The organism is Cobetia sp. BMC6, assembly GCF_029991385.1.
Taxonomy (GTDB): Bacteria; Pseudomonadota; Gammaproteobacteria; order Pseudomonadales; family Halomonadaceae; genus Cobetia.
This window is the reverse complement of the sequence record NZ_JAKUMF010000013.1, coordinates 1-57,671: the sequence shown is the minus strand read 5'-3', so window position 1 is coordinate 57,671 and position 57,671 is coordinate 1. Positions and strand designations below refer to the sequence as shown.

Genomic DNA, 57,671 nt, shown 5'->3' with positions numbered 1-57,671 from the left:
AAGACACGCGTGGCGCAGGACGGAAAATAGACGACGTGCCCATTCGGCGCCTCACTGCGACCCAAGGGTTGTGCCAGACGTTTGAGATACGGGCGCGGCGCGGCCGCCGGCATGCTGGGAGTCCATTGCTGCACCCTGTCACCGGACACCTTGCGAGCAGCCCGGGTCAGGCGACGCATGTTGCGCGTGCCGACGGCGCCATGCAGCCCATCCGCCAGCCTGAGCACCCCACGCATGCCACTGGTGACACGAGTGAAATGCTCTCCGGCCCACTGCGCCACCTTCACCTTGCCTGGATGATCGGCACCGGCGTTCTCTTCATGACGCAATCCCCGGATCAGATCACCGGTATTGATGCCGACCGGACACTGGGTCGCGCACAGGCCATCCCCCGCACAGGTCTCCATGCCCTGATAGGCGTATTCCTTCCTGAGCGCTGCCAGCTGGTCGCGCTGTGCATCATCCGGTGCCTCGAGCGCAGCCAGGCGAGCGATCTCCCGCCGGATGACGATGCGCTGGCGCGGCGTCAGGCTCAGATTCTTCGACGGACAGACCGACTCACAGAAACCGCACTCGATGCAGCGGTCCACCAGCGGGTCCGCTGCCGGCAGTGGCTTGAGGTTTTCCAGATGCAGGCGAGGATTGCGCGTCAGGATCACTTCCGGGTTGAGCAGGTTGTCCGGATCGAAGGCCTCCTTGATTCGCCACATCAGGGCATAGGCATCCTTGCCCCACTCAAGCTCTACATAAGGCGCCATGTTGCGACCCGTACCATGCTCGGCCTTGAGCGAGCCACCATATTCCTGCCCCACCAGCTGCGCGACGTCATCCATCAGCGCCTGATAGCGCTCCACCTCACCTTCGCGCTCGAAGCCCTGTGGGAAGACGAAGTGAAGATTGCCCTCCAGCGCGTGACCAAACAGGATCGCCTGGGAGTAACCATGCCGCTGGAAGACCTCCGTCAGCGCACCGACGCCTTCCGCCAGCCGCTCGATGGGGAAGGCGACATCCTCGATGATCACGGTGGTCCCCAGATCACGCACTGCGCCGACCGCCGGGAACAGGCCCTTGCGGATCTTCCAGTACAGCGCATAACGCTGCGCATCCTGAGTGAAGGCCCACGACTCGCAGGTCTCGATGCCTTCCAGCACGCGGCCCACCTCGGCCATGCGCGCCTCCAACTCCTGATGATGCGCGCCCCGCACATCCACCAGCAGCGCGACCGCCGCTTCCGGCAGGGTGCGCAACTCGTCCGGCATGCCCGGTGCGTCCTCGACGGAGCGCAGCGCCGCGCGGTCCATCAGCTCCACCGCCGCGACCGGAGCCGTCTTCAGCAACATGGTGGCGCGACAGGCTGCATCGATGTTCGGGTAGTACACCAGCGCCGCTGCCTTGTGCGGCTCCTCGATCACGGTGCGATAGGTAATGGAGGCGATGAAACCCAGGGTGCCTTCCGAACCGATCATCAGATGCTTGAGGATCTCGAGGCCATCGGCATAGTCGACCAGTGCATTGAGGCTATAGCCGGTGGTGTTCTTGAGGCGGTACTTGTGGCGGATGCGCTCGGCCAGCTCAGGGTCGGCGCGCACACTGGCCGCCATGCGCTCCAGCTCCGCCAGCAGGCCACCATGGCTGGCACGAAAGGCCTGCACACTCTCCGGCGACGCCGTATCCAGGCAGGTGCCATCGGCGAGAATGACGCGCAGGTCCTCGACGGTGCGATAACTGTTGTGTGCCGTGCCGCAGCACATGCCGGACGCATTGTTGGCCGCGATGCCGCCGATCATGCAGCTGTTGATCGAAGCCGGGTCCGGGCCGATCTTGCGCCCGAAGGGGGCCAGCAGCTGATTGGCACGCGCCCCGATCACCCCCGGCTGCAGGCAGATGCGGCTGCCCTGCTCCAGCACCTGCGCCCCTCGCCACTCGCCGCCCAGCTGGATGAGCACCGAATCCGTCAACGCCTGTCCGGACAGCGACGTCCCCGCCGCACGGAAGGTCACCGGCAGCTTGCGCGTCCGGCACTCGCGCAACACATGCCCAAGCTCCTGCTCGTCATGCACCCGCACCACCAGCTGCGGCACCAGCCGATAGAAGCTGGCATCCGTGCCGTAGGCCAGGGTGCGCAGCGGATCATGGATCAGGCGCTCACCGGGAATGTGCTGCGCCAACGCCTCGCGCAGGGCGTCATAGGCAGCAGCTCGCGCCTGGGGTGAGGCATGCCCGCCCATGGCAGGGTGAGCAGTGGAGTCAGGGGCAGCAGCGACGGTCATGGCCAGTCTCTTTAGTCAGTCAGGATGTCTTTCAGGGTATCAGTCAGCACGGATCACGCTTATGGCAGCAGCGGGTCACTCAGGCCCACCAGATGGAACGCCAGAATGCCCAGCACGCCGGAGGCCAATAGATAGTAGGTGGTCGGAATCGCCGTCATGCGCAGGGTACGTCCTTCACGCCCCAGCAGACCGACGGTCGCCGAGGCCGCCACGACGTTGTGGATGGCGATCATGTTGCCAGCCGCGGCCCCGACCGCCTGCAGCGCCACCATCAGCGCTCCCGACAGCCCGAGCTGGGCGGCGACGTTGAACTGGAACTGGGACAGCATCATGTTGGAAACCGTATTGGAGCCGGCGATGAAGGCCCCCAGCGCGCCGATGCCCGAGGCGAACAACGGGTAGGCCTGACCGAGGCTGTCAGCCACCACGTCCGCCATCACCACCGGCATGGACGCCAGATCGTTCAGATTGACGCCGGAGTTGATCAGGATGCGCACCATCGGAATGGTGAACACCAGCACGAAGCCGGCGCCGACCAGTGTGCGCCAGGATTCGCTGGCCGCCGCCACCAGCTGGCGAGAGGCCATGCGATGCAGCAACAGCGTGATCAGCGCCACGAAGACCATGATGCCGCCAGGCAGATAGAGCGGCTGTATCGCGCCGGAGATGCCGCTGGCACCCAGCAGGTCAGTGGCACTGAATTGCACGCTGACCAGCCAGCCCTTGAAGTCACTCGATACGCGCGAGGCGACCAGCAGCAACGCGATCAGCCCATAGGGCAACCACGCCAGCCACAGAGGCAGCGGCTTTCTGCCCGCCGCGGCGGCCTCGACGTCATCGCGCTCCAGCGTCAGGTCACCCAGCCAATGCCTGGGCCACTCGGCCTCGGGCGGAAAATCCCAGCTGTCCTTCGGCAATAGAAAGCCGGCACGCGCCGCTGGCACCACGAGGATCAAGCCGACCAGAGCGCCGATCAGTGACGGGAACTCCGGGCCGAGGAAGATACCTGCCGCCACGTAGGGCAGCGTGAAGCACAGGCCGGCGAACAACGCGAACGGTGCTATCGACAGCCCCTCGCTCCAGCTTTTCTTCGCCCCGAAGAAGCGCGTCATCATCACGGTCATGAACAGCGGCATCAGCAGGCCGACGATGCCATGCACGATGGCGACTTCCGAGGTGATCAGCTGCAGGAAGGCCTCCCAGCTGGAATGGTTCGCCAGCAGCTGCTCACCGAGATTGGCCTTGTCGAGGCCCGCATTCACGCCGATCACGATCGGCGTGCCCACCGCCCCGAAGGATACCGGCGTCGACTGGATCATCATGCCCACCATCACCGCCCCCAGCGCCGGGAAGCCGATGGCGACCAGCAACGGCGCCGCGATGGCCGCAGGCGTCCCGAAGCCGGAAGCCCCCTCGATGAAGCTGCCGAACAGCCAGGCGATGATGATGGCCTGTACGCGGCGGTCGGGACTGACGGTGGTGAAGGCGCCGCGGATTACCGCGATCGCCCCGGAATGCTTGAGCGTATTGAGCAGAAAGATGGCGCCGAAGATGATCCACAGCACCGAGACGGTCACCATCAGCCCCTGCAGCGTGGAGGCCAGAATGCGCGTCAGCGACATCTGCCACACGAAATAGCCGATGACAGCGGTGACGAGGAAGACCAATGGCATGGCGCGACGCGCGGGCCATTGCAGACCGACGAGCAGGATGCCCGCCAGCAGGATAGGGGTGAAGGCCAGCAAGGCCAGCAGTGGCTCGGACATGACGGAAACTCCGCAGGCGAATTGTTGTGATTGTTGTCTGGCACGGCAGTGAAGGACTCGGGGGTTGGCGCACCCTTGGGTCAGGCCTTCCGATAAATTGGTAATACCAATTTACCCTGATGTGCTTCGGCATAATCTAGGCGTCGCCTCGAAAGGGGTCAAACATCATGTCGCATAAGGTATCTAGACATTGGTCAAAGCATCTCTATTGCGTAAAATTGGTATTACCAATTATTGATAGTCCTCATCTCCCACGCGAGGCGTGGTTATCACACATATTGGTAAGACCAATGTCGGCTGTGGCGTGGAATGCCCACGGGCCACACTGATCATCGGCAGCGCCGCAAGCACCCCTCTCTTGCCTGCCGCACTCTGGCCTTCCAGCGTTCGGCGCCGCCTTTCACCTTTGCCGCAAGGACACTTCCATGCGTTACGCCCCCGTCCGCCAACCCCGTATCGCCGATGTACTCACCGAACGCCTCGAAAGCATGATCATCGAAGGCAGCCTGAAACCCGGCGAGCGCCTGCCACCCGAGCGCACCTTGGCCGAGCAGTTCGAAGTCTCGCGCCCCTCCGTGCGGGAGGCCATCCAGAAACTGGCCGCGCGCGGACTGCTAACCTCACGTCAGGGCGGCGGCACCTATGTCTCTGAAGAGCTGGCGCGCGCCTGGTCCGACCCGCTCAGCGCGCTGCTGGGTCGCCACGGTGAGTTCAATCTCGATCTGCTGGAATTTCGTGATGCGCTGGAAGGCATCAGCGCCTACTACGCCGCCATGCGCTCCACACCTGCCGACAAGGCAATGCTGCGCCAGCGCTTCGAGGACCTGGAGAAGAGCTTCGAGGGACGTGACCCAGAGCGCGAAGCCGGTGCCGATGCCGCCTTCCACCTCGCCATCGCTGAGGCCGCGCACAACGTGGTGCTGCTGCACTCGATGCGCAGCCTGTTCCAGTTGCTGGAGAAGAGTATCGTGGCCAACCTGCGCCACCTGTTCGAGAAGCCGGAATCACGCCCGCGCCTGATCCAGCAACACCGCAGCCTGTTCGAGGCGATCATGGAAGGCCGCGCGGAAGATGCGCGCAACGCCGCCCATGAGCATCTGGTCTTCGTCGAGGATTCACTGCTGGAACTGGAACGCGCCGAGACTCGTGCCCAGCGCGCCTTGCGCCGTGCCCAGGCGGCGCCGGATGGCTCATGACATTCAGTCATGACGCCCTGGCTGAACATGAAGTTCCGGATAAGCAGCGCTTGAGATGAGGGCCTGAACATGAAGGCTTGCCGATGAAGGATACGCGCCTGCCCCAGCTGTGGCGTCTCGTACTGGCGGTAGTGCTACCGCTGGGGCTGATGCTGTGCGTGTGGCAGGCGGTCTCGATGGCGCGCAGCCAGGGGCTGGAGCGCCTGGGGCATGAGGCAGACAACGAACTGCGTCTGACTGCCGCCAGCCTGCGCGGCCAACTGAATCGACACGCCTATCTGCCCAGGCTGGTGGCAGAGAATGACCAGCTGCGCGACTTTCTGGATCACCCTGAAGATCTCAGCGCGGAAGTGGCGCTCAATCAGCGCCTGGACCGCATGCGTGAGCTGGCCGGCATCTCGGACCTCTATCTGGTCGATGACACCGGCACCACCATCGCCGCCAGCAACTGGCGCTCCGCCAACACCTTCATCGGCCAGAACTACCGCTTCCGCCCCTACTGGCAAGACGCCATCAATGGTGGCGAAGGCCGCTTCTACGGGCTGGGCACCAGCTCCGGTGAGCGCGGTTACTTCTTCAGTGCCGCCGTCACCAGCCCGCAGGGGCGACGTGGCGTGGCCGTGGTCAAGGTGCAGATAGAGGCGCTGGAGGCGGCGTGGCTCGACCAGAATGCCGACATCATGGTCACTGATCCGCATGGCGTGATCTTCATCGCCAGCCAGGCGCAGCGGGTGCTGCGCACGCTGGAGCCACTCAGCGAGGAGACACGCAACCGACTGCTCGATACCCAGCGCTATGCCAATCAGCGCCTGCGTCCGCTGCGCCTGCATCATCGCGAGGCGCTGCCAGAGCTGCTGGGCTCGCCCCTTGAGTCGCGCCGCGACACGACCTCCATCGAATTGTTGCAGCTGACACCGGGGGATCTCTGGCAGCACGCCTGGTTGAGCCTGTCCCAGCCACTGCCGGATATCGGCTGGCGCCTGCATGTACTCAAGCCACTGGCTCCGCTGCGCAGCGGTATCTGGCAGACAGCCGGTCTCGCGGCCGGTGGCTATGCCTTGCTGTGTCTGCTGGCAGGGCTGGGCTGGCAGCGACTGCGCATCCTGCGTGAGCGTCGCCTGTTCGCCGAGCGCGAGCGCCAGAATCTCGCCAGCAGCCAGCAACGGGTGCGCGGCATCATCGACCGCACTCAGGCTGGCCTGTGTATCCTCGATGAGCGGGTGCGGCTGGTGTATCTCAATCCGACGGCCATCGCGCTGTTCGGCTCGCCCTTGAGCGCCGACACCTCACCGGAAGACTCAACCCGCCAGCCCAGCGCCCGCGAAGGGCGTGATCTGCGCGAGCTGTTCCTGCCGGCCGAGCGCCACCTGCTGGACCGCCTGACCCAGGACCGCGCCGTCGGGCCGCTGGAAGTGCATGGCCTGCGCGAGGGAGTCGCGGTACCACTGGAGCTTTCCTGCTCGCCACTGCCCAGCCCCCATGGTCCACGATGGCTGGTCACGGTCTTCGATGTCAGCGAACGCCGTGCCCAGGCCGAGCAGCTCGCTCAGGCACGCGATGCCTTCGAGCAACGGGTGGTCGAGCGTACCCGCGACCTCGCCGCCAGCAACACGCGCCTGAGTGCCGAAGTCGAGGAGCGCACCCGCGCCGAACGCGAGCTGCGCGAGACGCGTGATGAATTGATCCAGACCGCCAAGCTGGCGGTGCTGGGGGAGCTGGCCGCCGGCATCAATCACGAGCTCAATCAGCCTTTGGCCGCCATCCGCGCCTATGCCGAGAACGCGACTGCCTTCCTCGCTCGCGCCCAGACCTCCCAGGTCGAGAGCAACCTGCGCCAGATCACCGAGCTGACCCAGCGCATGGGCGAGATCAGCGCGCAGCTGCGTCAGTTCTCACGCAAGAGCGGTGACCGTCTGGAGGCCATCGACCTCACCACCAGCCTCGACTATGCCCTGCGCCTGCTGCATGCACGCTGCGAGGCGCTCGGCGTGACCCTCATTCGCGAAGCGGGTCCAACGCTGGCCCAAGTGCGCGCCGAGCCGGTGCGTCTGGAGCAGGTATTGGTCAACCTGATCGGCAATGCGCTGGACGCGCTGGCCGACATGCCCCCCGAGCGCACGGAGCCCCCCAGCATCCAGCTCGACCTGCATGAGAAAACGGGCAGCGCCGGTGATCAGGTCGTGCTGGAAGTCCACGACAACGGCCCCGGCCTCGAGCCATCGCAACTGGTGCGCGTGTTCGAACCCTTCTATACCCAGCGCGCCGACGGCCAGGGGCTCGGGCTGGGGTTATCGATCAGCGCGCGTATCGTCGCCGACCTCGGCGGCACCCTCGAGGCGCACCCCTCGCCGCTGGGTGGCGCACTGTTCCGGCTGACGCTGCCGGCGCTCTCGATGCCCTCACAACCCCCGATGCCACCCACCGCCAACCATTCACAGGAGCCGTCATGAGCGACGTCACGAATACCGACATGCAGGTGCTGGTGGTGGATGACGAACCGCACCTGCGCGACAGCCTGAGCCAGAGCCTGATGCTGGCCGATTACCGCACTCGCCCGCTGGCCAGTGCCGAGCAGGCGCTGGAAATCCTGCGCGCCGAGGCGCCCTTCGAGGGTGTGGTGATCACGGACATTCGCATGCCGGGCATGGATGGCCTGAGCCTGCTGCACGCGGCACATGCCGTGGATGACGAGCTGCCGGTGATCGTGATGACCGGTCATGGCGACATCGATACCGCCGTCGCGGCCATGCAGGCCGGTGCCTGGGATTTCATCGAGAAGCCCTTCGATCGCGAGCGCATGCTCGATGGCGTACGGCGCGCGGTGGCCGCCCGCCGGCTGGCACTGGAGAACCGCTCGCTGCGCGAACAGCTGGATACCCAGCGCAACAGCGCCGGCCCCAGGCTGGTGGGCAGCAGTGACCTCATGCAGCGCCTGGATGCCCAGGTTTCACGCCTGGCGGCAGTCGATGCCGACACCTTGCTATATGGCGAGACCGGCGCCGGCAAGGACCGTGTCGCCCGCTGTCTGCACGAGCGCAGCGCCCGCGCCAGCAAGCCCTTCGTGGCGCTCAACTGTGGCGGCATGCCGGAGACATTGATCGAGTCGGAACTGTTCGGCCACGAGAAAGGCGCCTTCACCGGTGCCAGCGAGCGCCGCATCGGCAAGCTGGAACACGCCGACGGCGGTACCCTGTTCCTCGATGAGATCGAATCGATGCCGATGTCGTTGCAGATCAAGCTGTTGCGGGTGCTGCAGGAGCGCAGTATCGAGCGGCTCGGCAGCAATACGCCACGCCCCATCGACATCCGCGTCATCGCCGCCACCAAGCGGGATCTACGTGAAGCGGCCAGCGCCGGCGAGTTTCGCGAAGACCTCTACTACCGCCTGAACGTGGTCACGCTATATCTGCCGCCACTGCGCGAGCATGCCGAAGATATCCTGCAACTGTTCCGGCACTTCGCGATTCTGGCCAGCGAACGCACCAGTCTGGAAGTCCCACCGCTGGACGCCACCACCCTGCAGGCACTGCTGGCGCATGACTGGCCGGGCAACGTGCGTGAGCTGAGAAACTGTGCGGAGCGTCATGTGCTGCTGGGCGGGCTGGAAGGCAACATCGGCGACAGCATGGCGGAAGGGCGACCGCTCACCACGGGCACGAGTAGCCCGGCCGTGAACAGCACGGAAGCCGCAAGAGAGGCGGACAGAGAAGGCATCACCACCGGCACGTGCGAGCGGGATGCATCAGGAGCATCGAGGGAATCAGGCGAGCTGGGGGAACTGGAGCACAACGTGAAGGCAGCCACGCAGGCGCAATCGCTGCCGCAGCGCATGGAGGCGTTCGAGGCCGCGCTGATTCGCGAAGCCCTGGCGGCCAGCAAAGGTCAGGTGGTGATGGCCTGCGAACGGCTGGGGCTGCCGCGCAAGACACTCTACGACAAGCTCAAGAAGCACGGCCTGAGCGCCGAGCCCTATCGTGGTTGAGGCATCGTGCCTGATGCACCACAACAGAGGCATCACAACCAAGGCATCACGACCAAGACAACGCAACGGAGATTCGCGCCGGTCTTCAGCCAGACAGCATCAGACGCCGGCCATCAGCCGCGACAGGCCTTCGCCGAACACGGACAGCGGCCCCTGCAGATGCATGATGTCCACCAGCACCGAAACGGGCGGCAGCCAGGGCGTCATGGCGGCGATCACCGCCACCATCGCCAGCGAGTTGCCCGGCTCACGATAATCGAACAGCTTGAAGGCGGTACCGAAGCTGCGCTTGAGGCGTGCGCCGACCATGTCGACGCTGTACATCTCATCGAGCAACAGGTGGATCATGGCGCCGAACAACAGGGCCGCGCCCTGCCACCAGGCCTGCTCTTCACTCTGCCCCAGTACATGCAGGCTGGCGGCCGTCACGCCCAGTGAGCACAGCAGTGACGCGAGCAGCGAGTGCCAGATACCGCGGTGGACGGTGAAGCGCTTGAAGATGGCGCTGGCCACATAGCGCACGCCCAGATAGGTGGCGCCGCCCGCCATCATCAACGGCCCCGCCAGCAGGCGGTCCTGCAGCAGCAGCACGCAAGCCATGGTCGCCAGTACCGCAAACAGCGTGAACAGGATCCGGATGGCGCGCGAGTTGTCGGAGTCGATATCCGGCAGGATACCGCCGAAGGTGGTCAGACTCGCCAGCGGAACCCCCTCCGCCAGCGACCACAGGCCGCCCTGCCAGCCCGCCGCCGCGACGATGCCGCCGGCAAAGGCCGCTACGGTGATATGGGTACGAAAATTGGCCATGAAATACGGGTCGCGAGCCCTCGACGATGTCACTGGACCAGACGCCACACGCCGGCACTGGATATACGTCCAGATTATGACGCAAGCATTTCATGAAAAACAATGGCTTGTCCTGGTTTGTGCGCGCCACTGCCATCTCTGCCTTCTAAAGCTCGTGGAAAAACCGATCCTGGCTTGTGGAAAATCCGCCCCTGGCTTGCGGAAAATTTGCCCCTGACTTGCGAATAATCCGGCTCTGAAACGAGCACTCCCCCGCTGGCCTGAGCCAACGGGGGAGTGATCATTGCTGCGTCTGCCACTCTCCGCGAGGAAGATTCAGTCGACGTAGTCTTCGGCCAGATGCTGATCCTTCAGCTTGACGTAGTTCACCGCCGAATAGGTGAAGAACTCACGCTCACTGTCCTTGATGGGGCGCAGTGCCTTGGCCGGGTTGCCGGCATACACATGCCCGCCCTCGAGACGCTTGCCCGGCGGCACCAGCGCACCCGCCGCGATGATGACTTCATCTTCCACCACCACGCCGTCCATCACGATGGCGCCCATGCCGACCAGTACGCGGTCGTGAATGGTGCAGCCATGCAACACGGCCTTGTGACCGATGGTGACGTCATCGCCGATTTCCAGCGGATAGCCACCCGGATTGAAATCACTGGCGTGAGTGATATGCAGTACCGCGCCATCCTGCACACTGGTGCGCGCGCCGATGCGGATACGGTGCATGTCGCCGCGAATCACCGCCAGCGGCCATACCGAGCTGTCATCCCCGAGGGCGACATCACCCAGCACCACACTGGCCGGATCGACGAAAACCCGCTCGCCCAGTCGCGGCGTCAGGCCCTTGAAGGATCTAATGCTCATGCCTTGCCTCCTGAATTAGGCATCCAGCCTACTGCGCCAAACACCGGGATGCCAATAGCGCGACGGCCTGACTCGCGTTGCGATGTTTTCGCCCCCCGTCCCGACGCCCCGCTTTCAGGCTCGACATGCCCTGCGCATCGCCCCACGCCTGGCGCCGACTCAACGCCAGATTCACGCACCGATGGCACAAGCGGGCTTACTTGAAGAAGCTCCAGCCCAGCACGACGACGACCAGCGGAATCGAGACCCAGCGCAGTACCCAACGCCAGGTGCGGAAGAAGCCACGCGATGTGCCGAGGCCAGCCAGCGCACGATTCTGCGGCATCACCCAGGCCGCGAAGATAGCGATCAGCAGCCCGCCGATCGGCAGGAAGAAGTCCGGCGGAATCGTCGTCACCGCATCGAAGACATTCATTTCGCCCAGCACGTGCACGTCCTTGAGGCTCGAGAAGGACAGCACCGACAACAACCCCATCGCCCACACCGAGACACCGACCGCCAGTGCCGCGTGGCGACGCTTGAGGCCCCAACCCTCCAGCACCTCGACGATGGGCTCGGCGATGTTGATCGAGCTGGTCCAGGTCGCCAGCAGCAACAGCAGGAAGAACAGCGCCAGCAGCACGCTGCCGCCCGGCAGATTGGCGAAGGCGATCGGCAGGCTGACGAACATCAGGCCGGGGCCGGAGGCCGGGTCCATGCCCTGGCTGAAGACCGCCGCGAAGATGGCGATACCCGCCAGCAGCGCCACACCGATATCCAGCGCCGCCACGGCGATCGCGGCCGTCGGCAGACTCTGGCGCTCCGGCATGTAGGCGCCGTAGGCCATCAGTGCACAGGCGCCGACCGCCAGCGTGAAGAAGGCATGTCCCATGGCATTGAGCATCACGTCCAGCGTGATGGCACTCGGGTCGGGCATGAACAGCCAGCTCAGCGCGGGGCCGAAGCCGGGCGTGCTGATGCTGTAACCGGCCAGCGCCAGCAACAGCACATAGAGCAGCGGCATCATCAGATTGTTGAGGCGCTCGAGCCCGGAAGAGATGCCGGCGGCCACCACGCTCATCGTCATCAGCATGAAGACGGTGTGGTTGAAGGTCATCGTCACCGGGTCTTCCAGGAAGGCACCGAAGGTAGCGCCGATCTCCGGTGGGCTCATGCCGCTGAAGTCACCCTTCAGCGAATCGACCAGATACTCGATCGACCAGCCCGACACCACCGAATAGAACGACAGGATGAAGAACATGGTGATGGCGCCGAACAGCCCCAGCCAGCGCCAGTGCGGGGTCCGGCCACCGCTGACGGCCAGATGGACCAGCGCCTGCATCGGTCCGCGACGTCCGGCGCGCCCGATCATGATCTCGGCCATCATCACCGGCAGGCCCAGCAGCAGCACGAAACCGATATACAGCAGCAGAAACGCGGAACCGCCGTTCTCGCCGGTCATGTAGGGGAAGCGCCAGATGTTGCCCAGCCCTACGGCGGCGCCGGTCACGGCCAGAATGAAGGCTCGGCGACTGCCCCAGCGTTCGGTGGTTTCGCTCATGTCTGCTCTCGTGGTTTCGGTACGGGGGAAGGATACAGGCCCCACTCGGGGGCCAAGGCCAGCAAGATAGCAGCCGTACCGGCCTCGGCCAATGCGACATGCGCGTGGCAGCGCCCGCCTATCGAGGCGATAGATTGAATAACACGCGCCGAGGCCTCACATTCTAGGTATCCCCGCGGCAGCGGTGACGCCGTTTTCACGGCGCAATCGATGCGCAAGTTCTCCTTTACCGCTCACCGCTGCCGCCCACCCGAATGACGCGAGGTACATGATGTCGATCAATCCCCTGCTGGAACGCAACACCCTGCCCCCCTTCGACACCCTCAAGGCCGAGCACGTCGAGGACGCGATCAGCGAACTGCTGGAGCACAACCAGCAGGAGATAGAGCGCCTGATCGAGGCCACCCGCGATGACACGCGCTGGGACAACTTCGCCGCGCCGCTGGAAGCGCTGGGTGACCGCCTGAGCCAGGCCTGGTCGCCGGTCTCGCACCTCAACTCGACCATGAACTCGCCCAAGCTGCGTGAGGCCTATCAGGCCTGTCTCGCCAAGCTGTCGGCCTACTCCACCTGGGTGGGTCAGAACAGCGACCTGGCCGCGGCCTATCAGCGCCTCGCGGACAGCGATGAGTTCGCAAGCCTCGATGAAGCCCAGCAGAAGGCGATCACCAACAGCCTGCGCGACTTCCGCCTCGCCGGTGTCGATCTGCCGCAAGACAAGAAGCAGCGCTACGGCGAGATACAGGCGCGCCTGTCCGAGCTCTCCAACACCTTCTCCAACCATGTGCTGGATGCCACCCAGGCCTGGCACAAGGATGTCGACGAAGAGGCACTGGCGGGCATACCGGAAAGCGGCCTTGAAGCGCTCAAGGCCAATGCCGAAGCCAAGGGCCTGGAAGGCTATCGCATCACCCTGGACTTCCCGAGCTTCTTCCCGGTGCTCAGCTATGCCGACAACCGCGAGTTGCGCGAGGAGGTCTACACTGCCTTCGTCACGCGCGCCTCGGAGAAGGGCCCCAACGCCGGTGAGTTCGACAACGGCCCGGTGATCGAGGAGATTCTGGCCCTGCGTCAGGAGCTGGCCGCGCTGATCGGCTTCGACGACTACGCCTCGCTGTCACTGGCGACCAAGATGGCCGACTCGCCGACGCAGGTCATCGCCTTCCTGGATGACCTCGCTACCCGCGCCGTGCCGCAGGCGCGTGAGGAGTTCAACGAGCTGGCGGCCTACGCCACCGAGAGCCTCGGCATCGACGACCTGCAGCCGTGGGATGTCGGCTATGCCAGCGAGAAGCTGCGCGAGTCGCGCTACGCGATCAATCAGGAGCAGCTGCGCCCCTACTTCCCGGCGCCGCAGGCCATCGACGGACTGTTCGAGGTCGTCAACCGCCTCTACGGCATCACCTTCAAGCAGCGCGACGTGCCGGTCTGGCACGAGGACGTCAGCTACTACGAGGTCATCGAGAATGACACCCCGATCGCCGGCTTCTATCTCGATCTCTACGCGCGTGAAGGCAAGCGAGGCGGTGCCTGGATGGACGAGTGCCGCGTCCGTCGTCGCCGCGAGGATGGCAGCCTGCAGTTGCCGGTCGCCTACCTGACCTGCAACTTCACCCGCCCGGTGGGCGATCGCCCGGCGCTGCTGACCCACGATGAAGTGGTCACGCTGTTCCACGAGTTCGGTCACGGCCTGCATCACATGCTGACCCGTCAGGAAGTCGCCGAAGTCTCCGGCATCAATGGCGTGGCATGGGACGCCGTCGAGCTGCCCAGCCAGTTCATGGAAAACTTCTGCTACGAGCGTGAAGGACTGGATCTGATCGCACGTCACGTGGACACCGGCGAGCGTCTACCCGATGACATGCTCGAGCGCCTGCAGGCAGCCCGCAACTTCCAGGCGGCGATGACCATGGTCCGCCAGCTGGAGTTCTCGCTGTTCGACTTCCGCCTGCATCATGAGCTCGACAAGCCGTCGGCCAGCGATGTCCAGGCGCTGCTCGACGAGGTGCGCAGCAAGGTCGCCGTGGTGCCGGCGGTCGAGTTCAATCGCTTCCAGAATGGCTTCAGCCATATCTTCGCCGGCGGTTACGCTGCGGGTTACTACAGCTACAAGTGGGCCGAGGTGCTGTCGGCAGACGCCTTCAGTGCCTTCGAGGAAAGCGCGGTCTTCGATACCGCCACCGGCCAACGCTTCCGTGACGAGGTACTGGCACGCGGTGGCTCGCGTGACGCCGCCGAGCTGTTCCGCGCCTTCCGTGGCCGTGACCCGCAGGTCGATGCCCTGCTGCGTCACTCCGGCATCGGTGCCCAGGCGGCCTGATCTCGCCCCGTCTCGTGATGGCGCAAGCCTGACCACGAGCCGCTGACCATGCGCCCCTGACCTTTACCGGTCGGGGGCGTATCATATGGCGCATCATCCGCCCGAGGCGGGATTGCCAGACCTACCCTGACCCTGACTGGAGGCACCATGTCTACCATCAAGCGCTTCATCGCCGGTGCCGTCTGCCCGCGCTGCGGAGCAATGGACCGCCTGCGCACCTGGGAGCAGAACGAGACCCGCTACCGTGACTGCGTGTCCTGCGACTTCTTCGAACAGCAAGCCATCGAGGAGCCGCCGACCCTCGCCGAGATTTCCACGCGCGTGAGCGAGCCCCGCGAGACGCCGGCGAGCGATGAGGTTCAGCCGGTGCGCATTCTGGATCCCGGCAAACTGCACTGATATCTGCTGTATCACTGCGACATGAAAAAGCCCCGCCAATTGGCGGGGCTTTTTCATGTCATCTCGGCAGGTGGTTCAGTTGACCACAGGCCAGTCGACCACACATCAGTCAACTACACCGCAGGCAACGCGCGAGCCGCCACCGCCCAGCTTGGGCGTATCGGTGTAGTTGTCACCCCCGGAGTGGATCATCAGCGCATGGCCGCTGAGATCGTTCTCCTTGAGGCGCGGTGCCAGCACCGGCAGCGAGATCTTGCCATCGGCATCGACACTCAGCGCCGGAAGGTCACCGAGGTGGCCATCACCGTAGGGGCCCTGGTGGGTACCGGTCTCTTCTGGATCGAAGTGGCTACCTGCCGCGGCGGCGGCGACGGTCTCGCCATCCTTCTCAGCCGGTTCGCAGCTGGCATTGGCATGCAGGTGGAAGCCGTGGATGCCGCTCTCGAGCCCCTCGATCTTCGGCGTCAGCAGCAGACCGTCATCGGTATCCTCGGCCATGACACTGCCGACGGACTCACCGACGCCATCACTGCTGACGCGATGCATTTCCACCTCGGTGGCTGCCTGGGCGACACCGCCGAACAACCAGGCGCCGAGCGCCACCGTCGCGGCGGTCTTGAGGGGCTTTCTGGAAGAGGGCGTAAAGGATGCCGTGTGCTGTGTCTCGTGATTCATGAGCAATCTCTCCATCACTGAGGCCGGCGTCACTGCCGACGCCTTGAGTGGCTTGCGGGCCGCTGTCACTAGCGGCTACCCATCAGACCTCAGGGCGATCGACGTCACATTCAATGCCACTCTTCCAATGACTTGCCGTGCACACCCGGCGCACGTGACTCAACGAGAAGCGATACCCAGATTTTCCAGCACCTTCAGACACGGCTCGGCCTGGTTGAGGGTATAGAAGTGCAGGCCCGGTGCGCCGCCATCCAGCAGACGCTGACTCATGCGCGAGATCACCTCGGTACCGAAGGCCTGGAGGCTCTCGCTGTCATCGCCATAGCTCTCGAGCTGGCGGCGGAGCCAGCGCGGGATGTCCGCACCGCAGGAATCGGAGAAGCGCGCCAGCTTGGTGTAGTTGGTGATCGGCATGATCCCCGGGATGATCGGCTGCTCGATGCCGGCGGCACGCGCGCGCTCCACGAAGTGGAAATAGGCATCAGCATTGAAGAAGTACTGGGTGATGGCGATATCGGCGCCGGCCTGCATCTTGCGCGCGAAGTTCTCGAGATCGCTATGGTAATTGTTGGCCTGCGGATGGCACTCGGGATAGGCCGCCACCGCGATCTCGAAGTGATCGCCGGTCTCCTCGCGCACGAACTCGACCAGCTCGTTGGCGTAACGCAGCTCGCTGCGCGAGCCCATCCCGGAGGGCAGGTCCCCGCGCAACGCCACCAGGCGCTTGACACCCTGCTCACGATATTGCGCCAGGATCTCACGCAGCTCACCGCGGTCGCTGCCGACACACGACAGGTGCGGCGCGGTGCAGATGCCGCTGGCGCTGACCGACTGCACGGTGTTGAAGGTACGCTCACGCGTGGAGCCGCCCGCGCCATAGGTGACGGAGAAGAACTCCGGCTCCAGCGCCGCCAGCTGATCGCGAACCCCCTTGAGCTTTTCACGCCCGGCCTCGGTATTCGGCGGGAAGAATTCGAAGCTGATCCCTGACGGATGTTCGCTTGCACTCATGGGGCGGCCCTCGTGGTCGTCGTGTCCGGCATTGATGTCGTTATCGCCGCACACTTCGCGGTGTGCGTGCAGCAATACACGTCCGGTGCGTCACGCCACCGCCCTTGCACTGCATGTCGAGCATTCTGACCGCCGCCGCCGACCCCGGCCAATGAAAGGTTTTCGCCTCAACTTCAATGCCATTCATATAAGAAAGTGCGTGTTTATAACCATTGCTGACGGTGGCATCCTGCTCCTCAGTCCTGCCCCTCACCAGCCGCGCAACCACGCGACCCAAAGCCTGATGCGCGACCCAAAGCCTGATGAAGGAAAGGCGCAATGAGTGACATTCATGGGATGACGCTGACAGGGGCCACACGGCATGATGAACCAAAAGGACAATGACGCTTCACAAGGAACCGTGATGGACCACATCGATCTGCAGCAACCGCTCTGGATGCTGATCACCTTCGTCGCCCTCGGCGCCCTCTGTGCACGCCGCCTCGCGATCGATCCGCGCCCCATCGCCACCTTGCTGATCTATGTGATCGCGCCGCTGACCTTCTTTCGCGGGCTGGTGCTCGGCGAGCCATCGCTGAGTGATCTGGGCCTGACGCTGGGGCTGTTCTCGCTGGCCAGCAGCATCTGCCTGCTGGTGCGCCCGCTGGCCGCGAGATTCTTCCCGCCGCAGGAAGCTGCCCTGCTCGCCTTCTCCTCGGGCACCGGCAATACCGGCTACTTCGGCCTGCCGGTCGCGATGCTGTTACTGCCGCCGGAAGGCGTGACCCAGTACCTGTTCTGCCTGCTCGGCATCACGCTGTATGAATTCACGCTGGGCTTCTACGTCAGTGCGCGCGGGCAGTTCTCGATGCGCCAGAGTCTGGTCAAGATCGTGCGTCTGCCGCTGATCTACGCCTTTCTGGCCGCTCTGCTGGTAGGGACACTGGGCCTCGAGGTACCGGGGGCGGTGATGGAGGGACTCGACTACTTCAAGTACAGCTACACGGTGCTGGGCATGATGATCATCGGCATGACGCTGGGCGGTGTCAGCCTGCGCGAGATCGACCCGCGCTTCATTCTGGCCGCGACCGGCCTGCGCTTCGTGATGTGGCCGCTGCTGAGTCTGGGCAGCGTGATGCTGCTGGGCAGCCTGTTCGCCCTCGACCCGGTGCTGGCGCAAGTGTTGCTGCTGCTGGGCGTGGTGCCGATGGCCGCCAATGTGGTCGTGCTGGCCATCGAGCTGAATATCCAGCCGGCCAAGGGCGCGATCGCGGTGATGCTGACCACCCTGGCAGCGCCGTTGATCATCCCGCTGTATCTGTCATGGATGCTGGCGATCAGCGGCCTGGGGTGAGGCTCAGGCGCCGGCCATCCCGGGCGTGACAGCGTCGGGCGTCGTGGCCGGCGCCTGACGCGGCATCAGATGGCGCGGCGCCGTCTCGAGGATCTGCCCCTGCCAGTCGATCAGGTGCAGCGCGCCTTCGGCATCTTCTGCCAGCGCGGTGCAGTGCTCGACCCAGTCACCGTCGTTGCAGTAGAGCACGCCTTCCTCAACCCGGAAGCCCGCCTGGTGGATATGCCCCCCGACATAGCCATCCAGCCCTTCGAGGCGCGCCTGGCGCATGGCGGCTTCCTCGAACTGGGCCACGTAGCGCTGGGCGGTACCGCTGCGACGCTTGAGCGCGCTGGCCAGCGACCAGTACGGCAGCCCGAACATGCCACGCGCGCGATTGCACCAGCGATTGAGCGACAGGATGAAGCCGTGCATGCCATCGCCCAGCTTGAGCAACCACGGCGCGATGCGCACATGGGTGTCGAATTCATCACCGTGGGAGACCAGCAGGCGACGACCGCTGCCGGTGGTATGGATCGCGCGCCGCTCGATGCTCACATTGTGCAGCTTCAGGCCGCACAGGCGACGGAAGGCGGCATCATGATTGCCGGGAATATAGATGACCTCGCAGCCGCTGCGCGCCAGACGCAGCACCCGCGCCACCAGTGCCTGCTGGTCCTTGTCGAGCACCGCACGCTTGCGCATCGCCAGCAGGTCGACGATATCGCCGACCAGATACAGGCGTTCCGGGCGCACGCGACGCAGCAGTTTCGCAAGCAGCGCCGCCTGGCAGTCCGGAGTCCCAAGATGCACGTCGGAGATGAACAGCGTACGAACCTGACCGAGAGCGTCGGAAGCAGGCGACATTTCAGCATGGGGAGCCGATTGCAAAGCGGTCATGTCAGTCACCTCCGGGTTGCCAGGCGGAATCGACAGGCGAGGCCCAGATGGCCCCTGTCGTTGCCCAGCAAGACTGAGGGGAGGCGATGACATACCCGTAACAGCGACATGAAAAAGCGATGACAGCCATGGCCATCAATCACTTGCGGCATTGATTAAGGGAAGTTCGCGGGCTTTCTCACGCCTGAGGGTCCTTGGCGCCCGCCATGGCCCGCCGCCGAGCGCGCTTCTGACGATACATGCGGTCATCCGCGATATGGATCAGATCATCGACATCCACATCGCCCTGCAATACCGGGTCGTGGGTGACGCGCCCGATGCTGACCTCGACCGGGAAGGGGATTTGCTGCTGCAGGCGTTGCTCCTGAAGATGGCGCATCAACTGGGTCGTCGCCTGCTGGCTGGCCATATCACAGGCTCCGGGCATGACGACCAGGAATTCATCGCCGCCCAGACGGCATGCCAGTCCGTCTTCACCAGCCGCCTGGGCGACACTCCGGGCCACCAGCTGGATCAGGCGATCACCCTCGGCGTGCCCGAAGCTGTCGTTGACGTGCTTCAGGCGATCGACATCCACGAACAGGATCGACATGCATTGCCGAGTGCTCGTGCTCTCGGCCAGCATCCGCTCGAGAAAATCCAAGCCGAACCGGCGATTGGGCAGCTCCGTCAGCAGATCATGATTGGCACGGTATTCCAGCTCGTTCTGCTGGATGAGCAACCGCTGATTCATGTCGTGCAATTCGAGATTGCGCGCCTCCAGTGTGCGCTGCAGCCGGATGGTGCGATGGAAGGTCGAGGCGCGGGCGTGCGCCAGTGCCGGCGCTATGAAGAGGGTGCCCAGGATGTAGGCACCGCCCGCACCGGCCAATGTCGTCAACGACAAGGGACTCAGCCACAGAAAGATGGGCACATAACACACTATCAGCGGCAGGCTGCTGGCCAGCTGGTAGCGCCAGCCCCACACCAGCCAGGCGGGCATGGCGATCAGCATGCAGGTCGAGAAACTCAGGTTCCACAACGTCAGCGTCAGCGCATCCGGAATCAGCGCGGCCCCGAAGCAGAAGAAAAGATTGGCGGGTATCGCCCCGGCCAGCAAGATCTTGTCCGCGAACACGTCGCCGCGGCGCAGCTGGAGGATACATAGCAGACAGCAGAGGAAAATGATCAGCCGCCCCACCCACAATGCCTGCCAGGCAGACGGCACCTGGAAATAGTCAAACAGCAGGAAGCAGGCGAAGCACGCCATGGCGAACATGATGAAGGTATTGTTGATTCGCGTGCGATAGTGCTGCGCTTCGATATCCGAACCGTCCCTGCCCGGCAATATCAGATGTTCATGAAGCGGCATGTTCCATCCTCGACACTCGGTAGCATCAGCCAATGTTACACCGCGTACAGAGCACACCTCACTGCAATAAAGAGTTGATCAGTAAACGCAAGATTACCGTCTGCCTGATAGAACAATGTGGGGTGTCATCAGGCTGGCCAGGCGAGGCAAGGACGAAGAGGTGTCGGCAATACGAACGCGCCGGCAACACGAACGAAAGCGCCCTGCTGTCGTCATCCTCCTCGATGGCGACAGCAGGGCGCTGAAGGTACAGCCAGGTCACGGCCAGTCATTGCAACCAGACATCCGGGCTGGTCGCTGCCACTATCGTGGCGTTTGCTTTGGCCGACTCTGACTCAGCGCTTGTCGTTCGACTCTTCCGAGTGGCTGCGATCGCCGACCACCGCCGTCACCAGCTTGCCGATGCTCAACCCCTGCACGAGGATCGAGAACAGCACGATGATGTAGGTGGTGACCACCAGCGGCTCGCGGTAGTCGCCTTCGGGAATTGCCAGTGCCAGTGCCACCGAGATGCCGCCGCGCAGACCGCCCCAGGTGAGTACGCGCGTGGTGCCGGGACGGAAGGTGTACCAGCGGCGCAAGAGGCTCAGCGGCAGGCCGATCAGCGCCAGGCGCGAGAGCAGGATCACCGCCACCAGCACCAGCGCGATGCCGATCGAGGTCAGCGTGATCGGCATCAGTACCAGCTCAAGCCCGATCAGCACGAACAGCACCGCGTTGAGAATCTCGTCGACCAGCTCCCAGAAGCCGTCCAGATAGCGGCGGGTGTTGTCAGACATGGCGCCATCACGCGCCATGTTGCCGATGATCAGCCCCGCCACCACCATCGCGATGGGGCCGGAGACGTGCAGCGCCGAGGCCAGCGCGTAGCCGCCCAGCACCAGCGCCAGACTCAGCATCACCTCGACCTGATACTGGTCGATGCTGCGCATCAGCTGATAGACCAATGCGCCCAGCGCCAGCCCGAGCAGAATGCCGCCGCCGGCTTCCTCGAGGAACAGGAGTCCCATGTGGCCGAGTTCGACCTCGCCGCTGCCGGCCGACGCCGCACTCAGCAGCGCGGTGAACAGCACCACCGCCACGCCATCATTGAACAGCGACTCGCCGACGATGCGGATCTCCATATCGGCAGGTGCGCCGGCACTGCGCATGATGCCGAGCACGGCGATCGGGTCGGTGGGCGAGATCAGCGCACCGAACACCAGACAATACAGGTACGGCACCTCGATACCGGCCCACTGGAACAGCCACCAGGCGGCGGAGCCGATCACCAGCGTCGAGATCAGCACGCCCAGCGTGGCCAGCAGCCCGATGGAGCGCCGATAGGCCTTGAGGCGCGAAAGATCCACGTGCAGCGCGCCGGCAAACAGCAGGAAGGACAGCATGCCGTCCATCAGCAGGCTGTTGAAGTTGATGCGCCCCAACCAGTCTTCCGCGGTATCGGCCACGACGGTGGTCACCGCGAAGTGATCGAGCCCGATCACGCCCAGCGACAGCACCAGACCGATGGCCATCACGCCGATGGTCGGCGGCAGCCGCAGGACGCGATGATTGAACCACATGCATACGGCAGTGATGGTGATGAACAGTGCAGCGAGATTGAGCATCCGAAACGGTCCTTTGCAGTGGCGCCGATACCCCTGATGGCATGACGTCCTTGTCATTCTTTCCAGTTCTTCCGTCGCGTGAGCGGCGCGTGGCTGCCAGAACGAATCGTGGCTACCAGAGCGGCTCATGGCTACCAGAGATCGCCGTGGCGTTCACGGTGGCAGAGATAGAAACGCAGCTCGAACTCACGCTGATGATACTCCGGCTGCATGTGACAGCAGAGCCGGTAGAACGCCTTGTCATGGGCCTTCTCGCGCAGATGCGCCAGCTCATGCACCACGTTCATGTTGAGCAGCGGCTCCGGCAGGCGCCGGAACAGCGACGAGATACGAATCTCGTTCTTGGCCTTGAGCTTGTTGCCCTGCACCCGCGACACGAAGGTGTGCAGCCCCAGGGCGTTGTCGATGACGTGAATCCGGTCGTCGTAGATCACCTTGCTGATCGGCGCCGAGCTGCGCAGATACTGATTCTTCAGCGCCATGGTGTAGTCATGCAGCGCCCGCGCGCCCTGCAGCTGGTGGGGCTCGGGATACTTGCCGAGAAAGAAGGCTGCCGTCTTGCCCGAGGCCAGCAGTTCACTCGCCTGCTGTTGGATCTCGGGGGCGTAGCCCTTGAGATAGCGTAGATCAGCCACTGGGCATCTCTCCTGTTGCTGTCCGAAGGAGGGCCAGAGACAAGAAAACCCGCCGAGGCGGGTTTTCTTGTCATGGCGCCGAAAGCGAGGGGCGAGACGTCCGCCACCTGCCAGGCCTGTCGAACTGGCGGATTTACAGGCCAGCGGCAGCCTTGAGACCAGCGGCACGATCGGTCTTTTCCCACGGGAAGGCGGTGAAGGTTTCGGTCTTCTTCTCGCCGCTCACGTCGGTCCAGCTGTAGCTGTGCTCGAACGGCTCACGACCGAAGTGGCCGTAGGCAGCGGTCAGCTGATACATCGGGTGCGCCAGGTCCAGCATGGTGGTGATGGCGTACGGACGCAGGTCGAAGTGCTCGCGCACCAGCTCGACGATCTTGGCATCGCTGATCTTGCCGGTGCCGAAGGTGTTGATCGAGACCGAGGTCGGCTCGGCGACACCGATGGCGTAGGAGACCTGGATCTCGCACTTGTCGGCCAGGCCGCTGGCGACGACGTTCTTGGCCACGTAGCGACCGGCATAGGCGGCGCTGCGGTCGACCTTGGACGGGTCCTTGCCGGAGAAGGCGCCACCGCCGTGACGGGCCATGCCGCCGTAGGTGTCGACGATGATCTTGCGACCCGTCAGACCACAGTCACCTACCGGGCCACCGATGACGAAGTTGCCAGTCGGGTTGATGTGGTATTCGGTGGTCTCGGACAGCCACTCGGCCGGCAGCACCTGCTCGATGATCTCGCGCTTGACCATCGCGCGCAGGTCTTCCTGAGACACTTCCGGGTCATGCTGGGTCGACAGCACGACGGCTTCGACGGCGACCGGCTTGCCGGCTTCGTCGTAGCGGAAGGTGACCTGACTCTTCGCATCCGGACGCAGCCACGGCAGCATGCCGTTCTTGCGCAGTTCCGCCTGACGCTCCACCAGACGGTGTGCGTAGTGGATCGGCGCCGGCATGAAGGAGTCGGTCTCGTTGGTGGCGTAGCCGAACATCAGGCCCTGGTCGCCCGCGCCCTGATCTTCCGGCTTGGTGCGATCGACGCCCTGGGCGATATCGATGCTCTGCTTGCCGATCAGGTTGAGGACACCACAGGTCTCGCCGTCGAAGCCGACGTCGGAAGAGGTATAGCCGATATCGGTGATGACACGACGTACCAGCTCCTCGAGATCCACCCACGCGCTGGTGGAGATCTCACCGGCCACGATGGCAACGCCTGTCTTGACGAGCGTTTCGCACGCGACGCGTGCCTGCTTGTCGCGCGCGATGATGGCATCGAGCACGGCGTCGGAAATCTGGTCGGCAATCTTGTCCGGATGCCCTTCGGACACGGACTCGGATGTGAAGAGTGAGTATTCGCTCATTGGTCCTCGACCCTCTTTTCGGATGCGGGGATGATTCGGCCACTGACGGCAGACTGCGTTGACGACCGAGTAGAAACACGCTTGCGGCGCACGATGAAGCTCAACACGGGCGGTTGAGCCTCGGGGGGGCGAGTTTACACGCCACTTATGTGAGTTCCTAGCGTATTGGGGCGCGTGGGGGCGTCCAATCGAGACCTTTTTGCGACAAGCGCTGCACACAGGGTAATAAGCCATTGCCACCTTTGGACGAGCACACATCCCGGATGCGATTTGCCGCGCCCTGTCATCTCGGTGACAATACCCGCCCGGAGATCACGCTCGGACGCGAGTCCGCGCGTACAAGGTTCACGCGACGCACTGTCCTTTCCGGCGCACTGTTTCAGGCGCACAGTCCTGAAGGAGACCCAGGCAGCAGCATGCCCTGGCTCTCGGGATGCACTGGGCGTCCGGCGCAGCACGCCGTGATTCATTGCCCCACTCTTGACGCCCGCAGGCGAGGAGCTACTGCATGCCTTCCCGTTTAGACCTGGCCAACGCCATCCGTGCACTTTCCATGGACGCCGTTCAGAAGGCCAAGTCCGGCCACCCCGGCGCCCCCATGGGCATGGCCGACATCGCTGAGGTGCTCTGGAACGACCACCTCAAGCACAACCCGGCCAACCCGAACTGGGCCGATCGTGACCGCTTCGTGCTGTCCAACGGCCATGGCTCCATGCTGCTCTACTCCCTGTTGCACCTCTCGGGTTATCAGCTGAGCCTTGAAGACCTGCAGAACTTCCGCCAGCTGCACGCCAAGACCGCCGGCCACCCGGAATACGGCTACGCACCGGGCATCGAGACCACCACCGGCCCGCTGGGTCAGGGTCTGGCCAATGCCGTCGGCATGGCGATCGCCGAGAAGACACTGGCGGCGCAGTTCAACCGTCCGGGCCACACCGTCGTCGACCACACCACCTGGTGCTTCCTGGGTGACGGCTGCATGATGGAAGGCATCTCCCACGAGGTCGGCTCACTGGCCGGTACCCTGGGTCTGGGCAAGCTGATCGCCCTGTATGACGACAACGGCATCTCCATCGATGGCGAAGTCGAAGGCTGGTTCACCGATGACACCGCCAAGCGTTTCGAATCCTACGGCTGGCACGTCGTCTCCAACGTCGACGGCCACAAGCCGGAAGAGATCAGCGCCGCCATCGCCCTGGCCAAGAGCCACGACGACAAGCCGAGCCTGATCATCTGCAAGACCGTGATCGGCTTCGGCTCCCCGAACAAGGAAGGCACCGAGTCCTGCCACGGCGCGCCGCTGGGTGACGACGAAGTCGCCGCCACCCGCGAGAAGCTGGGCTGGGCCCACGCGCCCTTCCACATCCCGGAAGACATCTATCAGGGGTGGGATGCCAGCGAGCGCGGCGCCAAGCTCGAGAGCGACTGGGATACGCGCTTCGCCCGTTACGCCGAAGCACACCCGGAACTGGCCGCCGAGTTCACCCGTCGTCTGGAAGGCAAGCTGCCGCACGCCCTGACCAGCGAGAAGATGATCGAGGATGCCCAGGCCGCCGGCGACAGCCCGGCCTCGCGCAAGGCCTCCTTCGAGTGCCTGAACCAGCTCGGCCCGCAGCTGCCGGAACTGCTCGGCGGCAGTGCCGACCTGGCCCCGTCCAACCTGACCTTCTGGAAGGGCGCCCAGGCGATCACCCGCGAAGACTTCAGCGGCAACTACCTGCATTACGGCGTGCGTGAGTTCGGCATGGGCGCGATCATGAACGGTGCCGGTCTGCACGGCGGCTTCATCCCGTACGGCGCGACCTTCCTGATTTTCATGGAATACATGCGCAACGCCGTTCGCATGGCCGCCCTGATGGGTCAGCAGGCCGTCTATGTCTTCACCCACGACTCCATCGGTCTGGGCGAAGATGGCCCGACGCACCAGCCGATCGAGCAGCTGACCAGCCTGCGCACCACGCCGAACCTGTCCACCTGGCGCCCGGCGGATGCCGTGGAGACCGCGGCGGCATGGGATGCGGCCATCAAGCGTCACTCCGGTCCGACCGCGCTGATCCTGTCGCGTCAGAACCTGCCGCACCAGAACCGCGACAAGGCCCAGCTGGCCAACATCAGCCGTGGTGGTTATGTGCTGAAGGACGCCGCCAACGGCCAGCCGGAAGTGATCCTGATCGCCACCGGCTCCGAAGTCGGCCTGGCGATGGATGCCGCCGCCGAGCTGGAAGCCGCCGGCCGCGCCGTGCGTGTCGTGTCCATGCCGGCCACCGACCTGTTCGATGCGCAGGACGCGGAATACCGCGAATCCGTGCTGCCGTCTTCCGTCACCGCGCGCGTGGCGATCGAAGCCGGTCATCGTGACTACTGGTTCAAGTATGTCGGCCTGAACGGCGACATCATCGGCATGGAGACCTTCGGGGAATCCGCGCCGGCCGGCGACCTGTTCAAGCACTTCGGCTTCACGGTCGAGAACGTGGTCGAACGCGCCAACAAGCTGCTGGGCTGATCACCGCCTGAGCCACCCCGTCGATGACGGGGTGGGATGCAGATCGACGCCGCCGCCTCCCACTGGGAGCGGCGGCGTTTTCGTCTGTGCGACACTCGGGAAGACCTCAAGCGTCACCGGCTGTCGCCTGTAGTCGACGTGGCTCACACGAGTCGCGGTCGTGATGACACGATTCATCCTGCATGAGCGGTCATTCTCCAGCGACCGTACCCATGAAAGACAGCGCAGACGGCGACTACACAACCCCACCAGTTGGGTAGTGTGACTACGTGTCCTTAGACGAAAAAAACCAGAAATCAGGCGCTTGCGCGCCTTTCGCTCCCTCCGCCCAGCAAAGCGATGCGCTACCATGGACCCCCTGAAAAATACTCGGAACACGACATCCTTGAACCACCAGCCGCCTCTGTCCACCGCCGACGCTCCCCAGGGAGACAAGGCGTCCCGACGCCAGGGAAATGCTCCCTTGCGAGTGGCCATCAATGGCTACGGACGCATCGGTCAGTGTGTGCTGAGAGCGCTGGTAGAACGTGAAGCACGCGGTGAGTCACTGCCGTTGGAAGTGGTCGCGATCAACGAGCTGTCAGATCTGGACACCATCACCTACCTGACCCGCTACGACACCACCCACGGCCGCTTCCCCGGCACGGTGGAACAGCGCGACGGCCAGCTGATCGTCAACGGCCATGCGATCAGCATCCTGTCCGAGGCCAATCCAGATTGCCTGCCCTGGCGGGCATTGGGGATTGACCTGGTGCTGGAGTGCTCCGGCAGCTTCAAGGACCGCGCCACCGCCGAGCGGCATCTGGCAGCAGGCGCCGGACGACTGCTGTTCTCCCAGCCCGGCGATACCGACGCCGATGTCGATGCCACCATCGTGTGCGGCATCAACCAGTCGGCGCTGGCCCCCGCCGAGGCGGGGCAGGCAGGCAGCGGCATGCGCATCGTCTCGGCGGCGTCGTGCACCACCAATTGCCTGATTCCGATTCTGACGGTGCTGGAAGAGGCCTTCGGTCTGGAACGCGGCGTCACCACCACGGTGCACTCGGCGATGAACGACCAGCCGGTGATCGACGCCTACCACCAGACGGACCTCCGACTGACGCGCTCGGCGATGAGTTCGATCGTGCCGGTGGACACCGGCCTGGCCAAGGGCATCAACCGCCTGATGCCGCACCTGGAAGGACGCTTCGAATGTCTGCACCTGCGCGTGCCGACCATCAATGTGTCCTGCATGGACATGTCCATCGAGGTGAAGCGCGACGTGAGCGCGGATGAGGTCAATGACCTGCTGCGCGAGGCCTGCACACAACGCCTGCAGGGCCTGATGGGATTGAGCGAGGAGCCGACGGCTTCCATCGACTTCAACCACGATCCGCGCTCGGGTATCGTGGATGCGACCCAGACCCGTGTTGCCGGCGGCCGGCTGATCAAGATGCTGTGCTGGTTCGACAACGAATGGGGCTTTGCCAATCGCATGCTGGACGTCGCCACCCATTGGCACGCCTGCGAGATGACAACGCCTCTGGCGAGGGAAGCTCTCTCCACCGATTCACGACCAAGGAACCCGTCATGAACGTGCAAACGATGACCGCCCTCGACCTGTCCGGAAAGCGTGTGCTGATCCGCGAAGATCTCAACGTGCCGATCCGCGACGGTCAGGTGACCAGCGACGCGCGCATCCGTGCCAGCCTGCCGACCATCAAGGCGGCACGTGACGCCGGCGCACGCGTGATGCTGATGAGTCATCTGGGCCGCCCTACCGAGGGTGAGCCGGAAGATCAGTTCTCGCTGGCACCGGTCGCGGCACATCTGGGCGAGCTGCTGGGCAGCCCGGTGCGCCTGATCAACGACTATCTCGACACGGCACCGGATATCGCCGAAGGCGAGGTCGTGCTGCTGGAGAACGTGCGCTTCAACAAGGGCGAGAAGAAGGACGAGGAATCCCTGTCCCGCGCCTACGCCGCGCTGTGCGATGTCTACGTGATGGATGCCTTCGGCACCGCGCACCGTGCCCAGGCCTCGACCCATGGCGTGGCACGCTTCGCGCCAAACGCCTGCGCCGGCCCGCTGCTGGCCGCCGAGCTGGAAGCCCTCGAGAAGGCAATCGCCGCACCGCGTGCGCCGATGGTCGCCATCGTCGGCGGCTCCAAGGTCTCCACCAAGCTCGACGTGCTCAAGGCGCTGTCCGACAAGTGCCATCAGCTGATCGTCGGTGGCGGCATCGCCAATACCTTCATCGCGGCGGCCGGTTACAACGTCGGCAAGTCCCTCTACGAGGCTGATCTGCTCGATACCGCTCGCGCGCTGATGGACAAGGTCGAGATTCCGCTGCCGACCGACGTCGTCGTCGCCACCGAGTTCTCCGACAAGGCCGAAGCCGTCGTGCGTGCCGTCGCCGATGTCCAGGACGACGAGATGATCTTGGATATCGGTCCGGAGACCGCCTCACGCTTCGGTGCGCTGCTCAAGGATGCCGGCACCATTCTCTGGAACGGCCCGGTCGGGGTGTTCGAGATCGAACAGTTCGCCAACGGCACCGAGCAGCTGGCGATGGCCATCGCCGAGAGCGATGCCTTCTCCATCGCCGGCGGTGGCGACACCCTGGCGGCCATCGACAAGTACGACGTCGAGTCGCGCGTCTCCTACATTTCCACCGGTGGTGGCGCCTTCCTCGAATACGTGGAAGGCAAGGTACTGCCGGCCGTTGCGGCATTGGAAGCCGCAGCAAGCTGAACCCGCCTGTGTCCTCATTGGCGCAGGCTTAGAGTCACGGCCACAAGGTCGCCCCCCGTCAGCTGACGGGGGGCACCTGACGCTTCTCCACTCGATTCCTCAAAAAGACAGGTGATGTCATGGCATTGATCAGCATGCGCCAGATGTTGGACCACGCAGCCGAGTACGGATACGGCATCCCGGCGTTCAACGTCAACAACCTCGAGCAGATGCGCGCCATCATGGAAGCCGCCGACCACACCGATTCTCCGGTGATCGTCCAGGCCTCCGCCGGCGCACGCAAATACGCGGGCGCGCCGTTCCTTCGCCACCTCATCCTGGCTGCGGTGGAAGAATTCCCGCATATCCCGGTGGTCATGCACCAGGATCACGGCACCTCGCCGGCAGTCTGCCAGCGCTCCATCCAGCTGGGCTTCAGCTCGGTGATGATGGACGGCTCGCTGGGCGAAGACGGCAAGACCCCGACCAGCTACGAATACAATGTCGATGTGACCCGTCGCACCGTCGAGATGGCCCACGCCTGTGGCGTGTCCGTCGAAGGCGAGCTGGGTTGCCTCGGCTCGTTGGAAACCGGCATGGCCGGTGAAGAAGACGGCATCGGTGCCGAAGGCAAGCTGGACCACGACCAGATGCTGACTGACCCGGAAGAAGCCGCCGACTTCGTCAAGAAGACCCACGTCGATGCCCTGGCCATCGCCATCGGCACCTCCCACGGCGCCTACAAGTTCACCAAGCCGCCGACGGGTGACACCCTGTCCATCCAGCGCATCAAGGAAATCCACGCCCGCATCCCGGAGACTCACCTGGTGATGCATGGCTCTTCCTCCGTGCCGCAGGACTGGCTGGAAATCATCAACGAATACGGCGGCAAGATTCCGGAAACCTACGGCGTGCCGGTCGACGAGATCGTCGAAGGCATCAAGCACGGCGTGCGCAAGATCAACGTCGACACCGATCTGCGCCTGGCCTCTACCGGTTCCATCCGTCGCTTCATGGCCCAGAACCCGTCTGAATTCGACCCGCGCAAGTACCTGAAGGAATCCGTGAAGGCGATGCGCGACATCTGCATCGCCCGCTACGAAGCCTTCGGTGCCGCCGGTCATGGCAGCAAGATCGACCCGATCAACCTCGAAGCGATGTTCGAGCGTTACAACCGTGGCGAGCTGGACCCGAAGATCAACTGATCGGACGGCCCCCGCCTGCCCCCTACCCGCACGCGGGCAGGCAGGGAAGGAAGAGAAAGGCGACCCTTCGGGGTCGCCTTTTTTATGCGCCTCAGGGTGCCAGCCTCTCGCGCACGCAGGTATCCTTTCGAGATTCCGTTTGGCATTGATCATTCATCACCGTATCGCAGGAGACATCATGGCCTCGCTCAAGGATCAACTGTCCGGGCTTGTCTATTCCACCGAACATGGCGCAACCTGCCCTGAGTGTCGGCGTGCCGAAGCCGAGTGCGAATGTGCCGACCTCGCCGAGCGTGAACGCCTGGCAAGCCTCGATGGCGTGGTGCGTATCCGTCGCGAGACCAGCGGTCGCAAGGGCAAGGGCGTGACCACCGTGAGCGGGATTCCGCTCGCCGAGAAGGAACTCAAGGCCCTGGCCAAGACTCTCAAGCAGCGGTGCGGCACTGGCGGCAGCCTCAAGGATGGCATCGTGGAGATCCAGGGCGATCACCGCGAGACGCTCAAGGCGGAACTCACGCGGATGGGCTATACCGTCAAGCTGGCCGGTGGCTGAACGCCCGCTGCGCGCACCATTGCCTTCCATCTCGCTGCACAAGGGATTTCCATGCTGAACTTCATCACGCCACGCCGGCCTTCGGCTCGCACGCTCTCGCTCTCTGGCCTGCTGCTGGCCACGCTCGGGCTGGGTGGCTGCATGACCGGCCCGGACTTCACGCAGCTGGAGGCGCGCGTGGTGCCACAGCAGGCCTTTACCGCACCGCCGGATGCGATGCTGGAAGTGCGCCTGGTGGATGTCTCCCGCGCCGATGCCGAAGCTGGGCTGATTGCCAGTACCCGCTATGGCGGCCTGCGTGAAGGGCCTTTCCCGGTCAGCCTGCAATACGATCGCAATGCCATCGAGGAAGGCCATCGCTACGCGCTGCAAGCCGATGTGCGCAGCGAAGGGCGTCTTTATTGGATCAATGACAGCGCAGTGCCGGTGCTGGGTGACGGCAGCGTCTCACAGGGCGAGGTCGAGATCCCGCTCACGCCACTGCCGCGTGCGCTGGGCCACTGATGGCGCCTACGCCCGGCCCGATCAGCACGTTCGGCTTGACCTGTACGTTCGGCTTGATCAGCAGGCCCGTCTCTCACCGATAGGACACCCCAATGGATTGGCTGGAATACCTGTTACCTGTCTTCTTCCTTACCCCTCTGGGTGCCATCGCGCTGGTGGTGCTGGGCATGCGCGGCCTGCATGAGCGGCGCATCCAGTCGCCACTGACCCGCCGTCAGCTGCGCGAGCCGGGCCAGAGCCTGCGCGATCGTCTCGATGAGGCCTTCCAGGCGCTGTTTCTCGACGGGGCGCTCGGGCCGCTCATCACCTTGAGCCCGCTGGTCTACGGCATGGGGCGCATGGTGTTCGGTGAAGAGCAGAACTGGCTTGAGTGGGCCGCCTATGGTCTGGCCTGTGCGCTGTTCGTGCTGATCTTCGCGCTGCGCCTGACGCGTCACTTCCAGCGTATCCGCAAGCTCAAGCTGGGGCTGGCCTGCGAGCTGTCCATCGGTCAGGAACTCGACCAGCTCATCCGCCCGGAGCAGCTGACCAGCATGGTCTATCACGACGTGCCTGCCGAGGGCTTCCATATCGATCATCTGGTGGTCACCCCCGCTGGTGCCTACGCCATTCGCACCAAGGCGCGCTCACGGCCGTTGGATGCACTGGGCGCACTCAAGGATGAGGTCAAGCTCAAGGATGGTCGCCTGTACTTCCCGGGCTATCGCGAGCGCAAACCGCTGCGCGAGACACGTACCGCACGCGACTGGACGGCCGCCTGGCTGAAGCGTGAGTGCGGTGTCGAGGTTCCGGTACATGGCATCCTGGCCCTGCCGGGCTGGAAGATCATCCGCGAGGGAACACAGCGTGCCGAAGACCCGGATGTCGTCAATGGCGAGGGCCTGGCCGAGTGGCTGAGCACCCATTGCATGGCTCCCGAAGAGGGTTGCCCGACCCTGGATGACGCCCTCAAGCAGCGCATCAACGAAGCGATTCTCGACCGCGTTCAGGCCGAGCGCCTCGCCATAAACTGATCCTCCGCCATGCTCCGGCCCCTCGGAGCATGGCAGCGCCAGACAAAGGCTTGCCAAGGCGCCCCGCCCGGCGTTAAATACGCGCCGGTCCAGCCTTGGCAACCTTATCGCGCTATCGCAATGATGGCGCTCTTGACGACATATCCCGCATGAAACTCATCACCTTCGACGCTTTTCGTACCCTCGGCATCCCCGGTGTTCGTTATATCAAGCCGGAGCGCATGCTGGATCACCTCGACGAGATCCGCGCCGCCGACATCTTGCTGTTTCCCGAATACTGGCAGATCACCACTCTGGTCTACGGCCTCGGCAAACGCATCTTCCCCAGCCTGCCCAGCTACGCGATCGGCCACGACAAGGTCGAGCAGACGCGCGTCTTTCAGGCCATCTGCCCGGACAATATGCCGCCGACCGAGATTCGCGGCGCCAGCCGTCAGGCAATCGATGATATCGAGGCGCGCTTCGGCTACCCGCTGATCGTCAAGGAAGTCAAAAGCTCGATGGGTGTCGGTGTGAAGCTGATCCAGTCGCGTGGCGAACTGGAAGCGCATGCGGCGGAGCATCCGGTGCTGTATGCCCAGCCGCGCCTGGAGATCGACCGCGACCTGCGCATCGTGGTGGTAGGTGGCGAAGTCATCACCGCCTACTGGCGCGTCACGCCGCTGGGCGGCTATCGCTCCAATGTCAGTCAGGGTGGCGAGACGGACTACGACAATATTCCGGCCCCCGCCATCGCCCTGGCCCTGCACCTGGCCGAGGCATTGAGTGTTGATCATGCCGGCTTCGATATCGCGATGGTCGATGGCCACCCGATGATCTTCGAGTTCAACCGTCTGTTCGGCAATCAGGGCATCCAGGATAGCTCTCGACGCATCGGTGCCGCCATCGGTCGCTATCTGGCCCTCGACAATGACGACAAGGAACCGACGCCGCCGATCCTCACACCACGCCGCGTGCGCCGCGCGACACTCAAGGAAACCGGCTGACATCTTGCGGGCGCACGCCCCTGCCTGCCCTGAACGACAAGACGCCGCCCAATGGGCGGCGTCTTGTCGTCTGGTACTGGCCGCTCAACTGGCCAGCTGGCTCATCTCCTTACAGGCGCGAGGGGCGGCTGTGCGGGTCGCCTTCGATATGATCCTTGGGCGGGTCCTGCCGCGGCTTGCCTGCTGCCGGCACATCCTCGTCGGGGATTTCCCAGGTGCCTTCTTCGGTCCAGGGGTCATCCGCCGGGAATTCCTCGATATTGATTTCCTTGACCGTGTAATCCGGCTGGTAGCGCAGGTCATAGTGCGCGGCACGCACGATGGAGATGCACAGCATCAAGGCCACTGCCAATAGCGGCACCCCCCCGATGATGGAAGCCGTCTGCAGGGTCTCCAGCCCGCCGATGAACATCAGCACGATGGGCATGAACGACAGGGCGAAGGCCCAGAACAGGCGGTTCCAGCGCATCGGCTCTTCATCGACTTCCTTCTGGACCACAGCGGCCAGAATGTAGGAGATGGAGTCGAAGGTGGTCGCGGTGAAGATCAGCGCCAGCAGCGTGAAGGCGAAGATCACCACGTAGTCCAGCGGCAGCGTGTGCAGCATCGCGAAGATGGCCGCGGTCGGGCTCTGGTCATTGAGGATGGTGACCACGTCCAGCTCACCGGACAGCTGCAGGTAGAGGCCGTAGTTGCCCATCACCATGAAGAACAGGAAGCAGCCCATGGTGCCGAAGAACATCGAACCGGCGACCATGGCGCGGATGGTGCGGCCCCGCGAGATACGCGCGATGAACAGCCCCACGCTGGGCGCGAACACCAGCCACCAGGCCCAGTAGAAGATGGTCCAGTCCTGCGGGAAGTGCGTGTCCTCGAAGCCCTTGAACTCAGCGAACGGCTCAAGCCAGGTGGCCATGTGGATCAGATTGCTCATCACGCGGCCCAGCGCATCCAGACCGGTATTGGCCATGAACAGGGTCGGCCCCACGATGAAGATGAACAGCAACAGGCCGACCGCCAGCCAGAAGTTGATGTCTGACAGCAGCTTGATGCCCTTCTTGAGGCCCACGTAGGCGCTGTAGCCGAACAGGGCGGTACACACCAGCAGCACCACGATCTGCGTGGTCAGCGACTTGGGCACCCCGAACAGCTCGTGCACCCCCTCGTTGATCATCGGTGCCGCCAGCCCCAGGGTGGTCGCGCCGCCGCCCAGCATGCCGAAGACGAAGCTGATATCGATCAGCTTGCCCAGCCAGCCATGTGCCAGCTTTTCGCCCAGCACCGGCATCAGCGCCTCGGAAATCTTCAACACGCTGTGGTGACGCACGTAGTAGAAGTAGGCGATCGGCACGGCGGGGATCAGGTAGATCGCCCATGCCAGCGGGCCCCAGTGGAAGATGCCGTAGGCCGCGGCCCATTCCGCTGCCTCCGGTGTCTGGCCTTCCACATGGAATGGGGGCGACTGGTAGTAGTAGACCCACTCGATCATCGACCAGTACAGGATGGAGGCCCCGATGCCGGCGCAGAACAGCATCGCCGCCCACGACACGATGGAGAATTCAGGCTTCTCCTCGGCATCACCGAGCTTTATCTGACCGATGTCGCTGAAGATGATGTAGATCATGAAGCCGCCGGCCCCCACGCCGAGCAGCAGATAGAGCACACCGAGCTTGCTGGTGACGAAGTTCTTGGCCGCCGATACCCACATCGCGCCCTGCTCGGGGAAGATGACCAGGGGTAGCGTCACTGCCAACAGCAGGAAGATCGAACCGAAGAAGGTCGGCTTGTCGATCATGTCGAAGGGCTTTTCGGGCCGATCCCCCGCCGCCTTGGCGGATACCTTTCGGGTTTCCTTGCTCATATATAAGCCTCATTTATCGTTGTTGCCATGCATGATAACAGCTTATCATGAGTGATTGCGATACACGCATCCCCACTGCGTACAATCCTAGTACAACGATCCAAGCGCCTACGTAAAGATAATTTAACGCAAGCAAGTCATTTATTAGCGCCTGGCAGGCCTTGGCGCTCAGGGCCCAGAGAGGAACAGGAAGCACGACGACAGGGCTGGCAGCGACAGGCAAATCAGCAAGGAAGACACAGTCAGAACAAGCAGCACAGAGGTGGGCAGCCACAGAGGGGGAAGACGCAGAAAAGGCGCAGAGAAGGCAGCAGATGTCAGGCCGGACCGCAGGCATCCACCAGGGAACGGCACATCGCCGCTACCGCTCCCTGGCGGGAAATGATGAGGCTGAAAGTGATGAAGCCTGCAGTGGTCAAGCTTGGGTGAATAGGCATGAAGAGATCAGGCTTGAGATGATCGGGCTGATGGCGCCTCGCTCTCAGTCACCGCGCAGGCGCCCGCCCATCTCCTGGGCGAGGTCCACCGCGAAGTGGTCCGTCATGCCGCCGATGAAGTCGAGCATGCGCCGATAGCTGCGGTAGAGATCCCAATCCTTGGTCGGCGTGTTCTCGCCGATCAATGCCAGCACACGTTGATGCTTGAAGCTGGAACGCCCCGTGGTATGCAGCTCATGCGCAGCGCCGATGAAGGCCTCGAGCAGGATGCCCAGCGTGGTGTAGGCGCCGATCTCCAGCTTGGCCTTGCGCTCGTTACGGAAGATCTTCTGGCGCGCCAGATTCTTGGCTTCCCGCACGCCCCAGCCGAGGTCGGGGTGGCACAGGTCGAGCAGGTCTTCGCTGAGCGTACCGGCCAGCAGTTCCGTCTCGCGCTGGACGAAAGCCTCGGCGACATCATTGACGGCACGCTCCATCGCCGCGCCTCTCAGCGCCGCCACCTTGCGCCGCTGGGAAGTGCCGCGGGCGACCATCTCCTGATATTCGCGCGGCTCGCCACCGCTGATGCCGGTGAGAATCTCGAATACTTCCTCGAATTGCAGGATGCCCATCTCGAGGCCATCTTCCAGGTCCAGCAGCGCATAGCAGATGTCATCGGCGGCCTCGACCAGCCACGCCAGCGGGTGACGGCACCAGCGTCCATCGGCCCGTGCCAGCAGACCGCAACGCTCGGCGACCTGATCCAGCAGCACGCGCTCGCTCTGATAGCAGCCGAACTTGCCGCCCGCCGTGGCGTGCTCCACCGTCCACGGGTACTTGAGCAGCGTGCCCAGCGTCGCTGCCGTCAGGCGCATGCCGCCATGGAACTGGTTGTATTCGATCTGGGTGACGATGCGAAAGCCCTGGGCATTGCCTTCGTAGGTGAGCAGGTCCTCGCGCTCGGCATCGCTCAGCCCGGCCAGCCGACCGTGATCACTGGCGGCCTCGGCGGCGAACCAGTCACGGATGGCGTACTCCCCGGCATGCCCGAAGGGCGGGTTGCCGATGTCATGCCCCAGGCAGCCGGTCTGGACGATGACACCGAGATCCGACGGCGTGATCCAGTCGGGCAACTGCTCCTTGAGCTTCTCGCCGACCATCATGCCCAGCGAGCGGCCGACGCAGCCGACCTCCAGCGAGTGGGTCAGGCGCGTGTGGATGTGGTCGTTGTCGGTCAGCGGATGAACCTGGGTCTTGCGCCCCAGGCGACGGAAGGAACCCGCGAACACGATACGGTCGTGGTCCTTGTGGAAGGGAGTCCGCCCCATCTCACGCGATACGGTGCCCGGTGCGTCATGCAGGCGACTCGGTTCCAGCAGTCGCTCCCAGCTCATTGATGACATCAGGCAACTCCTTGGCAGGCGCCGAGTGCTGGCGCCGGCGAGCAGATAACAGGTGAATGACGCGCATGAAAAAAGAGAACAGGGATTGTGGCACCCTGTTCTCCTTGTCTCCAGCCCGCTCAAGTCATCCTCAGCTCGCCAAGATTGCCCTCGAACCCGCTCAGGCTATCCTCAGTCCTCGGCCAGCGCCGGCAACAGCACCTTGAGCTTGCGGGTCAGGGTGTTGCGCCCCCAGCCCAGCAGCTCGGCGGCTTCGCCCTTGCGACCACCGGTATGCTTGAGGGCCGTCTCGATCAGAATACGCTCGAAGTCGGGCACCGCTTCTTCCAGCAGATGGGTATGACCGGCGGCAAGCGCGCGGTCTGCCCACTCGCGGAAGGCACCACGCCAATCGCCGGAGGCCGCCTCGGTGCCGCTGGCATCTCGCAGCTCCGGCGGCAGGTCCTCGATCATCACTTCACGCCCCGAGGCCATCACCGTCAGCCAGCGACAGGTGTTCTCGAGCTGGCGCACGTTGCCCGGCCAGTCGAAGCGCGTCAGGTGTTTCTCCGCGGCCTCCGTCAGCACCTTGGGCTCGGTCGACAGCTCACGCGCGGCCTCGCCCAGGAAGTGACTCATCAGACGCGGGATGTCTTCGCGGCGCTCCGACAGGCGCGGCAGATGCACGCGAATCACGTTGAGGCGGTGGAAGAGATCCTCACGGAAACGCCCATCCTCGACCAGCTTTTCCAGGTGCTGGTGCGTCGCGGCGATGATGCGCACGTCGACCTTGACCGGCGTGATGCCACCGACACGATAGAACTCGCCATCGGCCAGCACGCGCAGCAGGCGAGTCTGGGTCTCGGCGGGCATGTCACCGATCTCATCGAGGAACAGCGTGCCGCCATCGGCCTGCTCGAAGCGCCCGCGGCGCAGCGCCGTGGCGCCGGTGAAGGCGCCCTTCTCATGGCCGAACAGCTCCGATTCCATCAAGTCCTTGGGAATCGCGGCCATGTTGAGTGCGATGAACGGCTTGGCGGCGCGCGGCGAGTGCTGATGCAGCGCCTGGGCCACGCGTTCCTTGCCGGTACCGGACTCGCCGTTGATCAGGACGGTGATATGCGACTGTGACAGGCGGCCGATGGCGCGAAAGACTTCCTGCATCGCCGGCGCTTCGCCGATGATTTCCTTGGTCAGTCCTTCCGGCACGGCGGCGGGTGCCTTGGATTCACGGGCATGTGCCACGGCGCGCCGTACCAGCGCCAGCGCTTCATCGACATCAAACGGCTTGGGCAGGTATTCGAAGGCGCCGCCCTGATAGGAAGCCACGGCGCTGTCGAGGTCGGAATGCGCCGTCATCACGATGACGGGCAGGTCCGGGTATTTCTCGCGCACGCGCGCCATCAGGTCGAGGCCATCGGTTCCGGGCATGCGGATATCGGTGATCAGGACATCCGGACACTGACGCATGATGCTGGCTTCGGCCTGGTCGGCACGCTCGAAGGTTTCCACCTCGAGGTCGGGTTGTGCCAGAGCGCGCTCCAGCACCCAGCGAATGGCGCGGTCGTCATCGACGATACAGACGCGGGCAGTCTCGCTCATGTGTGATCTCCAGAAGTGCCGGCTAGCGGAATGAGTAAACGGAATTCGGTATGGCCGGGGCGCGAGTCACACTCGATCAGCCCCTGATGCTGGTGCAGGATGCCCTGGGCGATCGACAGCCCGAGCCCTGAGCCTTCGGCGCGCCCCGAGACCATCGGGTAGAACAGCGTCTCGCGCAGGCTCTCCGGGATGCCGGGGCCGTTGTCGATGATCGCCAGCTCGCACACCAGTCGGTGGCGCTCATGGCCCAGCGTGAACTGACGACGAGCGCGGGTCCGCAGCGTGATCTCCCAGGGCGCCTCTTCGCCCTCGTGCGTATCCGGACGGGGCTGCTCGTTGAGCGCCTGGGTCGCGTTGCGTGCGATGTTGAGTACCGCCTGGATCAGCTGTCCTTCATCGCCGATGACCTCCGGGAGGCTCGGGTCATAGTCGGCCGTCAGCTTGATGTGATGCCCTTCCGCCGCCAGCAGGGAGCGCACCCGCTCGGTCACCGAGTGGATGTTGACCGGTGACTGCAGCGGTGGCCGGTTCGGCCCCAGCATGCGGTCGACCAGATCACGCAGGCGGTCCACCTCCTCGATGATGATGCGCGTGAATTCCACCATCTGCGGTTCGGGCAGGTCACGCTCGAGGAGCTGGGCAGCGCCACGAATGCCGCCGAGAGGATTCTTGACCTCATGCGCCAGCCCGCGTGTCAGCACCTTGACCGCCTCCTGGCGGGCGATCAGCGCTTCTTCGCGCGAGATCTGCATCAGGCGGTCACGCGGTTCTATCTCGACCAGCAATTCATCGGCGCTGATGGGCGTCGCGGTGAAATCCACCGTCAGCGCTTCATTGGCCGCGTTGATGATCTCGGCCTCACGCTGAGTGTAGGGATGCTGTTCCTCCAGCGCCTTGCGCAGCACATTGACCAGGGTGTCATCCAATCCGGACATGTTGTCGGGCGTACTGCCCTTCACGCGCACCAGACTCACCGCCAGCAACGTCTCCGCGGCGGGATTCATCCAGACCATCTGCAGTTGTGAGTCCAGCACCACCACGGCAGTGTTGAGGTGTTCGAGCAGTCGTTGATGCATGGGTTTGTTCGCCATCTGCAGTACGTCTCCCTGTTCTGCAATAACCGCGCCAGTCTGGTGCAGGCACCGAGAACACGGCGTCCGATGCTGTGCAACCATTTCGGCCCCCTCATATTGGCACCAAAATGGTGCAGGCGAGAAATCGCGCTCGAGCTCGTGTTGCTTCACTCCGCCATCAGGCAAACCGATATCGACTGGCCCAGACACGAAAAAGCCGCCCGAAGGCGGCCTGTCAGCCAAGGAGAAACGCGAGATGAAAGAAGGCCGCCCAGACGCTGCTAGCCTCCGCCAGCATTGGCAGGATTGTTGGGATTGCGAGGCAGATTGACGCTGGCGCGTTGCACATAGACCACCTTCGGCTCGCTGGTCTGGCGTACGCGGCCGGTGGAATCCAGCAACTCCGCCTGGATGACATGCTTGCCACGCTCCAGCGCCGGCACCATGAAGACGGTACTGTGCATGGCGGATTGAGACGGCGCGCCATCCACGGTCACGCGCACCTTGTCTTCCGGACGCAGCTTGGGCTCGATCCCCAGGCGTACCGCCAGATTGCCCGCCTGCCCGGTCTGCAGCGTTTCCTCGTTGGACGGGCTCTGGATGGTGAAGGTGGTATAGCCACGGAAAGCCACATCCACCGCAGGCGCCCGGGTGCGGGTGCTCTCGCTGGATGAGGAAGAGCTCACGCGCGACGGCGTGCTGCGCCGCGGCGGCAGGGATTCTGTCGACGGCACCACGCTGAGCGGCGTCAGCTGCACCTTGCTGCCGCCCGCAGGCTGATCACTGAAGACCACGTTGCCGTTGGCATCGACGTGGCGATAGACCTGGGCCGCCTGAAGATCGAACGACAGGCTCGTCAGCATCAGCGTCGCTGCCAGCAGCAGGCACTGCAGTGGCTCGGGGCGCGCTGCTGGCAGTGCACGCGAGTCCGTCGCGGGGTTCGCGACGCGCAGGGAGGATACGAAGGGCCACATCCGAAGATTCCTGAAGAGAGTCATGGGAGGCCAGAAGCCGCAGGCAGCTCCAGCGGGATTGGGTCTATCGGCAGGCGATCCTGCTGCCTGATGACAAGGCTAACAAGTTACAAAGCTTACCGCGTTGATGCCAGCATTTGGGGCCCTCGACAAGACGCCTGTGGGCATTGACTGTCACGCAAGGCTACCACCGCGCCCTGCAGGTCTGTCATCAGCATGGCCGATATCAGGGAAAAGGATCAGAGCAAAGAGTCAGAACGAAAAACAGGGCCACACCTGTCGGTATGGCCCTGCTGTCGTCATCGTCCGGGGCTTGCCTCCACCTGGAAGGCACCCCGTCAGATGGCGTGGCTAGCGAATGGCTGCCTCAACCTCTGCAGCGCCTGGACGCTGCTGTACTTAGGCGTTGCAGTGCTTAGACGCTGTAGTACATGTCGAATTCGAGCGGGTGAGTCGCCATGCGCAGGCGCTGGACATCTTCGCCCTTCAGCTCGAGGTAGGCATCGATCATGTCGTCGGTGAAGACGCCGCCCTGGGTCAGGAACTCACGATCGCCGTCCAGCGCGGTCAGGGCCTGTTCGAGGCTCTCGGCCACGGTCGGGATGGACTTGGCTTCTTCGGCCGGCAGGTCGTAGAGATTCTTGTCCATCGCGTCGCCCGGGTGGATCTTGTTCTTGATACCGTCGATACCGGCCATCAGCATCGCGGAGAACGCCAGGTACGGGTTGGCCGTCGGATCCGGGAAACGCGCCTCGACACGCTTGCCTTTCGGGCTGGCAGTGTACGGAATGCGGATGGAAGCGGAACGGTTGCGGGCAGAGTAGGCCAGCATGACCGGCGCTTCGAAGCCCGGCACCAGACGCTTGTAGGAGTTGGTGGACGCATTGGTGAAGGCGTTCAGGGCACGAGCGTGCTTGATGATGCCGCCAATGTAGTAGAGGGCCATTTCGGACAGACCCGCGTACTCGTCACCGGCGAACTGGTTGTCGCCATCCTTCCAGAAGGACTGGTGAACGTGCATGCCGGAACCGTTGTCACCGACCAGCGGCTTGGGCATGAAGGTCGCGGACTTGCCGTAGGCGTGAGCCACGTTGTGGATCACGTACTTGAGTTCCTGAACCTCATCGGCCTTCTTGACCAGGGTATTGAACTTGACGCCGATCTCGTTCTGGCCGGCGTTCGCCACTTCGTGGTGGTGAACTTCGACTTCCTGACCGATGGCTTCCAGGGTGTTGCACATGGCAGCACGGATATCGTGGAAGCTGTCGATCGGCGGGACCGGGAAGTAGCCGCCCTTCAGACGCGGACGGTGACCCAGGTTGCCGCCTTCCGGCGTGGAATCGGTCGCCCAGGCACCTTCTTCGGAAGAGATCTTGAACATGGAACCGTTCATCTCGTTCTTCCAGTGCACTTCGTCGAAGATGAAGAATTCCGGCTCCGGACCGAAGAAGGCGGTGTCGCCCAGACCGGTAGACTTCAGGTATTCCTCGGCGCGCTTGGCGACGGAGCGCGGATCGCGCTCATAGCCCTGCATGGTGGCCGGCTCGATGACGTCGCAGCGCAGCACCAGGGTGGTGTCTTCGGTGAACGGGTCGAGGAAGGCAGTGCCGTCGTCCGGCATCAGGATCATGTCGGATTCGTTGATGCCCTTCCAACCTTCGATGGAGGAACCATCGAACATCTGGCCGTTCTCGAAGAATTCCTCATCCACTGCACGCGCCGGGATGGAGACGTGCTGCTCCTTGCCCTTGGTGTCGGTGAAGCGCAGATCAACCCACTTGACTTCGTGTTCTTCAATCAGGGCAAGTGTCTTCTCAGCCATGGTAATTCTCCGATGGAGCCGGCGGCTCTGGTTACAGTTGGTGTCAGCGTTGTCTGGGGTTATTGCTCTATTTTGTAAGCCTTTTCTCTCATGGTCGGCGTCGTTATGCCAGCCATCAGACAGGATGCTCTAACAATGCAGCGAGCGTGCCAGAATGGCGCACGCCGCATCGTCGATTTCAGTAAGATCATGAATATGCTGAAAAAAAACATCATCATCTTCATGCATGCAGCACGAAAACCCGACCAAGGATGGGCCGACAAGGTGCAAAAATTCTTGCCGCGCAGTGCAGATTCATCATTTGGGTGCACCAAAAAACGTCATTGCTCCACGATGGTGCAAAATACTGGATCTCAAGTATTTCTCCGCTCACACCCGATGATCACGTCAGCATCACATTGCGGTCATTTCTTCCTTTCCTCCTGATGTCGGCCTCGACTCACAAGTTTTTTTCATGCGCGACAGGGGGGCGGAAAAGACTTGAGAGACAATCATTTGGGCACTTCAGACCAATTGAAGGCACTCGCTGACTCGCCTCGTGAATGCACGATGCTGGCAGGAGGCATGCCATGCCCCCTATAATGCGCCCCAAATCACAAGCGCCCGGTACGCGAGCGCCCATTTTCCGCACAGGTTCCCGTCGTGATCGAGAAACTTCGCAACATAGCCATCATCGCCCACGTTGACCACGGTAAAACTACCCTGGTCGACAAGCTCCTGAGTCAGTCCGGCACCCTGGACCGCAAGGCCGAGGGTCAGGAACGCATCATGGATTCCAACGACCAGGAAAAAGAGCGCGGCATCACCATTCTCGCGAAGAACACCGCGATCCAGTGGAACGACTACCACATCAACATCGTGGATACCCCCGGGCACGCTGACTTCGGTGGCGAAGTCGAGCGCGTGATGTCCATGGTCGATTCCGTGCTGCTGCTGGTCGATGCCGTCGATGGCCCGATGCCGCAGACGCGCTTCGTGACCCAGAAGGCATTCGCCCAGGGCCTGAAGCCGATCGTCGTCGTCAACAAGATCGACCGTCCGGGCTCTCGCCCTGACTGGGTCGTTGACCAGATCTTCGATCTGTTCGACAACCTGGGCGCGACTGACGAGCAGCTCGACTTCCCGATCATCTACTGCTCTGCCCTCAACGGCATTGCCGGTATGGACCCGGAAGACCTGAAAGACACCATGGACCCGATGTTCCAGTCCATCGTCGACATCGTCGAGCCGCCCAAGGTCGAGCTGGACGGTCCGTTCCAGATGCAGATCTCCGCACTGGACTACAACAGCTACGTCGGCGTCATCGGTCTGGGCCGCATCAAGCGCGGCGCCGTCAGCCCGGGTCAGCAGGTGTCCATCATCACCAAGGAAGGCGCTGTCCGTAAGGGCAAGATCGGCCAGGTCATGACTCACATGGGCCTGGACCGCGTGCAGACCGACAAGGCGACTGCCGGCGACATCGTCTGCATCACCGGTATCGAGAACCTCGCGATCTCCGACACCATCTGCGACACCGCCACTGTCGAAGCGCTGCCGCCGCTGACCGTCGATGAGCCGACCGTCTCCATGACCTTCCAGGTCAATGATTCTCCGTTCGCCGGTCAGGACGGCAAGTTCGTCACCAGCCGCAACATCCGTGAGCGTCTGGACCAGGAACTGATCCACAACGTCGCACTGCGCGTCGAACAGGGCGAGACTCCGGAGAAGTTCGTCGTCTCCGGGCGTGGTGAGCTTCACCTCTCCGTTCTCATCGAATCCATGCGTCGTGAAGGCTTCGAGCTGGCCGTGGGCCGTCCGGAAGTCATCATCAAGGAAATCGACGGCAAGAAGCAGGAGCCGTACGAAGAAGTCATCATCGACTGTGAAGAGCAGCACCAGGGCTCCATCATGGAAGAGCTGGGCTACCGCAAGGGCGAGCTGACCAACATGAACCCGGATGGCAAGGGTCGTGTGCGTCTGGACTTCATCATCCCGTCTCGCGGTCTGATCGGCTTCCGTGGCCAGTTCCTGACCCTGACCTCCGGTACCGGTATCCTGACCAGCCGCTTCGATCACTACGGTGACCTGAAGGAAGGCGCAGGCGTCGAGCGTCGCAACGGCGTCATGATCTCCATGGTGCCGGGCAAGGCGCTGTCCTACGCCCTGTACACCCTGCAGGAACGTGGCAAGCTGATCATCGGTCACGGTACCGAAGTCTATGAAGGCATGCTGGTCGGTATCCACAACCGCGCCAACGACCTGGTCGTGAACCCGACCAAGGCCAAGAAGCTCGATAACATGCGTTCTACCGGCAACGATGAAAACATCGTGCTGACGCCGCCGATTCGCTTCACCCTGGAACAGGCGATCGAGTTCCTGGATTCCGATGAGCTGGTGGAAGTCACTCCGCTGCACATCCGTATCCGCAAGAAGCACCTGAAAGAGAACGAGCGCAAGCGCGCCAGCAAGTAAGCTGGCCCAGCCCGCCCCCTGTCTGATGGCAGGGGGCATCGTGCTCAAACGCAAAAGACCCGCCAACTCGGCGGGTCTTTTGCGTTTGAGCACTTTTCGCTGTTGCCGCAAAGGGCAGCATGACCATCTCTCTAATACTTATGAATGTCATTGCAGGAAGTGCGTCGCTATTAGGGCTCGCAGAATAAGGCAACTTTGCGCGATACCTTGGCCTGAGGCATCTCTAACACTTAAATGAGGGTTATATGAGGCATATTTGTGTTGTGCATATAGCGTCTTCATCCAGAGCATGCCACACGCGGCCAATGCCACTGCGCAACGTAATGTCTTGATGTATTGATAGTGCGCAATCACACACCACAGAGCGAAGATAAATCGTCAAATTCTAATGATGCGTCGCGTTTGGACGACGCAAAAACGAGACGTCGATGCGCGGTCACTAGGGTCAACGCAACGGAGCAGGTATCTTCTGCCGGAGCTTTCTTCATGCATATCCTGCAGTTAACGAAGACTTGTTCACCACACGCCACCCGGAGCAGGGTCCTCTTACCGATCCTCGTGAGCACTCGCCATGTGTCGCCATTGCCACGCCAGGTGTGTGCAATGCGTCACGAATACGCTCCAGAAGACCCGTATGAAAGGATTCAGCAATGAGCATCAAGCAACGCCTCGAAGTCCTGCCATGGGACACGCTGGCGCGTTACCGCCTGATCGAGATCATCGCCTTGTGGGAGGGGCGCGTCACTTCGCGTCATCTGGGCAACGCCTTCGGTATCGCCAGACAGCAAGCCTCGCGCGTCATGAAGACCTACCGCGAGACGGTCGCCGAGAACAATCTCGAGTATGACCCCGTCATCAAGGGCTACCGTCCGTCGGCGAATTTCTGCCCCATGCTGACGCGGGGTGAGGTCGATGAATACCTGCAATTGCTGGGCAATCACGACAATCTGAATCCGCATTTCACCGGGTTGGGGCTAGGGCAGGCAAATACCGAGGCCCTGCGCCTGCCGTCGCGCAGCGCCAGCCCACCTGTGGTCAGGGCCTTGATCGAGGCCGCCAGTCAGGGCGCGCGTCTCGAGGTGACCTATGCCTCTCTCAACTCCCCCCAGGGGGAGGAGCGCATCCTGTGCCCGCACACGCTGGTCTACGCCGCTGGCCGCTGGCATGTGCGAGCCTTCTGCGAGAAGAACCGCGCTTTTCGCGACTTCGTGCTGTCTCGATTCCGCGCGGTGCCGGAGCTGTTCGGTGAAGCCCTGGAAGGTAGCCAGCGCGAGTGCGATGAAGGCTGGGAGACGCGAGTCACCTTGAAGCTGGGCGCCGACCCACGCCTGACACCCGCCGAGCGCGGCCTGATAGAACAGGACCACGGCATGGTGGATGGTGAGCTGCACTTGCCGACACGCGGTGCACTGGTGCAGTACGTCCTGCGCGAGCTGGGCATCAATCCGGACCATCTGGAAGAGTCTCCGCGCGCCCAGCAGCTGGTCGTGCTCAATCGCGACGAGATCACTGACTGGCTGTTCGTCAGCTCCAGCGCCTGACGCGGGAGTGAGCGGGTCTGCCCCTTGCTCTCTCCTGGCTCTTCCAATGCCCGACCACTGTCCAGCCATAGCTCAGTCATAGCCCTCGCGCTGACCTCAAGTTGCCTGAATGGACTATCCATCGCCGAGCGAAGTTTATATGATGACTTCTGCACACAGTCCTTCGCCCTTCCCGGCGGAGGGCTGTTTTTTTGGTGTCCAGCAAGGCCTTGCTCACAAGGGGCTGACACCACGACTGACAGGAGGTCTCATGGCCACACTTCCCTCGATCATCATCAATCGTCTGGACGCCGAACGCCTCGAGCGCCTGATTGATCGCGTTGCCGCCGCCGACCGTCAGGTGGCAGAACAGCTTGAGGACGAGCTGGAGCGCGGCGAGGTCGTCGAGCCTCACGAGGTGCCCGCCGATATCGTCAGCATGAACAGCCGCGTGGAGTTCACGGACCTGACCCGCCAGCAGACTCTGGTGCGCACGCTGGTCTATCCGCATGCGCTGCCCGGCCAGCAGGATGGCCTGTCGGTGCTGGCGCCACTGGGGGCTGCCCTGCTCGGCCTCAAGGTCGGCAGCCTCATCGAGTGGCGGCTGCCGGATGGCAGCCTGCATGAGGTGCGTATCGAGGCGCTGCATTACCAGCCGGAAAGTGCCGGCGACCTGCACCGCTGAAACGCCTAGCGCATCAGCAGGCGGCGGATAAGACCATGGATGGCGCGCGCTGTCGGCCCGTCGGCATAGGGCGGATACATCAGCCGCGCGCCATTCATGCGCCCCTTGGCGAAGACTCCCTTGGCCTTGCTGAGCGTCTGGAAACCTTCCCTGCCATGATAATGCCCCATCCCGGACGGCCCGATGCCGCCGAACGGCATGTCATCCTGCGCCACATGCAGCAGGGTGTCATTCAGACACATTCCGCCCGCATGCGTGCCCTCGGTGACCCGCTGCTGTTCTTGCTTGTCGTGGCCGAAGTAATACAGTGCCAGCGGCCGGGGCCGGGCGTTCACATAGGCCATCGCGACGGATAGCGTATCCGCCGGTGCATCCAGCAACGTGCCCTTCACGCTCGTCTCGCCTTCCACCTCATTCGAAGCTCCCGGGGCCGACAGGCCGACGATCGGCAGCAGCGGGCCGAAGATCTCTTCCTGCATCACGCGCATCTCATCCGTCACATCGAGCAACGCCAGCGGCGGCATCAGACGCTTCTCGACCAGCTCCGGGTCATCCCAGTCGGGGCTGTCGACCAGAGGCCTGAGTGTCGCCCCCTTCGCCAGGGCATCCTCGAGCACCTCTCGCAAGCGCTGGTACTGACGCTGATTGATGATGCGCGAATAGTCCTGCGTCTCGCAGAAGCGCGGATAGAAGCGCTGGAATGCCTCGCCCAGCGCCGTGACCAGCAGCGGGACCTGGTCCTCACTGCACAGCACATAGTCCGGCGCGACGCAGGTCTGGCCGGCGTTCATGCCCTTGCCGAAGGCCAGCCGCCCCGCCGCCTCACGACGCTGCGCCTCATCCGCCATCAGCTCACGCGACATGATCACCGGCGACTTGCCGCCCAGCTCCAGCGTCACGGGAGTCAGGTTGTCCGCCGCGGCACGCATCACATGCTTGCCGACCGCCGTGCTGCCGGTGAACAGCAGGTGGTCGAAGGGCAAGGCCGAGAAGGCCGCCGCCACATCGGCCTCACCGATCACCACGGCCACCTGCACCTCATCGAAGGCATCGAGCAGCATCACGCGCAGCGCCTCGGCGGTCTCGGGGGTGAACTCGCTCATCTTGATCATCACCCGATTGCCGGCGCTCAGGGCGCTGATCAAGGGGCCGAGCGCCAGATAGAGGGGATAGTTCCAGGGCACGATGATGCCGACCACGCCCAGCGGCTGATAGACGACACGCGCAGAGGCCGGCTGGAAGGCGGCGCTGACATGGCGCTTCGAGGGCTTCATCCAGCCCTTCAGGTGACGGCGCGCATGACGAATGCCTTCGTAGCTCGGCACCAGTTCGGCCAGCCGCGTCTCATGGGCGCTGCGGTGGCCGAAATCGGCGCTGATCGCCGCGACCAAGACCTCCTCGTGCGACTTGAGCGCATCACGCAGCGAAGTCAGCCAGGCCAGGCGCTCGTTGGCGCTGGGCATAGGCGACAGGCCATAGGCGGCGCGCTGGTCTTCCAGCAGCGCCTGCATGCGCGTGATTTCCCGAGTGGCAGCCTCGCTGCTCTCAGTAGACGAGCCAGCAGGCGAGGCAGCAGATTCAGTCGAGGTAGCAGGCTCAGGCGAAGCAGGATCAACAGGGGCGGCAGTCGTCATGAGAACATCCAGTGAGGGCCGGCGGAGCCAGCAGCGAAGGCAGACAGCCACAAGTATGGCGTACCAGCCGATAGCGACCGGCGCGAGGAGGATCGCCGGCGTGGTTCACCCCGTTTTAGAACACTCGTTTGATGACGTCAAAGAAAGTCGCCTGCGCCGCTGCCGCACGCCGCAATGCAAAAAGCCCCCGCACCGTGAGGTACGAGGGCTTTTCGGGTGTCGACCGGCGATGGCGCCGGTGACGGGAATCCGTTGGCGCGCCCAGCAGGATTTGAACCTGCGACCCCTGCCTTCGGAGGGCAGTACTCTATCCAGCTGAGCTATGGGCGCGCATGCCAGGGTTGCAGTGAACCGAGGCGCGCTTATGGTAACGTCTTGATTCTACGATGTCGAGATATCCCGCCAGCCATGCGGTTGCTGCCCCTCCGGCGAGCGCTATACTGGCTCGATACACAGCCCCAAAAGGTGCACGCCATGCAAGCTCGCCGGCCAGCTGCTTTTCCCCTCAAGCGCTCTCCCCTGTCATTCTCATTGAGCGCGATGCTGTTCAGCGTGCTTGTCAGCGCATCCGCACAGGCCGCAGACAACTCCCGCGAGGCGATTGCCGAGCGACTCAAGCCGGTGGGCGAGCTATGCGTGAAGGGCGACGCCTGCGCCGGTGATGCCTCGGCAGCGAGCTCACAGCCGGCGGACAGTGGCGCTGGCGGGCAAGCCAATGCCGCCAGCGCGATAGACGGCGAGAAGGTTTACGGTGGCATCTGCATGGCCTGTCACACCACTGGTGCCGCCGGTGCCCCGCGCCTGGGCGAGGCCGGCGACTGGGAAGGCCGTCTCTCCAAGGGCGACGAGACGCTCTACACCCACGCCATCGAAGGCTTCAATGCCATGCCGGCCAAGGGCGGCAATCCGGCGCTTTCCGATGAGGAAGTGAAGGCCGCGGTGGATTACCTGCTCGATTCCGTGCGCTGAACCTCAGCGCACAGCACCCGACGGTAAACATCAGCCCAGCAACGAACGCAGGCCCGCGATGGCATCCCGCCCGCGGGCCACTTTCTTCTCCTGATCCTGCGGCTTGTCGGCCCGCCCTTCCCACTCGAGGTCTTCCGGCGGCAGCTCGTCCAGGAAGCGGCTCGGCACGCAGTCCATCATCTCGCCGTAGGTCTTGCGCTGGCGCGCCAGCGTCAGCACCAGAGTACGGCGCGCCCGCGTGATGCCCACGTAGGCGAGGCGGCGCTCCTCCTCCACCGTGTCCATCTCGATGGAGTTGCGGTGCGGCAGCAGGTCTTCCTCCAGCCCCAGCACGTAGACATGCGGAAACTCCAGGCCCTTGGAGGCATGCAGCGTCAGCAGCTGCACGCGGTCGGAGTCATCCTCCTCGGCCTGCTGCTCGAGAATGTCGCGCAGCACCAGGCGTGAGATGGCCGCCGCGACATCGCCGGTCTCGGTATCGCCGATCATCGCCTCGCTGCCCTCCAGCTCCTCCACCTCTTCCTGCGGATTGCCGCTGATCGACTTCTCGAGCTGATCGATCAGGATCCAGACGTTGGCCATGCGCCGCTCGGCGATCTTGGGCGCACTGGCGTTCTGATACAGCCAGCCTTCGTAATCCACCTCGCGGAACAGCTCGCGGATCGCGCTGATCGACTGGCCGGCGTCCATCTCGCGGCGCACGCGGTCCAGCGTGTGGGTGAAGCGGCCGAGGCGGTCCAGCGCCCGCTCGCTCAGCTGCTCACGCAGGCCCATCTCGCTGCAGGCGGCGTAGAGCGACACGCCACGCCCGGTGGCGTAGTTGGCCAGCTTCTCCAGCGTGCCCGGCCCGACTTCCCGCCGCGGCACATTGACGATGCGCAGGAAGGCGTTGTCGTCCGCCGGGTTGATCAGCAGACGCAGATAGGCCATCGCGTCCTTGATCTCGTTGCGCCCGAAGAAGGAGGTGCCGCCGGAGAGCTTGTAGGGAATCTGGTAGTGCTGCAGCTTCAGCTCCAGCAGGCGCGCCTGGAAGTTGCCGCGATAGAGCACCGCGAAGTCACGCCATTCGGCGCCTTCCTTGATGCGCCGCGTGAGAATCTCGCCCGCCACGCGCTCGGCCTCGGCCTCTTCGTTGCGATTCATGATGATGCGGATCGGGTCGCCATCGCCCATCTGCGACCACAGCGTCTTGTCGTAGACGTGCGGGTTGTTGGCGATCAGGGTGTTGGCCGCGCGCAGGATGATGCCGGTGGAGCGATAGTTCTGCTCCAGCTTGATCAGGTTCAGGCGCGGGAAGTCCTCGCCGAGAGTGACGAGATTCTCGGGGCGCGCCCCGCGCCAGGCGTAGATCGACTGGTCATCGTCGCCCACCACCGTGAAGGTCTGGCGCTCCTGCATCAGCATCTTCACCAGCAGGTACTGACTGATGTTGGTGTCCTGATACTCATCGACCAGCATGTAGTGGATGCGCCGCTGCCAGCGCGCCAGCACCTCGGGGTGATCACGGAACAGCACCACCGGCAGCAGGATCAGGTCATCGAAGTCCACCGCGTTGTAGGCCTTGAGATGCCGGTTGTAGGCCTCGTAGATCACCGCGGCGTACTGGGCGTCTTCATCCTCGGCATGCGACAGCGCCGCCCCGGGCAGGACCAGGTCATTCTTCCAGTTGGAAATCTGACTCTGCACCGCGTTGATCTGCTCGGCGTCGGTGTCGGCTTCCTTGTGCATCAGCTCCTTGATCAACACCTTGGCGTCATCGGTGTCGAACAGCGAGAAGCCCGGCTTGTAGCCCAGCGTCTTCAGCTCGCCGCGGATGATGGTCAGTCCGAGAGTGTGGAAGGTCGAGACGATCAGCCCGTGGCCCTCGCGGCCCTTGAGCATCTTGCCGACACGCTCCTTCATCTCGCGCGCCGCCTTGTTGGTGAAGGTCACGGCGGCGATGTTGCGTGCCTTCATGCCGCATTCCTGCACCAGATAGGCGATCTTGGTCGTGATCACGCTGGTCTTGCCTGATCCGGCACCGGCCAGTACCAGACAGGGGCCATCGATGGCGCGCACGGCTTCCTGCTGGCGGGGGTTGAGCTTGGCGAGGCGATCACGGATCTCGGTCATCACGGTGTCCTGCTGGGCGAAGAAAGGGAGCGAAAATGCATCTCACGCGGAGCGATGGTCGATCAATCGCGTGCTGGACGATCAATCAAGAATTGCGGCGCCGGCGAAATCGAGCTGACGCCAGCTTTCATAGACGACCACGGCGACGGCATTCGACAGGTTCATGCTGCGGCTGTCGGCCAGCATCGGCAGGCGCAACACCTGCTCGCGGGGCAGGCTGTCGAGCATCGCCTGTGGCAGGCCACGTGTCTCGGGGCCGAATACCAGTGCATCACCGGCCTGGAAGCTGGCCTCATGCGGCGCGGTGCGACCACGCGTCGAGAGCGCGAAGACCCGCGAAGGCCTCACGCTCGCCACGAAGTCATCGAGGCTGGCATGGCGCTGCACACGTGCCCACTCATGATAATCGAGACCGGCACGGCGCAGGCGCTTGTCATCCAGCTCGAACCCCAATGGCTCGATCAGATGCAGGCGGTAACCGGTGTTGGCACACAGGCGGATGATGTTGCCGGTATTGGGCGGAATCTCGGGCTGATAGAGCACGATATCGAGCATGAGCAGACTCGCGGCAGAAGGCGAAAACAGGGGGCTGCCCGGCGATGATCACCTGGTCATGACAACGCAAAGCGGGCCCCGGAGGGCCCGCCATCTTACCGCAATGCGTGACTCACGCGGAGCACGCGTTGCCGAGAACCATGCTCAGAACTGCAGACGCATACCGACCAGCGGGCCGGAATCCAGTGTGCGTTCGTCACGGTTCTCGAAGTCGGCCTTCACCTTGCGGTAGCCGACATAGCCTTCGACGTTGTCGATGACCTGATAGCGTGCGCGCAGGCCGTATTCGTAGCTGTGCTCGAGGTCGTTGCTGGTCGCGACGTCCGGGGTCACGTAGCCGTAGCCACCCAGCGAGACGCGCGGTGCGCCCGGCAGGTAGTAGTAGCCGTAGCCGCCGAGGCCCAGACCGCCGCCGTCACCGTGGTCGGTGTCGTACTGGCTCCAGCGTGCGCCGAGGCCCACGTCGTATTCGCTGGTGCGCTCGGTGCCCAGCAGCTGGACGTGGCCAGCCGTGACGTCGTCATGGTCATCGCTGGACAGGATACCGCCGCCGAGCTGGACGCCATTGCTGATCTCGCCATTGATTTCGCCCTGAACGGCTTCACTATTCAGGTTGAGGTCAGCGTTGCCGGCCATGGCCGGGGCGGACAGACTGGCAGCGAGGATGGCTGCCGAAAGGCCGAGAATGTTACGGTGAGCTGTCATGTATGCACCTCTGTACGTGACTGGGAAGGTAATGCTGCGCGGGTCATGAACGCTCTCAGGCGCCCTGGAGACCGTATTGCGCACGGTAGTCGCGAATCGCGACCGCATGCCCAGACAGTTCCTGCTGTGCGTATTGTTCCAGATATTCGAGCACCTGGTCGAGCGTCACGATACTGACCACGGGCATGGAGAAACGTGCCTCCACTTCCTGAATGGCGCTGTTCGCCTTCAGGCCTCCCTGACCATCGGGAGCGCGCTCCTGGCGGTCCAGTGCGATCACGACGCCCGCCGCCTTGGCACTCTCGGCGTGGATGATCTCCATCACTTCGCCGATGGCGGTGCCGGCGGTGATGACATCATCGATGATCATCACGCGGCCTTCGAGGGGCGCGCCGACCAACGAGCCCCCTTCACCGTGGGTCTTGGCTTCCTTGCGATTGAAGGTGAACGGCATGTCACGATCATGATGGTCAGCCAGCGCCACGGCCGTCACGGCACCCAGCGGGATACCCTTGTACGCCGGACCGAACAGCACATCGGCCTCCAGGCCTGATTCGACGATGGCACGCGCATAGAAGCGTCCCAGACGTGCCAGGGCCTGTCCGGAGCGGAATAGACCAGCATTGAAGAAGTAGGGGCTCACCCGCCCGGACTTGAGCGTAAACTCGCCAAACCGCAGCACGTCCTGCTCGATGGCAAACTCAATGAACTCCCGCTGGTAGTCCTGCATCCGATATCACCTTTGAATTCGTTAGCCATTTACCAAATCGTCTAAAGCTCGGGTATCATACAGGCGCGACGAACCAGGGACCACGTATGAAAATCGCTACAGTTAACGTCAATGGTATTCGAGAAGCGGTCAGCCGCGGCTTCCTCGACTGGCTTGCCAGTCAGGACGCCGACGTCGTCTGCATCCAGAACCTCAAGGCCAAGAGCTTCGAGCTCGACGACAGCATCCTCTACCCGGAAGGGTACGAAGGCTACTTCCTGGACGCCGAAAAAGACGGCTTCTCAGGGGTTGGCCTCTATTGCCGCCAGATTCCCAAGGCCATCATGTATGGACTGGGCTTTGAGCAGTGCGATAACGAAGGCCGTTACCTGCAGGCCGATTACGACCGCTTCAGCATCTGCTCTTTCCTGATGCCTGATGGGAGTGATCCGGCTGCCAAGGGCGCCTTCATGGAGCAGTACCAGGAATACCTCAGCAAGCTGCGCCGCAAGCGTCGTGATTACATGATCTGCGGCACCTGGCATGTGGCCCACAAGACTGTCGACCTCGCCAACTGGTCCGACAATCAGATGACGCCGGGCTTCAAGCCGGAAGAACGCGCATGGATGGATCAGGTCTTCGGCCCGATCGGCTTCATCGACGCCTTCCGCGAAGTCAATCGCGATGCCGACCAGTACTCCTGGTGGCCAGCGCTGGACAGTGACCAGCCGCGCGCCCGTCAGGAAGGCTGGCGCCTCGACTATCAGGTCATCGACCCGAACCTGCGCCGTCATATCAAGGACGCCTGGATCGACACCGATGCCACCTTCAGCGAGTTCGCACCGGTCATCGTCGAGTACGACCTCGAGCTGTGATGCACGCTGTCACCCCTTGAGCGTTCGGCCTCGGGCCTCCCTGCCAGTCGCATGATCTGCCTTCGGGCACTGACGAAAACGCCCCCATCGCGCAAGCGGTGGGGGCGTTTTCTGTCTGGCCTCAAGCGCTCATGACATCGCTCTGAAGACATGGCACACATGAAGTAGCGCCGGGCCGCAGGACTCAGGCGTCGGCCGGCATGCCGAGTGCGGCGCGCTGGGCGGCGAACAGCTGCTCACCGGTACGCTCGGCGAGATCCAGCAGGGCATTGAGCTCGGCGCGATCGAAGGCTGCGCCTTCTGCGGTGCCCTGCACCTCGATCAGCCCCTTGCCTTCAGCCATCACGACATTCATGTCGGTATCGGCCTTGCTGTCTTCCGGATAGTCAAGATCGGCGACTGGCACGCCCTTGTAGATGCCGACCGACACGGCACTGACCAGACTCACCAGCGGGTCGGTCTTGATCTTGCGCTCACGCTGCAGGCCCTGCAGCGCATCGACCAGTGCCACACAGCCACCGGTGATCGCCGCGGTGCGCGTGCCACCATCAGCCTGCAGCACATCGCAATCGATGGTGATGGTGTATTCGCCCAGCTTCTTGAGGTCCACCGCGGCGCGCAGCGCACGGCCGATCAGACGCTGGATCTCCACCGTGCGGCCACCCTGCTTGCCACGCGCCGCTTCACGATCATTACGGGTATGGGTCGCACGCGGCAGCATGCCGTACTCGGCGGTCAGCCAGCCCTTGCCGGACCCACGCAGCCAGCGCGGCACGCCCGCCACGACAGAGGCGGTGCACAGCACGCGGGTCTCCCCGAACTCCACCAGCACCGAACCCTCGGCGTGACGAGTGAACTCACGGGTCAGGCGGATCTCGCGCGGCTGCTCCGGGGTACGGCCACTGGGACGGATCACGTTGGCTTCGCTCATGGGGATTCCTTGTTGCAGTATTCGGGAGGCCAGAGTCTACACGCCGCAGCCACGGGCGACGACCTTCGCGCCGCGCGGGCCAGACCCGCTCCTGATCACTGGGCGCTCAAGAGCGGCACGCGTACACTTCAGGCTATCAGCGCGGTCGCTCATGCACCGCCTCTCTCGACAGCCAACCGACAAGGAGCACGTCATGGTCCACAGCATGACCGCCTTCAGCCGCCAGACCCATGAAGCCGACTACGGCACCCTGACGCTGGAGCTGCGCTCGGTGAACCAGCGCTATCTCGAACCGCACTTCCGCCTGCCCGACAGCCTGCGCGAACTCGAAAGCACCTTCCGCGAAGGCCTGCGCAAGCGCCTCAATCGCGGCAAGGTCGAACTCTCGCTGCGCTTTGACGCCGAAGCCGGTGCCGACAGTCTCGCCGTCGATGCCAGACGCCTGGGTGAACTCAGCCGCGTGCTTGCCGAAGTCGGCCAGCACTGCCCGGACGCCCCGCAGCCCTCACGCCTCGCCCTGCTCGACTACCCCGGCGTGCTGGTACGCGAAGGCGCCGATCAAGAGCGCATCAAGGCCGATGCCCTCAACCTGTTCAAGCGCGCGCTGGACGAGCACATCGAAGGCCGCGCCCGCGAAGGCGAACGCCTCGCCGAGCTGATCAGCGCACGCCTCGATGGCGTCGATACCCACGTCGCCGAAGTCCGCCGTCTGATGCCGGACATCCTCGCCCGACAGCGTGAAACCCTGCTCGCCCGCCTCGAGGAAGTCCGCGCCACCCTCGACCCGCAACGCCTGGAAGCCGAACTGACCCTGATGGCCCAGAAAGCCGATGTCGATGAAGAACTCGACCGCCTCGACACCCACGTCAGCGAAGTCCGTCGTCAGCTCACCCAGAAGGGCCCCATCGGCCGCCGCCTCGACTTCCTGATGCAGGAACTCAACCGCGAAGCCAACACCCTCTCCTCCAAATCCGTCGTCGCCGACACCACCCGCTGCGCCGTCGAGCTCAAGGTACTGATCGAACAGATGCGTGAGCAGATTCAGAATATCGAGTGATATCCCGCCAAAGGAGTTAGCAGGATGAGCAGACCCGAACCATGGAGTGGTGAAGAAGTCACAGCGATTGTCGAAACGTACAAGAAGATGCTGATTGCAGAGCTTTGCGGTCAGCATTACGTGAAAACGGACCACAATCGTGAGCTTGCCGAGAAATTAAATAATCGCTCAAAGGCTTCTATCGAATTTAAGCATCAAAATATCAGTGCCGTACTGCGTGATGCCGACTGCCCCTATATCAACGGCTACAAGCCGATGAGTAACTATCAGGGCATGCTGGTCGATGTTGTTGAGCGCCACCTGCTGCGTACTGAGCTATTCGATCAGGCAGCACGCAATGCAGCAGACCGGCCGGTCATTGATGCACCGGCCCCCAAAGATACTTCCATCATTGTCACACCACCGGAGTCCAAGACGCCTCAGACCAGCGTGCAGGAGGCCAAGCAGCGTTACGCGACGCCCACACCGGTTAAGCGCGACTACTTGGCACGAGAAGCCCGCAACCATGCTCTAGGGAGTGCTGGCGAACGCTTTGTGGTGGCCTTTGAGAAGATGCGCCTCAGAAAAGAAGTGTAGTGGCACAGTGAATCTGGCCACCTGACTTTGAGTGTATGATGGCTCACAGAGACAATCAGGTGCAGATGATGACGAAGAAGAGAACGTTTAGCCCGGAATTTCGCTTGGAAGCGGCCCAGCTCGTGGTCGACCAGGGCTACACGCTGAAGGCGGCGTGTGAGGCCATGGGGGTTGGCAAATCCACCATGGAGTATTGGGTTCGCAGGCTTCGCGCTGAGCGGGCAGGCAAGGCGCCGCTGAAAGGTGAGGCTCTGACGCCGGAACAGCGTGAGATCCAGGAACTGAAGCGCAAGCTGCGGCGAG

The 57,671-nt window shown here is 63.4% G+C and carries 46 protein-coding genes and 1 tRNA gene (1 of these 47 running past the window's edge); 22 read left to right on the top strand and 25 right to left on the bottom strand.

What is annotated here, in order from left to right; translation table 11 throughout:
- A protein-coding gene (locus tag MKZ40_RS16195) for an FAD-binding and (Fe-S)-binding domain-containing protein (protein ID WP_254627217.1) crosses the window boundary here: on the bottom strand, nt 1–2,270 show its 5' portion. 673 nt of this gene lie to the left of the window's left edge; the window shows 2,270 of its 2,943 coding nt (coding positions 1–2,270); it begins with the start codon at nt 2,268–2,270; the stop codon falls past the left edge of the window.
- Between the two features lie 59 nt (nt 2,271–2,329).
- Nucleotides 2,330–4,036, bottom strand: a complete 1,707-nt coding sequence (locus MKZ40_RS16190; protein ID WP_175090653.1) for an L-lactate permease — start codon at nt 4,034–4,036, stop codon at nt 2,330–2,332.
- Nucleotides 4,037–4,461: 425 nt separating this feature from the next.
- Between MKZ40_RS16190 and MKZ40_RS16185 the strand changes: the two genes are divergently transcribed.
- The 3 genes from MKZ40_RS16185 to MKZ40_RS16175 all read left to right on the top strand — a co-directional run bounded on the left by MKZ40_RS16185 (nt 4,462) and on the right by MKZ40_RS16175 (nt 9,214).
- Nucleotides 4,462–5,232, top strand: coding sequence for an FCD domain-containing protein (locus MKZ40_RS16185; protein ID WP_054556318.1), 771 nt, complete (start codon nt 4,462–4,464; stop codon nt 5,230–5,232).
- An 83-nt stretch (nt 5,233–5,315) separates the two neighbouring features.
- A complete protein-coding gene (locus MKZ40_RS16180; RefSeq protein WP_175090652.1) occupies nt 5,316–7,682 on the top strand; it encodes an ATP-binding protein in 2,367 nt (788 codons plus the stop codon).
- A complete protein-coding gene (locus MKZ40_RS16175) occupies nt 7,679–9,214 on the top strand; it encodes a sigma-54 dependent transcriptional regulator (protein ID WP_254627216.1) in 1,536 nt (511 codons plus the stop codon). The genes MKZ40_RS16180 and MKZ40_RS16175 overlap by 4 nt, the downstream gene beginning before the upstream one ends.
- Before the next feature lie 99 nt (nt 9,215–9,313).
- Here MKZ40_RS16175 and MKZ40_RS16170 read toward each other — a convergent pair whose 3' ends face one another.
- From MKZ40_RS16170 to MKZ40_RS16160, 3 genes are all read right to left on the bottom strand, one after another.
- The gene (locus MKZ40_RS16170; protein WP_175090651.1) at nt 9,314–10,021 is read right to left on the bottom strand and encodes a metal-dependent hydrolase; all 708 of its coding nucleotides are present in this window, start codon (nt 10,019–10,021) and stop codon (nt 9,314–9,316) included.
- 315 nt (nt 10,022–10,336) lie between these two features.
- Nucleotides 10,337–10,879, bottom strand: a complete 543-nt coding sequence (locus tag MKZ40_RS16165) for a gamma carbonic anhydrase family protein (protein ID WP_043335714.1) — start codon at nt 10,877–10,879, stop codon at nt 10,337–10,339.
- A 196-nt stretch (nt 10,880–11,075) separates the two neighbouring features.
- Nucleotides 11,076–12,419: a sodium-dependent transporter gene (locus MKZ40_RS16160; protein WP_175090650.1), complete on the bottom strand. Its 1,344-nt coding sequence runs from the start codon at nt 12,417–12,419 to the stop codon at nt 11,076–11,078.
- Nucleotides 12,420–12,690: 271 nt separating this feature from the next.
- Between MKZ40_RS16160 and prlC the strand changes: the two genes are divergently transcribed.
- Nucleotides 12,691–14,739 (top strand): oligopeptidase A, encoded by a 2,049-nt coding sequence (gene prlC / locus MKZ40_RS16155; protein ID WP_175090649.1) that lies wholly within the window; start codon nt 12,691–12,693, stop codon nt 14,737–14,739.
- A gap of 147 nt (nt 14,740–14,886) precedes the next feature.
- Entirely contained in the window at nt 14,887–15,138 is a 252-nt protein-coding gene (locus MKZ40_RS16150; RefSeq protein ID WP_175090648.1) for a YheV family putative zinc ribbon protein, read from the top strand.
- A gap of 105 nt (nt 15,139–15,243) precedes the next feature.
- Here the strand turns inward: MKZ40_RS16150 and sodC are convergent, their stop codons facing one another.
- Nucleotides 15,244–15,813: a superoxide dismutase family protein gene (sodC, locus tag MKZ40_RS16145; protein WP_175090647.1), complete on the bottom strand. Its 570-nt coding sequence runs from the start codon at nt 15,811–15,813 to the stop codon at nt 15,244–15,246.
- 159 nt (nt 15,814–15,972) lie between these two features.
- Complete coding sequence (gene metF / locus MKZ40_RS16140; protein ID WP_175090646.1) at nt 15,973–16,824, bottom strand: methylenetetrahydrofolate reductase [NAD(P)H]; 852 nt, start codon at nt 16,822–16,824, stop codon at nt 15,973–15,975.
- Between the two features lie 403 nt (nt 16,825–17,227).
- Here metF and MKZ40_RS16135 point away from each other — a divergent pair, with 403 nt between their 5' ends.
- Entirely contained in the window at nt 17,228–18,157 is a 930-nt protein-coding gene (locus MKZ40_RS16135; RefSeq protein WP_175090645.1) for an AEC family transporter, read from the top strand.
- Between the two features lie 3 nt (nt 18,158–18,160).
- On the opposite strand, the gene MKZ40_RS16130 is transcribed toward MKZ40_RS16135, so the two are convergent.
- The 5 genes from MKZ40_RS16130 to metK all read right to left on the bottom strand — a co-directional run bounded on the left by MKZ40_RS16130 (nt 18,161) and on the right by metK (nt 23,983).
- A complete protein-coding gene (locus tag MKZ40_RS16130) occupies nt 18,161–19,036 on the bottom strand; it encodes a UDP-2,3-diacylglucosamine diphosphatase (protein ID WP_254627215.1) in 876 nt (291 codons plus the stop codon).
- Between the two features lie 178 nt (nt 19,037–19,214).
- Nucleotides 19,215–20,387: a GGDEF domain-containing protein gene (locus MKZ40_RS16125; RefSeq protein ID WP_175090644.1), complete on the bottom strand. Its 1,173-nt coding sequence runs from the start codon at nt 20,385–20,387 to the stop codon at nt 19,215–19,217.
- A gap of 335 nt (nt 20,388–20,722) precedes the next feature.
- Nucleotides 20,723–21,994: a sodium:proton antiporter gene (locus MKZ40_RS16120; protein WP_175090643.1), complete on the bottom strand. Its 1,272-nt coding sequence runs from the start codon at nt 21,992–21,994 to the stop codon at nt 20,723–20,725.
- Between the two features lie 131 nt (nt 21,995–22,125).
- Nucleotides 22,126–22,629, bottom strand: a complete 504-nt coding sequence (locus MKZ40_RS16115) for a YgjP-like metallopeptidase domain-containing protein (protein ID WP_175090642.1) — start codon at nt 22,627–22,629, stop codon at nt 22,126–22,128.
- A 133-nt stretch (nt 22,630–22,762) separates the two neighbouring features.
- Entirely contained in the window at nt 22,763–23,983 is a 1,221-nt protein-coding gene (gene metK / locus MKZ40_RS16110) for a methionine adenosyltransferase (protein ID WP_175090641.1), read from the bottom strand.
- A 508-nt stretch (nt 23,984–24,491) separates the two neighbouring features.
- Between metK and tkt the strand changes: the two genes are divergently transcribed.
- The 8 genes from tkt (at nt 24,492) to MKZ40_RS16070 (ending at nt 33,459) form a co-directional block, all read left to right on the top strand.
- The gene (tkt, locus tag MKZ40_RS16105; RefSeq protein WP_175090640.1) at nt 24,492–26,486 is read left to right on the top strand and encodes a transketolase; all 1,995 of its coding nucleotides are present in this window, start codon (nt 24,492–24,494) and stop codon (nt 26,484–26,486) included.
- A gap of 463 nt (nt 26,487–26,949) precedes the next feature.
- Complete coding sequence (locus MKZ40_RS16100; RefSeq protein ID WP_254627214.1) at nt 26,950–28,059, top strand: glyceraldehyde 3-phosphate dehydrogenase NAD-binding domain-containing protein; 1,110 nt, start codon at nt 26,950–26,952, stop codon at nt 28,057–28,059.
- Complete coding sequence (locus tag MKZ40_RS16095) at nt 28,056–29,219, top strand: phosphoglycerate kinase (RefSeq protein ID WP_175090638.1); 1,164 nt, start codon at nt 28,056–28,058, stop codon at nt 29,217–29,219. Before MKZ40_RS16100 ends, MKZ40_RS16095 begins: the two co-directional genes overlap by 4 nt.
- 119 nt (nt 29,220–29,338) lie before the next feature.
- Complete coding sequence (gene fba / locus MKZ40_RS16090) at nt 29,339–30,403, top strand: class II fructose-bisphosphate aldolase (RefSeq protein WP_043335741.1); 1,065 nt, start codon at nt 29,339–29,341, stop codon at nt 30,401–30,403.
- Between the two features lie 178 nt (nt 30,404–30,581).
- Nucleotides 30,582–30,956, top strand: coding sequence for a translation initiation factor Sui1 (locus MKZ40_RS16085; protein WP_043335744.1), 375 nt, complete (start codon nt 30,582–30,584; stop codon nt 30,954–30,956).
- A gap of 51 nt (nt 30,957–31,007) precedes the next feature.
- Entirely contained in the window at nt 31,008–31,460 is a 453-nt protein-coding gene (locus MKZ40_RS16080) for a YbaY family lipoprotein (protein ID WP_175090637.1), read from the top strand.
- 92 nt (nt 31,461–31,552) lie between these two features.
- Nucleotides 31,553–32,473 carry a nuclease-related domain-containing protein gene (locus tag MKZ40_RS16075; protein WP_175090636.1) on the top strand — a complete coding sequence of 307 codons (921 nt, stop codon included), beginning with the start codon at nt 31,553–31,555 and terminating at the stop codon, nt 32,471–32,473.
- A 149-nt stretch (nt 32,474–32,622) separates the two neighbouring features.
- Nucleotides 32,623–33,459, top strand: a complete 837-nt coding sequence (locus MKZ40_RS16070) for a hypothetical protein (RefSeq protein ID WP_175090635.1) — start codon at nt 32,623–32,625, stop codon at nt 33,457–33,459.
- A gap of 109 nt (nt 33,460–33,568) precedes the next feature.
- Here MKZ40_RS16070 and MKZ40_RS16065 read toward each other — a convergent pair whose 3' ends face one another.
- From MKZ40_RS16065 to glnA, 6 genes are all read right to left on the bottom strand, one after another.
- On the bottom strand, nt 33,569–35,320 hold the full coding sequence (locus tag MKZ40_RS16065; protein WP_175090634.1) for a BCCT family transporter: 1,752 nt from the start codon (nt 35,318–35,320) through the stop codon (nt 33,569–33,571).
- Between the two features lie 481 nt (nt 35,321–35,801).
- Entirely contained in the window at nt 35,802–37,139 is a 1,338-nt protein-coding gene (locus tag MKZ40_RS16060; RefSeq protein WP_175090633.1) for a deoxyguanosinetriphosphate triphosphohydrolase, read from the bottom strand.
- A gap of 171 nt (nt 37,140–37,310) precedes the next feature.
- Nucleotides 37,311–38,720, bottom strand: a complete 1,410-nt coding sequence (gene ntrC / locus MKZ40_RS16055) for a nitrogen regulation protein NR(I) (RefSeq protein WP_043335756.1) — start codon at nt 38,718–38,720, stop codon at nt 37,311–37,313.
- Complete coding sequence (gene glnL / locus MKZ40_RS16050; protein WP_282627967.1) at nt 38,717–39,811, bottom strand: nitrogen regulation protein NR(II); 1,095 nt, start codon at nt 39,809–39,811, stop codon at nt 38,717–38,719. The genes ntrC and glnL overlap by 4 nt, the downstream gene beginning before the upstream one ends.
- 263 nt (nt 39,812–40,074) lie before the next feature.
- Nucleotides 40,075–40,767, bottom strand: a complete 693-nt coding sequence (locus MKZ40_RS16045) for a DUF4124 domain-containing protein (RefSeq protein ID WP_254627213.1) — start codon at nt 40,765–40,767, stop codon at nt 40,075–40,077.
- A 415-nt stretch (nt 40,768–41,182) separates the two neighbouring features.
- Nucleotides 41,183–42,589 (bottom strand): glutamate--ammonia ligase, encoded by a 1,407-nt coding sequence (gene glnA / locus MKZ40_RS16040; RefSeq protein WP_175090632.1) that lies wholly within the window; start codon nt 42,587–42,589, stop codon nt 41,183–41,185.
- A gap of 642 nt (nt 42,590–43,231) precedes the next feature.
- Here glnA and typA point away from each other — a divergent pair.
- From typA to rnk, 3 genes are all read left to right on the top strand, one after another.
- Nucleotides 43,232–45,040 (top strand): translational GTPase TypA, encoded by a 1,809-nt coding sequence (gene typA, locus MKZ40_RS16035; protein WP_175090631.1) that lies wholly within the window; start codon nt 43,232–43,234, stop codon nt 45,038–45,040.
- A gap of 650 nt (nt 45,041–45,690) precedes the next feature.
- Nucleotides 45,691–46,581: a WYL domain-containing protein gene (locus tag MKZ40_RS16030; RefSeq protein ID WP_043331776.1), complete on the top strand. Its 891-nt coding sequence runs from the start codon at nt 45,691–45,693 to the stop codon at nt 46,579–46,581.
- A gap of 250 nt (nt 46,582–46,831) precedes the next feature.
- Nucleotides 46,832–47,245: a nucleoside diphosphate kinase regulator gene (gene rnk, locus MKZ40_RS16025; protein ID WP_175090630.1), complete on the top strand. Its 414-nt coding sequence runs from the start codon at nt 46,832–46,834 to the stop codon at nt 47,243–47,245.
- Nucleotides 47,246–47,250: 5 nt separating this feature from the next.
- On the opposite strand, the gene MKZ40_RS16020 is transcribed toward rnk, so the two are convergent.
- Nucleotides 47,251–48,756 carry a coniferyl aldehyde dehydrogenase gene (locus MKZ40_RS16020; RefSeq protein ID WP_175090629.1) on the bottom strand — a complete coding sequence of 502 codons (1,506 nt, stop codon included), beginning with the start codon at nt 48,754–48,756 and terminating at the stop codon, nt 47,251–47,253.
- A 376-nt stretch (nt 48,757–49,132) separates the two neighbouring features.
- A tRNA-Arg gene (locus MKZ40_RS16015) sits at nt 49,133–49,209 on the bottom strand.
- Nucleotides 49,210–49,353: 144 nt separating this feature from the next.
- Between MKZ40_RS16015 and MKZ40_RS16010 the strand changes: the two genes are divergently transcribed.
- Nucleotides 49,354–49,848, top strand: a complete 495-nt coding sequence (locus tag MKZ40_RS16010) for a c-type cytochrome (protein WP_175090628.1) — start codon at nt 49,354–49,356, stop codon at nt 49,846–49,848.
- 30 nt (nt 49,849–49,878) lie between these two features.
- Here MKZ40_RS16010 and rep read toward each other — a convergent pair whose 3' ends face one another.
- The 4 genes from rep to pyrE form a co-directional block, all read right to left on the bottom strand.
- The gene (rep, locus tag MKZ40_RS16005) at nt 49,879–51,960 is read right to left on the bottom strand and encodes a DNA helicase Rep (protein WP_175090627.1); all 2,082 of its coding nucleotides are present in this window, start codon (nt 51,958–51,960) and stop codon (nt 49,879–49,881) included.
- A gap of 81 nt (nt 51,961–52,041) precedes the next feature.
- A complete protein-coding gene (gene trmL / locus MKZ40_RS16000) occupies nt 52,042–52,515 on the bottom strand; it encodes a tRNA (uridine(34)/cytosine(34)/5-carboxymethylaminomethyluridine(34)-2'-O)-methyltransferase TrmL (protein ID WP_175090626.1) in 474 nt (157 codons plus the stop codon).
- Between the two features lie 144 nt (nt 52,516–52,659).
- Nucleotides 52,660–53,220: a YfaZ family outer membrane protein gene (locus MKZ40_RS15995; protein WP_175090625.1), complete on the bottom strand. Its 561-nt coding sequence runs from the start codon at nt 53,218–53,220 to the stop codon at nt 52,660–52,662.
- Nucleotides 53,221–53,275: 55 nt separating this feature from the next.
- Entirely contained in the window at nt 53,276–53,950 is a 675-nt protein-coding gene (gene pyrE / locus MKZ40_RS15990; protein ID WP_107335804.1) for an orotate phosphoribosyltransferase, read from the bottom strand.
- Nucleotides 53,951–54,036: 86 nt separating this feature from the next.
- On the opposite strand from pyrE, the gene MKZ40_RS15985 reads away from it, so the two are divergent.
- Entirely contained in the window at nt 54,037–54,804 is a 768-nt protein-coding gene (locus MKZ40_RS15985) for an exodeoxyribonuclease III (protein ID WP_043331765.1), read from the top strand.
- Nucleotides 54,805–54,988: 184 nt separating this feature from the next.
- Here MKZ40_RS15985 and rph read toward each other — a convergent pair whose 3' ends face one another.
- Nucleotides 54,989–55,735: a ribonuclease PH gene (rph, locus tag MKZ40_RS15980; protein ID WP_175090624.1), complete on the bottom strand. Its 747-nt coding sequence runs from the start codon at nt 55,733–55,735 to the stop codon at nt 54,989–54,991.
- 193 nt (nt 55,736–55,928) lie between these two features.
- Here rph and MKZ40_RS15975 point away from each other — a divergent pair, with 193 nt between their 5' ends.
- The 3 genes from MKZ40_RS15975 to MKZ40_RS15965 form a co-directional block, all read left to right on the top strand.
- The gene (locus MKZ40_RS15975) at nt 55,929–56,792 is read left to right on the top strand and encodes a YicC/YloC family endoribonuclease (RefSeq protein WP_175090623.1); all 864 of its coding nucleotides are present in this window, start codon (nt 55,929–55,931) and stop codon (nt 56,790–56,792) included.
- A gap of 24 nt (nt 56,793–56,816) precedes the next feature.
- On the top strand, nt 56,817–57,368 hold the full coding sequence (locus tag MKZ40_RS15970) for a hypothetical protein (protein ID WP_175090622.1): 552 nt from the start codon (nt 56,817–56,819) through the stop codon (nt 57,366–57,368).
- Nucleotides 57,369–57,436: 68 nt separating this feature from the next.
- A partial coding sequence (locus MKZ40_RS15965; RefSeq protein WP_282627825.1) for a transposase occupies nt 57,437–57,671 on the top strand: 235 nt, incomplete at its 3' end.

Coding starts and splice junctions, on each gene's coding strand:
- MKZ40_RS16165 (WP_043335714.1), bottom strand. CDS start 10,879: ATGAGCATTAGATCCTTCAAGGGCCTGACGCCGCGACTGGGCGAGCGG.
- MKZ40_RS16065 (WP_175090634.1), bottom strand. CDS start 35,320: ATGAGCAAGGAAACCCGAAAGGTATCCGCCAAGGCGGCGGGGGATCGG.
- MKZ40_RS16185 (WP_054556318.1), top strand. CDS start 4,462: ATGCGTTACGCCCCCGTCCGCCAACCCCGTATCGCCGATGTACTCACC.
- MKZ40_RS16045 (WP_254627213.1), bottom strand. CDS start 40,767: ATGTGGCCCTTCGTATCCTCCCTGCGCGTCGCGAACCCCGCGACGGAC.
- MKZ40_RS16020 (WP_175090629.1), bottom strand. CDS start 48,756: ATGCAGGCGCTGCTGGAAGACCAGCGCGCCGCCTATGGCCTGTCGCCT.
- rph (WP_175090624.1), bottom strand. CDS start 55,735: ATGAGCGAAGCCAACGTGATCCGTCCCAGTGGCCGTACCCCGGAGCAG.
- MKZ40_RS16130 (WP_254627215.1), bottom strand. CDS start 19,036: ATGACCGCTTTGCAATCGGCTCCCCATGCTGAAATGTCGCCTGCTTCC.
- MKZ40_RS16190 (WP_175090653.1), bottom strand. CDS start 4,036: ATGTCCGAGCCACTGCTGGCCTTGCTGGCCTTCACCCCTATCCTGCTG.
- MKZ40_RS16120 (WP_175090643.1), bottom strand. CDS start 21,994: ATGCTCAATCTCGCTGCACTGTTCATCACCATCACTGCCGTATGCATG.
- metF (WP_175090646.1), bottom strand. CDS start 16,824: ATGAGTGCAAGCGAACATCCGTCAGGGATCAGCTTCGAATTCTTCCCG.
- MKZ40_RS16170 (WP_175090651.1), bottom strand. CDS start 10,021: ATGGCCAATTTTCGTACCCATATCACCGTAGCGGCCTTTGCCGGCGGC.
- MKZ40_RS16175 (WP_254627216.1), top strand. CDS start 7,679: ATGAGCGACGTCACGAATACCGACATGCAGGTGCTGGTGGTGGATGAC.
- MKZ40_RS16070 (WP_175090635.1), top strand. CDS start 32,623: ATGAAACTCATCACCTTCGACGCTTTTCGTACCCTCGGCATCCCCGGT.
- MKZ40_RS16060 (WP_175090633.1), bottom strand. CDS start 37,139: ATGTCATCAATGAGCTGGGAGCGACTGCTGGAACCGAGTCGCCTGCAT.
- MKZ40_RS15970 (WP_175090622.1), top strand. CDS start 56,817: ATGAGCAGACCCGAACCATGGAGTGGTGAAGAAGTCACAGCGATTGTC.
- ntrC (WP_043335756.1), bottom strand. CDS start 38,720: ATGAGCGAGACTGCCCGCGTCTGTATCGTCGATGACGACCGCGCCATT.
- rep (WP_175090627.1), bottom strand. CDS start 51,960: ATGACCGAGATCCGTGATCGCCTCGCCAAGCTCAACCCCCGCCAGCAG.
- MKZ40_RS16125 (WP_175090644.1), bottom strand. CDS start 20,387: ATGCCGCTTCATGAACATCTGATATTGCCGGGCAGGGACGGTTCGGAT.
- glnL (WP_282627967.1), bottom strand. CDS start 39,811: ATGGCGAACAAACCCATGCATCAACGACTGCTCGAACACCTCAACACT.
- MKZ40_RS16080 (WP_175090637.1), top strand. CDS start 31,008: ATGCTGAACTTCATCACGCCACGCCGGCCTTCGGCTCGCACGCTCTCG.
- MKZ40_RS16160 (WP_175090650.1), bottom strand. CDS start 12,419: ATGAGCGAAACCACCGAACGCTGGGGCAGTCGCCGAGCCTTCATTCTG.
- MKZ40_RS15985 (WP_043331765.1), top strand. CDS start 54,037: ATGAAAATCGCTACAGTTAACGTCAATGGTATTCGAGAAGCGGTCAGC.
- tkt (WP_175090640.1), top strand. CDS start 24,492: ATGCCTTCCCGTTTAGACCTGGCCAACGCCATCCGTGCACTTTCCATG.
- MKZ40_RS16180 (WP_175090652.1), top strand. CDS start 5,316: ATGAAGGATACGCGCCTGCCCCAGCTGTGGCGTCTCGTACTGGCGGTA.
- sodC (WP_175090647.1), bottom strand. CDS start 15,813: ATGAATCACGAGACACAGCACACGGCATCCTTTACGCCCTCTTCCAGA.
- MKZ40_RS16085 (WP_043335744.1), top strand. CDS start 30,582: ATGGCCTCGCTCAAGGATCAACTGTCCGGGCTTGTCTATTCCACCGAA.
- glnA (WP_175090632.1), bottom strand. CDS start 42,589: ATGGCTGAGAAGACACTTGCCCTGATTGAAGAACACGAAGTCAAGTGG.
- MKZ40_RS16030 (WP_043331776.1), top strand. CDS start 45,691: ATGAGCATCAAGCAACGCCTCGAAGTCCTGCCATGGGACACGCTGGCG.
- metK (WP_175090641.1), bottom strand. CDS start 23,983: ATGAGCGAATACTCACTCTTCACATCCGAGTCCGTGTCCGAAGGGCAT.
- prlC (WP_175090649.1), top strand. CDS start 12,691: ATGTCGATCAATCCCCTGCTGGAACGCAACACCCTGCCCCCCTTCGAC.
- MKZ40_RS16010 (WP_175090628.1), top strand. CDS start 49,354: ATGCAAGCTCGCCGGCCAGCTGCTTTTCCCCTCAAGCGCTCTCCCCTG.
- MKZ40_RS16095 (WP_175090638.1), top strand. CDS start 28,056: ATGAACGTGCAAACGATGACCGCCCTCGACCTGTCCGGAAAGCGTGTG.
- pyrE (WP_107335804.1), bottom strand. CDS start 53,950: ATGCAGGACTACCAGCGGGAGTTCATTGAGTTTGCCATCGAGCAGGAC.
- MKZ40_RS15975 (WP_175090623.1), top strand. CDS start 55,929: ATGGTCCACAGCATGACCGCCTTCAGCCGCCAGACCCATGAAGCCGAC.
- MKZ40_RS15995 (WP_175090625.1), bottom strand. CDS start 53,220: ATGACAGCTCACCGTAACATTCTCGGCCTTTCGGCAGCCATCCTCGCT.
- MKZ40_RS16135 (WP_175090645.1), top strand. CDS start 17,228: ATGGACCACATCGATCTGCAGCAACCGCTCTGGATGCTGATCACCTTC.
- trmL (WP_175090626.1), bottom strand. CDS start 52,515: ATGCTCGATATCGTGCTCTATCAGCCCGAGATTCCGCCCAATACCGGC.
- MKZ40_RS16150 (WP_175090648.1), top strand. CDS start 14,887: ATGTCTACCATCAAGCGCTTCATCGCCGGTGCCGTCTGCCCGCGCTGC.
- fba (WP_043335741.1), top strand. CDS start 29,339: ATGGCATTGATCAGCATGCGCCAGATGTTGGACCACGCAGCCGAGTAC.
- MKZ40_RS16075 (WP_175090636.1), top strand. CDS start 31,553: ATGGATTGGCTGGAATACCTGTTACCTGTCTTCTTCCTTACCCCTCTG.
- rnk (WP_175090630.1), top strand. CDS start 46,832: ATGGCCACACTTCCCTCGATCATCATCAATCGTCTGGACGCCGAACGC.